The sequence below is a fragment of the Bradyrhizobium sp. 186 genome (genome assembly GCF_023101685.1).
GTDB lineage: Bacteria > Pseudomonadota > Alphaproteobacteria > Rhizobiales > Xanthobacteraceae > Bradyrhizobium.
The window spans coordinates 8,242,706-8,299,057 of record NZ_CP082164.1 but is presented as its reverse complement, the minus strand read 5'-3'; the positions used below and the strand labels follow the sequence as shown (position 1 = coordinate 8,299,057).

Annotated in this window: 49 protein-coding genes, 1 tRNA gene and 2 pseudogenes (2 of these 52 only partly in view); 24 read left to right on the top strand and 28 right to left on the bottom strand. The window is 63.6% G+C overall.

The window, feature by feature from the left end; genetic code table 11:
• On the bottom strand, positions 1-136 hold the 5' portion of the coding sequence (locus IVB18_RS39790; RefSeq protein ID WP_247985685.1) for a hypothetical protein. It extends 98 nt beyond the left edge of the window; 136 of the gene's 234 nt are visible here — the first part of the coding sequence; it begins with the start codon at positions 134-136; its stop codon lies beyond the left edge, outside the window.
• Positions 137-360: 224 nt separating this feature from the next.
• Between IVB18_RS39790 and IVB18_RS39785 the strand changes: the two genes are divergently transcribed.
• The 5 genes from IVB18_RS39785 (at position 361) to IVB18_RS39765 (ending at position 6,147) form a co-directional block, all read left to right on the top strand.
• The gene (locus tag IVB18_RS39785; RefSeq protein WP_247991844.1) at positions 361-2,424 is read left to right on the top strand and encodes a PQQ-dependent sugar dehydrogenase; all 2,064 of its coding nucleotides are present in this window, start codon (positions 361-363) and stop codon (positions 2,422-2,424) included.
• Positions 2,381-3,322 carry an SMP-30/gluconolactonase/LRE family protein gene (locus IVB18_RS39780; RefSeq protein WP_247985684.1) on the top strand — a complete coding sequence of 314 codons (942 nt, stop codon included), beginning with the start codon at positions 2,381-2,383 and terminating at the stop codon, positions 3,320-3,322. The genes IVB18_RS39785 and IVB18_RS39780 overlap by 44 nt, the downstream gene beginning before the upstream one ends.
• A 133-nt stretch (positions 3,323-3,455) precedes the next feature.
• Positions 3,456-4,481, top strand: a complete 1,026-nt coding sequence (locus tag IVB18_RS39775) for a histone deacetylase family protein (RefSeq protein ID WP_247985683.1) — start codon at positions 3,456-3,458, stop codon at positions 4,479-4,481.
• Positions 4,482-4,665: 184 nt separating this feature from the next.
• Positions 4,666-5,202, top strand: a complete 537-nt coding sequence (locus IVB18_RS39770) for a TetR/AcrR family transcriptional regulator (protein ID WP_247985682.1) — start codon at positions 4,666-4,668, stop codon at positions 5,200-5,202.
• A 69-nt stretch (positions 5,203-5,271) separates the two neighbouring features.
• A complete protein-coding gene (locus IVB18_RS39765; protein WP_247985681.1) occupies positions 5,272-6,147 on the top strand; it encodes an EamA family transporter in 876 nt (291 codons plus the stop codon).
• 102 nt (positions 6,148-6,249) lie between these two features.
• Here IVB18_RS39765 and IVB18_RS39760 read toward each other — a convergent pair whose 3' ends face one another.
• Positions 6,250-7,089 carry a Crp/Fnr family transcriptional regulator gene (locus tag IVB18_RS39760; RefSeq protein WP_247985680.1) on the bottom strand — a complete coding sequence of 280 codons (840 nt, stop codon included), beginning with the start codon at positions 7,087-7,089 and terminating at the stop codon, positions 6,250-6,252.
• Between the two features lie 345 nt (positions 7,090-7,434).
• Here IVB18_RS39760 and IVB18_RS39755 point away from each other — a divergent pair, with 345 nt between their 5' ends.
• From IVB18_RS39755 to IVB18_RS39745, 3 genes are read left to right on the top strand one after another with little or no spacing between them, the layout of a single operon-like run.
• Entirely contained in the window at positions 7,435-8,832 is a 1,398-nt protein-coding gene (locus IVB18_RS39755; protein WP_247991843.1) for an ABC transporter substrate-binding protein, read from the top strand.
• Positions 8,833-8,836: 4 nt separating this feature from the next.
• Positions 8,837-9,640 carry an ABC transporter permease gene (locus tag IVB18_RS39750; protein WP_247985679.1) on the top strand — a complete coding sequence of 268 codons (804 nt, stop codon included), beginning with the start codon at positions 8,837-8,839 and terminating at the stop codon, positions 9,638-9,640.
• The gene (locus IVB18_RS39745; RefSeq protein WP_247985678.1) at positions 9,637-10,470 is read left to right on the top strand and encodes an ABC transporter ATP-binding protein; all 834 of its coding nucleotides are present in this window, start codon (positions 9,637-9,639) and stop codon (positions 10,468-10,470) included. The genes IVB18_RS39750 and IVB18_RS39745 overlap by 4 nt, the downstream gene beginning before the upstream one ends.
• Before the next feature lie 2 nt (positions 10,471-10,472).
• Here the strand turns inward: IVB18_RS39745 and IVB18_RS39740 are convergent, their stop codons facing one another.
• The 4 genes from IVB18_RS39740 to IVB18_RS39725 form a co-directional block, all read right to left on the bottom strand.
• A complete protein-coding gene (locus tag IVB18_RS39740) occupies positions 10,473-11,453 on the bottom strand; it encodes an LLM class flavin-dependent oxidoreductase (RefSeq protein WP_247985677.1) in 981 nt (326 codons plus the stop codon).
• On the bottom strand, positions 11,450-12,181 hold the full coding sequence (locus tag IVB18_RS39735; protein WP_247985676.1) for a 4'-phosphopantetheinyl transferase superfamily protein: 732 nt from the start codon (positions 12,179-12,181) through the stop codon (positions 11,450-11,452). Before IVB18_RS39735 ends, IVB18_RS39740 begins: the two co-directional genes overlap by 4 nt.
• A 218-nt stretch (positions 12,182-12,399) precedes the next feature.
• Positions 12,400-12,567 carry a hypothetical protein gene (locus IVB18_RS39730; RefSeq protein ID WP_247985675.1) on the bottom strand — a complete coding sequence of 56 codons (168 nt, stop codon included), beginning with the start codon at positions 12,565-12,567 and terminating at the stop codon, positions 12,400-12,402.
• Positions 12,568-12,711: 144 nt separating this feature from the next.
• On the bottom strand, positions 12,712-19,149 hold the full coding sequence (locus IVB18_RS39725; protein ID WP_247985674.1) for a non-ribosomal peptide synthetase: 6,438 nt from the start codon (positions 19,147-19,149) through the stop codon (positions 12,712-12,714).
• Between the two features lie 136 nt (positions 19,150-19,285).
• Here IVB18_RS39725 and IVB18_RS39720 point away from each other — a divergent pair, with 136 nt between their 5' ends.
• From IVB18_RS39720 to IVB18_RS39710, 3 genes are all read left to right on the top strand, one after another.
• The gene (locus tag IVB18_RS39720; RefSeq protein WP_247985673.1) at positions 19,286-22,750 is read left to right on the top strand and encodes an AAA family ATPase; all 3,465 of its coding nucleotides are present in this window, start codon (positions 19,286-19,288) and stop codon (positions 22,748-22,750) included.
• The gene (locus IVB18_RS39715; protein ID WP_247985672.1) at positions 22,747-23,547 is read left to right on the top strand and encodes a methyltransferase domain-containing protein; all 801 of its coding nucleotides are present in this window, start codon (positions 22,747-22,749) and stop codon (positions 23,545-23,547) included. The genes IVB18_RS39720 and IVB18_RS39715 overlap by 4 nt, the downstream gene beginning before the upstream one ends.
• 94 nt (positions 23,548-23,641) lie before the next feature.
• On the top strand, positions 23,642-24,589 hold the full coding sequence (locus IVB18_RS39710) for a DUF6492 family protein (protein ID WP_247985671.1): 948 nt from the start codon (positions 23,642-23,644) through the stop codon (positions 24,587-24,589).
• 9 nt (positions 24,590-24,598) lie between these two features.
• Here the strand turns inward: IVB18_RS39710 and IVB18_RS39705 are convergent, their stop codons facing one another.
• Positions 24,599-25,669: an endo-1,4-beta-xylanase gene (locus IVB18_RS39705; protein WP_247985670.1), complete on the bottom strand. Its 1,071-nt coding sequence runs from the start codon at positions 25,667-25,669 to the stop codon at positions 24,599-24,601.
• A gap of 104 nt (positions 25,670-25,773) precedes the next feature.
• On the bottom strand, positions 25,774-26,862 hold the full coding sequence (locus IVB18_RS39700; protein WP_247985669.1) for a glycosyltransferase family 1 protein: 1,089 nt from the start codon (positions 26,860-26,862) through the stop codon (positions 25,774-25,776).
• 261 nt (positions 26,863-27,123) lie between these two features.
• On the opposite strand from IVB18_RS39700, the gene IVB18_RS39695 reads away from it, so the two are divergent.
• Positions 27,124-28,560 (top strand): oligosaccharide flippase family protein, encoded by a 1,437-nt coding sequence (locus tag IVB18_RS39695; protein WP_247985668.1) that lies wholly within the window; start codon positions 27,124-27,126, stop codon positions 28,558-28,560.
• A 280-nt stretch (positions 28,561-28,840) separates the two neighbouring features.
• Complete coding sequence (locus tag IVB18_RS39690; RefSeq protein WP_247985667.1) at positions 28,841-30,403, top strand: L,D-transpeptidase; 1,563 nt, start codon at positions 28,841-28,843, stop codon at positions 30,401-30,403.
• Positions 30,404-30,443: 40 nt separating this feature from the next.
• Here the strand turns inward: IVB18_RS39690 and IVB18_RS39685 are convergent, their stop codons facing one another.
• From IVB18_RS39685 to IVB18_RS39665, 5 genes are all read right to left on the bottom strand, one after another.
• On the bottom strand, positions 30,444-31,256 hold the full coding sequence (locus tag IVB18_RS39685) for a class I SAM-dependent methyltransferase (RefSeq protein WP_247985666.1): 813 nt from the start codon (positions 31,254-31,256) through the stop codon (positions 30,444-30,446).
• 219 nt (positions 31,257-31,475) lie between these two features.
• On the bottom strand, positions 31,476-32,012 hold the full coding sequence (locus IVB18_RS39680; RefSeq protein ID WP_247985665.1) for a DoxX family protein: 537 nt from the start codon (positions 32,010-32,012) through the stop codon (positions 31,476-31,478).
• Positions 32,012-32,791, bottom strand: coding sequence for a DNA-binding domain-containing protein (locus tag IVB18_RS39675; RefSeq protein ID WP_247985664.1), 780 nt, complete (start codon positions 32,789-32,791; stop codon positions 32,012-32,014). The genes IVB18_RS39680 and IVB18_RS39675 overlap by 1 nt, the downstream gene beginning before the upstream one ends.
• The gene (locus tag IVB18_RS39670; RefSeq protein ID WP_247985663.1) at positions 32,781-33,698 is read right to left on the bottom strand and encodes a DUF692 domain-containing protein; all 918 of its coding nucleotides are present in this window, start codon (positions 33,696-33,698) and stop codon (positions 32,781-32,783) included. The genes IVB18_RS39675 and IVB18_RS39670 overlap by 11 nt, the downstream gene beginning before the upstream one ends.
• 46 nt (positions 33,699-33,744) lie before the next feature.
• Positions 33,745-34,050: a DUF2282 domain-containing protein gene (locus IVB18_RS39665; protein ID WP_247985662.1), complete on the bottom strand. Its 306-nt coding sequence runs from the start codon at positions 34,048-34,050 to the stop codon at positions 33,745-33,747.
• A 320-nt stretch (positions 34,051-34,370) separates the two neighbouring features.
• On the opposite strand from IVB18_RS39665, the pseudogene IVB18_RS39660 reads away from it, so the two are divergent.
• From IVB18_RS39660 to IVB18_RS39625, 8 genes and pseudogenes are all read left to right on the top strand, one after another.
• Positions 34,371-36,465, top strand: a pseudogene (locus IVB18_RS39660) (adenylate/guanylate cyclase domain-containing protein).
• 236 nt (positions 36,466-36,701) lie between these two features.
• On the top strand, positions 36,702-37,544 hold the full coding sequence (locus IVB18_RS39655; protein ID WP_247985661.1) for a shikimate dehydrogenase: 843 nt from the start codon (positions 36,702-36,704) through the stop codon (positions 37,542-37,544).
• 22 nt (positions 37,545-37,566) lie between these two features.
• Positions 37,567-38,412 carry an amidohydrolase family protein gene (locus tag IVB18_RS39650; protein WP_247985660.1) on the top strand — a complete coding sequence of 282 codons (846 nt, stop codon included), beginning with the start codon at positions 37,567-37,569 and terminating at the stop codon, positions 38,410-38,412.
• 27 nt (positions 38,413-38,439) lie between these two features.
• Complete coding sequence (locus tag IVB18_RS39645; protein ID WP_247985659.1) at positions 38,440-39,594, top strand: ABC transporter substrate-binding protein; 1,155 nt, start codon at positions 38,440-38,442, stop codon at positions 39,592-39,594.
• A 207-nt stretch (positions 39,595-39,801) separates the two neighbouring features.
• On the top strand, positions 39,802-40,386 hold the full coding sequence (locus IVB18_RS39640) for a HutD family protein (RefSeq protein WP_247985658.1): 585 nt from the start codon (positions 39,802-39,804) through the stop codon (positions 40,384-40,386).
• A 123-nt stretch (positions 40,387-40,509) separates the two neighbouring features.
• Entirely contained in the window at positions 40,510-41,709 is a 1,200-nt protein-coding gene (locus IVB18_RS39635; RefSeq protein WP_247985657.1) for an adenylate/guanylate cyclase domain-containing protein, read from the top strand.
• 273 nt (positions 41,710-41,982) lie between these two features.
• Positions 41,983-42,717: an outer membrane beta-barrel protein gene (locus IVB18_RS39630; protein WP_247985656.1), complete on the top strand. Its 735-nt coding sequence runs from the start codon at positions 41,983-41,985 to the stop codon at positions 42,715-42,717.
• A 238-nt stretch (positions 42,718-42,955) separates the two neighbouring features.
• Complete coding sequence (locus IVB18_RS39625; RefSeq protein ID WP_247985655.1) at positions 42,956-43,750, top strand: adenylate/guanylate cyclase domain-containing protein; 795 nt, start codon at positions 42,956-42,958, stop codon at positions 43,748-43,750.
• A gap of 37 nt (positions 43,751-43,787) precedes the next feature.
• On the opposite strand, the gene IVB18_RS39620 is transcribed toward IVB18_RS39625, so the two are convergent.
• The 3 genes from IVB18_RS39620 to IVB18_RS39610 form a co-directional block, all read right to left on the bottom strand.
• Positions 43,788-44,087 (bottom strand): hypothetical protein, encoded by a 300-nt coding sequence (locus IVB18_RS39620; RefSeq protein ID WP_247985654.1) that lies wholly within the window; start codon positions 44,085-44,087, stop codon positions 43,788-43,790.
• A gap of 159 nt (positions 44,088-44,246) precedes the next feature.
• Positions 44,247-44,567 carry a hypothetical protein gene (locus IVB18_RS39615; RefSeq protein ID WP_247985653.1) on the bottom strand — a complete coding sequence of 107 codons (321 nt, stop codon included), beginning with the start codon at positions 44,565-44,567 and terminating at the stop codon, positions 44,247-44,249.
• A gap of 253 nt (positions 44,568-44,820) precedes the next feature.
• Complete coding sequence (locus IVB18_RS39610; protein ID WP_247985652.1) at positions 44,821-45,273, bottom strand: hypothetical protein; 453 nt, start codon at positions 45,271-45,273, stop codon at positions 44,821-44,823.
• 392 nt (positions 45,274-45,665) lie between these two features.
• Here IVB18_RS39610 and IVB18_RS39605 point away from each other — a divergent pair, with 392 nt between their 5' ends.
• Positions 45,666-46,859 carry a helix-turn-helix transcriptional regulator gene (locus IVB18_RS39605; RefSeq protein WP_247985651.1) on the top strand — a complete coding sequence of 398 codons (1,194 nt, stop codon included), beginning with the start codon at positions 45,666-45,668 and terminating at the stop codon, positions 46,857-46,859.
• Positions 46,860-47,053: 194 nt separating this feature from the next.
• Here IVB18_RS39605 and IVB18_RS39600 read toward each other — a convergent pair whose 3' ends face one another.
• The 7 genes and pseudogenes from IVB18_RS39600 to IVB18_RS39575 form a co-directional block, all read right to left on the bottom strand.
• Positions 47,054-47,974 (bottom strand): hypothetical protein, encoded by a 921-nt coding sequence (locus tag IVB18_RS39600; RefSeq protein ID WP_247985650.1) that lies wholly within the window; start codon positions 47,972-47,974, stop codon positions 47,054-47,056.
• Positions 47,975-48,056: 82 nt separating this feature from the next.
• The gene (locus IVB18_RS51755) at positions 48,057-48,185 is read right to left on the bottom strand and encodes a hypothetical protein (RefSeq protein WP_256374932.1); all 129 of its coding nucleotides are present in this window, start codon (positions 48,183-48,185) and stop codon (positions 48,057-48,059) included.
• 97 nt (positions 48,186-48,282) lie between these two features.
• Positions 48,283-48,369, bottom strand: a pseudogene (locus IVB18_RS39595) (universal stress protein); the annotation flags it as partial.
• Between the two features lie 718 nt (positions 48,370-49,087).
• Positions 49,088-49,327 carry a hypothetical protein gene (locus IVB18_RS39590; protein ID WP_247985649.1) on the bottom strand — a complete coding sequence of 80 codons (240 nt, stop codon included), beginning with the start codon at positions 49,325-49,327 and terminating at the stop codon, positions 49,088-49,090.
• Between the two features lie 7 nt (positions 49,328-49,334).
• Complete coding sequence (locus tag IVB18_RS39585) at positions 49,335-50,333, bottom strand: SIS domain-containing protein (protein WP_247985648.1); 999 nt, start codon at positions 50,331-50,333, stop codon at positions 49,335-49,337.
• A gap of 11 nt (positions 50,334-50,344) precedes the next feature.
• Positions 50,345-51,286, bottom strand: coding sequence for an N-acetylmuramic acid 6-phosphate etherase (locus IVB18_RS39580; protein ID WP_247985647.1), 942 nt, complete (start codon positions 51,284-51,286; stop codon positions 50,345-50,347).
• 42 nt (positions 51,287-51,328) lie between these two features.
• Positions 51,329-52,252: a BadF/BadG/BcrA/BcrD ATPase family protein gene (locus tag IVB18_RS39575; protein ID WP_247985646.1), complete on the bottom strand. Its 924-nt coding sequence runs from the start codon at positions 52,250-52,252 to the stop codon at positions 51,329-51,331.
• Positions 52,253-52,361: 109 nt separating this feature from the next.
• On the opposite strand from IVB18_RS39575, the gene nagA reads away from it, so the two are divergent.
• Together nagA and IVB18_RS39565 are read left to right on the top strand one after the other, a co-directional pair.
• The gene (gene nagA, locus IVB18_RS39570; protein WP_247985645.1) at positions 52,362-53,549 is read left to right on the top strand and encodes an N-acetylglucosamine-6-phosphate deacetylase; all 1,188 of its coding nucleotides are present in this window, start codon (positions 52,362-52,364) and stop codon (positions 53,547-53,549) included.
• Entirely contained in the window at positions 53,550-54,752 is a 1,203-nt protein-coding gene (locus IVB18_RS39565; protein WP_247985644.1) for an aspartate kinase, read from the top strand. It begins immediately after the preceding gene.
• 258 nt (positions 54,753-55,010) lie between these two features.
• Here IVB18_RS39565 and IVB18_RS39560 read toward each other — a convergent pair whose 3' ends face one another.
• The 5 genes from IVB18_RS39560 to IVB18_RS39540 form a co-directional block, all read right to left on the bottom strand.
• Positions 55,011-55,340, bottom strand: coding sequence for a helix-turn-helix domain-containing protein (locus tag IVB18_RS39560; protein ID WP_247985643.1), 330 nt, complete (start codon positions 55,338-55,340; stop codon positions 55,011-55,013).
• The gene (locus IVB18_RS39555; RefSeq protein WP_247985642.1) at positions 55,333-55,560 is read right to left on the bottom strand and encodes a type II toxin-antitoxin system RelE/ParE family toxin; all 228 of its coding nucleotides are present in this window, start codon (positions 55,558-55,560) and stop codon (positions 55,333-55,335) included. Before IVB18_RS39555 ends, IVB18_RS39560 begins: the two co-directional genes overlap by 8 nt.
• 80 nt (positions 55,561-55,640) lie before the next feature.
• Positions 55,641-55,708: transfer RNA gene (locus IVB18_RS39550), tRNA-Met, on the bottom strand.
• Positions 55,709-55,917: 209 nt separating this feature from the next.
• Complete coding sequence (locus tag IVB18_RS39545) at positions 55,918-56,139, bottom strand: CBS domain-containing protein (protein ID WP_346732579.1); 222 nt, start codon at positions 56,137-56,139, stop codon at positions 55,918-55,920.
• Positions 56,140-56,222: 83 nt separating this feature from the next.
• Positions 56,223-56,352: the 3' portion of an Hsp20/alpha crystallin family protein gene (locus tag IVB18_RS39540; RefSeq protein WP_247991842.1), read on the bottom strand. Its footprint extends 86 nt past the window's final position; only the last 130 of its 216 coding nucleotides appear in the window; its start codon lies beyond the right edge, outside the window — the gene reads right to left on this strand; the stop codon is at positions 56,223-56,225.

The following is a 56,352-nucleotide window of genomic DNA, read 5'->3' as shown; positions in this document are numbered from 1 at the left end:
TGCTGGGCGTCAGGATCATGGAGCGCATGATCTGGTCGGCGCGATCGCGCGCCTCGGTCAGATTGGCGACCGCGGTGCCGTAACGATCGACCAGCGTGCCTTCGGTATTGGAGCAGTGGAAATACATCTGGACCACACACGCCTCCTGTAGAAAGCGATTTGGACGGCAAATCGATACCACCCGAAACGGTCGAAAAACATTCGGGCCGAGCCCGGTAAGGGAATCTACGGAGATTGGTCGGAACGAAGACCCCCGGGGGTTTCATCACAGGGGGGTGATGATCAACTGGACGGCGTCCTTGCAGCATGGAATTCTCGACTTTCGACGGGAAAGTCCTGGAGACCGCCGTGAATCGCCTCATGTTCTGGTGCGAAAGCCCAAGCCTGCGCGCTTGTGTCGCCGCCTGGATTGGAGCCCTGCTCGGCCTCGCTTCGGTTGCGTCTTCGGAACCGGTCCGCAAGAGCGGCTATGCGATCGGTACCGAAAACTGCGGCAGTGGCGATCTCGCCTTTCCCAAAATCCAGATCGACATGAAGCCGGGCTTTTGCGCCGGCCTCGTCGCCAGCGAAGATGACCACCTCAAGTTTCCCCGTTCGATCATCCAGGTGCCCGGCCATGATCTCTTCGTGGTCGCCGATATGGGCGGCTGGGGTCATACCGATGGCCGGCTGCTGCTGCTCGATCCGCATGCCCCCGAAGGCAACCGCTTCAAGGAGCTGTTGACCGACGTCGAATATCCGTTCGGCCTCGTGATCGGCCCCGACAGGAAGCTCTATGCCTCGACGGCGGAGACGATCTTCCGGTTCGATCCTCTCGCCGACAATCCGTGCGCCACGGTCGAGACCATCGCTCGTCACATGCCGGGCCGCCGGATCACGCTGCCGGACGGCACCAGGGTCGACGAGAGCGCGCATCCGCTCAAGCAGTTCGTGTTCGACAAGAACGGGCGGCTGTTCGTCAATGTCGGTTCGCACAGCGACGATTGCATCACGCCGGCACCGATCACACGGCCCTGCGCGGCGGCTGAAGGCGCCTCCGCGATGGCTGCGATCTGGCTGTTCACGCCACCTGCAGGCGGGGTCTTCCCGGCCTTGAAGTCGAACGATCCGGATCCGCCGCACGTGGTCTACGCGCGCGGCCTGCGCAATTCGCTGGCGATGGCGCTGCACCCGAATTTTCCCGATGCCGGCTACGCCTTCTTGCAAGGCGAGAATGGTCGCGACCTGCCCGACATCTTCAAGCCGAACGAGGAGATCAACGCGATCGAGCAGGGCAGGCACTACGGCTGGCCCTATTGCTACGACCTGTCGACGCCAAGTCCCGAATTCAAGCTCGTGCTGCAATCCGGGGCCTACAAGTCGCTCTGCACGGCCAATGCGCTCTACAAGCAGCCGTTCTCGCTGATGCCGCCGCACGGCGCGCCGCTCGCGATGCTCTACTATCACGGCGCCAAATTCCCGGAGCTCGAAGGCAAGCTCCTGATCGGCCTGCACGGCTATCGCCCGACCGGCAACCGCGTTCTCGTCTACGACGTCGACGATCACGGCTTTCCCAAGCCGAGCCCGGCGCCGGTGCACTACCACGTCAGTTGCGCGGCCGAGCCGACCCGCAGCTTTCAGGCCGACGCCGGTGCGGTAGCCGCCGCACCGTTCGAGGAGCTGATCGCCGGCTGGCACCGCGTCAATGGCGCGCGGCCGCAGGGCGCGCCTGTCGGCATGACGGTCGCGGAGGACGGCGCGATCTGGCTGGTCGAGGACAAGAACCAGACGGTGATCCGCATCGATCGCGCCGCGGGCGATCCGCCGCAGCCGCTGCCCTGCGACATGCGCAGCCAGGCGCAGATCGACCAGCTCGCCGGCTTCGTCGCCAAGGACGCGCAGAACCGGATCCGGCTCACCACGCTGCGCAACGGCCTCGTCGAAAAGCACTGCATCGGCTGCCACTCCGATTTCGGCCTGAAGCCGGGGCAATCGGACGCTGAGAAGGATATCACCGTGCTACGCTTCATGCTGTCGCAGGACGGCTGGATCTATCCGGGCGATCCCGACTCCGGCAAGTTGCGCACCCGCCTTCGCGGTCTCGGCGCGGAGAAGCTGATGCCACCGGGTGGCGAAAAATTGCCGAAGACCGAGCCCGGCTATGCGCGCCTGCTTGATACCGCGGACTTGCTCGTTGCGAAAGTGGTTCCGGGCGCGCGGATGCGCATCAAGTCTGGCCCGCTCCAGCGCAAGTTCTTCGGCAAGACCAACAAGGAATGCGGCGAAATACCGGCCGCCAAGGTCGTCGTCGTGACACAAAGGAACGCTGTAGACAAACTAGGCTTCAGCCGATTCTTCCGGCCGGCCGATCCCTATCTGAACGGCGAGTGCAGCGACGACGATGGCTATGACATCCGGCAGGAATTTCTGGTGCCTGTGCAGTAGCATCCTTCTCGTCGTCGCGGGATCGTGGGCCCAAGCCGAAACCAAGCTGTTCGAAAGCGCGCAGGTGACGCCTGCCGGCGAATACAGTTTCGGCATCGAGGGGCCCGCCGCCGATCTCGACGGAAATCTCTTCGTCGTCAATTTCGGCAAGCCCGGCACCATCGGCAGGCTGCCGGCGGGCGGCACGGCTTCCGAGCAGTTCATCGTGCTTCCCGAAGGCAGCGTCGGCAACGCGATCCGCTTCGACCGAAGCGGCACCATGTTCATTGCCGACTACAAGAAGCACAACATCTTCGCGATCCCGAAGGGTCAGACCCAGCCGACCGTCTGGTTTCACTCCGACGAGATGAACCAGCCCAACGACATCGCGGTCGCTCGCGACGGTACGATCTATGCCAGCGATCCGAACTGGAAGGGCCGGGAAGGACACATCTGGCGCATTGCGAAGGGATCAGATGGCTCGGTACAGGGGCAGGTCATGTCGGCGCCGCGCGCGATGGGCACCACCAACGGCATCGATCTCAGCCTCGACGGCAAGACGCTCTATGTCGGCGAGTCCGGCAGCGGCCAGATCTGGTCCTACGGTGTCAGCGGCAACACACTCACCGACGCAAAGCTCGTGAAGTCGTTCCAGCCTGACACCATTGATGGCCTGCGCACAGATGTCGCCGGTCGCCTCTACATCGCGCGCATTCTCAAGGGTACGATCGCGCTGATGAAGCCCAATGGCGCGGTCGAGCGGGAGATCGTGCTGAAGGGCAAGGAGCCGACCAATCTCGCTTTCGGCGGCAGCGACGGCAAGACCGTCTTCGTCACCCAGCGCCAGGGCGGCTTCATCGAGTCGTTCCGGACCGATCAGCCGGGCCGCGAGCACTGCCTTCAGCGCGGACGTTGCTGAGCGCGTCAGAGGCGATCTGCTCCCGGCGCAGAGCAGCTGGACAGGAACGGCACTCTTCTTGCTTGCATCTGGCCGCCGCGGGGATCGAGACATCCGTGGCCCATCAAAGAGCATGCGACCACGGAGTGTTTGAGTGAAAGCCGTCCATACCGAACTGCATCGCAGCCACGATCCGCAATTCTTCCTGGTTCGCGGTGTCGTCAAACGCACCACCGAGCAGCCCGAGCGCGCCGACCGGTTGCTGAAGGGACTGAAGGACGGCAAGCATCAGTTGGTCGCGCCGACGACGTTCGGGCAGGGCCCGCGCGCACGCATTCACAGCCCGGAATATCTTTCGTTCCTGAGCGAAGCCTGGGACGCCTGGACCGCGCTTGGCGATTCCGGCCCGGAGATGATCGGCAACATCCATCCCGTGCGCCATGCCGCGACCTATCCCACCCACATCGTCGGCAAGCTCGGCTGGCACACCGCCGACACCGCGGCGCCGATCGGACCGGGCACATGGGCCGCGGCCTGTGCAGCGACGGACGTCGCGGTCACGGCGGCGCAAATGGTGCTGGACGGGGAGGACGCGACCTACGCGCTCTGCCGTCCGCCCGGCCATCACGCCTATCGCGACATGGCCGGCGGCTTCTGCTTCCTCAACAACAGCGCGATCGCTGCCGCCCATCTGCGGCTCAAGCACGAGCGCGTCGTGATCCTCGACGTCGACGTCCATCACGGCAACGGCACGCAGGGAATTTTCTACGCGCGACCTGATGTCTACACGGTGTCGATCCACGCCGATCCTGTCGCGTATTATCCTTACGTGTGGGGCTATGCGCATGAGCGCGGCGAAGGCGAGGGGCTCGGCACCAATCTCAATATCCCCTTGGGCATCGGCACCGGAGACGACGGCTACATCCAGGCGATGGATGTGGCGCGCAAGGCGATCGAGTCCTTTGCCCCCGGCGCGCTCGTCATCGCGCTCGGCCTCGACGCCTCCGAACACGATCCGCTCAAGGGCCTTGCCGTTACCACGCCGGGCTTCCGCCGTATCGGCCAGGCCATCGCGAAGATGGGCCTGCCGACCGTGTTCGTGCAGGAGGGCGGCTATCTCTCGGATATCCTCGGCGCCAACCTCACTTCGGTGCTGGCCGGATTTGAGGAAGCGCGCTGATATCCGTTTCTAGGGTGAAGCAGACTTACGCAGGCAATTCCGCATTTCGCCTTTTGACCCAAGCGGGCCACTTGGAATTAAAGACCATTTGGTCTATATATCAGCAATGCGCTACCAAACCCCAGTGCAGTTGCCCCGTGGCCGTCCCCGTAGTTTCGACACGGAAGCCGCTGTCGAACGCGCGATGGGTGTATTCTGGTCGCGCGGCTATCACGCCACCGCGCTACCGGACCTTCTTCGTGCGACGAAGCTCTCGCGTGGCAGCCTTTACGCCGCGTTCGGCGACAAGCACTCGCTCTTCTTGCGTGCGCTCGATCGCTACGCTGCCGATGCACTGACCCGGATGGATATCGAGTTCGATCCCCGCAGAGAGCCGGTCGACGGCCTGCGGGCCTACCTTGCCGGCTACGTTTACCGCACAAGCGGTGCCAATGGTCGGCGCGGATGCCTGCTGGTGGCCACAGCCATGGAACTGGCTGGCCGTGATGCTGAAGTTGATCGCCGCATCGGGAGCTTTTTCAAGGCCATGGAGGCCAAGGTGGCGGATGCACTTTCCCGTGCGAAGACGGCGGGCAAGCTGGCCGACGGCGTTGAGCCTTTAGGCGCCGCCCGAATTCTCGTCTGTTTCGTCGAGGGGCTGCGGGTGGTCGGTAAGACGGCACCGACACGGATCACGTCACAAGCCACCGTTGACGCTCTTCTCGACCGCTTCATCAGGTAAACAACCATGGACGCTTCCGATGTTGGCGCGCCTATATCTGGATCAAACGGTCTTGAAAGGAAGGATGCCATGTCTGCCATTCAGATCGCCTGCGCGGTGGCCGTCCCCTTGCTCTGGGGCTATCAATTCGTGGCCATCAAAGTGGGCGTTACGGAGTTTCCGCCTCTCTTCTTCCTCGCACTGCGCTTCCTGGCCATCGCGTTGCTGCTTGTTCCGTTCGTCAAAAGGCCCACGCGTCAAGAGCTCGGCCCTATCGCAGCTATTTCGATCTTCCTTGGTGGGCTGAACTTCGGGCTGTTCTATGTTGGCCTTGGGCTCGGCTCGGGAAGCATGTCGGCCGTCGCATATCAACTCGCCACGCCCTTCACCGTCCTGTTAGCCTGGCCGCTGCTCGCGGAGAGGCCGTCTCTCACCACGTCCGCCGGAGTGGTGATTGCATTCGTCGGCGTGGTCGTGTTGGCGGCGGGGCCTGGCCTGTCGGCAAACGCACTTCCGCTGCTGCTTGTGGTCGGGGCAGCCTTCGCGTTCGCGGTGTCCAACGTCTTGACGAAACGCTACGGCCCTTTTGATCCCCTGATGTTGATGGGGTGGTCGTCGCTGCTCACGGTGCCGCAGGTCATGTTGATGTCGTTGCTCCTTGAATATGGACAAGCGGCGAGCCTTGTCACGGCGGATGAACGTGGTTGGCTGGCCCTCGCCTACACAATTTTCATCGGAGGAATTGTCGGGTTCGGACTTTGGTTCTGGCTGATCGCCCGATGCTCGATGGGCCGCGTCGCACCCTTCGGTCTGCTGCTTCCGGTGTTCGCCTTGATTTCGAGCGTGTTGTTCCTTGGCGACCGCATGACCCCAAAGTTGATTGTCGGTGGGCTGCTCGCGATCTCCGGCGTCGCAATTACGCAAGTAAGACCGAGCGCTCGACCGATTTATGAGGGCACGCCCTAGCCTAGGGCAAGATCCAGAAAAGTGCGAAGCGGTTTTCCGACAAGATCATGCTCAAACAACAACCTGAAGCGCGATGATGATTCATCCTCATCTCATCGCGCTTTAGTCCTTGAACAGGATCTGCTCCAACAGGTCGATCCGCCTGATCCGGATGCTGCTGCCGTCGATGGCGATGATGCGGCGGTTCTGGAAGCGCTTCAGCATCATCGTGACCCATTGACGGGTCGAGCCGACCATGGCCGCGATCTGGTCATGCGTGATCTTGCGGTTGATGATGATGGTGTCGCCGTCGGCGACGCCATGAAGCTCCGACAGGGTGAGCAGGAACTGCGCCAGCCGTTCGATCACCGACCGCGTGCCGAGGATCTGCGCCATCGAGGAGTAGCATTTGCCCTTGGCGATGAGGCCGTCGATCAGCGCCAGCGCGAAGGCCGGCATGCCGGTCAGCAGCTTCTCGAGCGCCGGGCCGGACAGCGCCGAGATCTCGCAGGCCTCGATGGCCGTGCCGGACCACATGTGAATGCCGCCGCCGGAAATCTCCGGGCCTCCGATGAAATGCCCTGGCGTCCAATAGGCAAGCGTTATCTCGCGCCCTGACGGCGCCGTATAGTAGACCCGCACCTGACCGCGCCGGATGATGAAGATGCCGCCGTGGCCGTCGCCCTGGCTGAACACCATCTCGCCTTGCGGCACCGTGATGGTGCGGCCGGCCGCGTGTACGCGAGCCTGCTCCGACGCCGACAGGCGGTCGAGGAAATGCGCGCCGGCGTTCAGCCCGTCGATCGTCTCGCTCATGAACAGCGCCGAACGTCCGGTCTTCGTGCATGGGCTGCGCGCCGGCCGTGCCTGCTCGCGATCGGGCCAGTCGAATTGAACGGCAGCGTGACGCCGGTCAGAGAAAGCGGCAGGCTCGGTCGCGGCAGCTTCCTTGAGTATTGTCATCGCAATTCGTCGGCTCTTTCGATGTTTCGCCAATAGGTAAGAGCGGCGGAGGGCCGATGTCCATCTCCTTGCGATCGTTCCAAAGCACTTAGCAAAGCTTCATACGTGGCGCGGTCGACATCGAAACGATTCCTCTGCCGATCGCTCGGTCCTGAGAAAATCCTTTGCTACGTCGCGCGCCGATTGCCGACGGAATCGCGAAGTGAGCGGTCGCGCAAGGCAATGCAAGTAATTGCTTCAACCGGTGCGCCACGCCTTCGATAGTGCCGGCCAGCGCTCCAGCCGGCATGAATACGGCCCGCGACAGCCGAGGACAGTTTGATGATCGAATTCAGCTCTCTTAAAATGGGTGTGGCGGTCGCCGCTATCACCGTGACAATGCTCGGACCGTCGCAGGCGGAGACGATCAGGGTCGCGGTCGGGACGCAGGATACGACCATCAACTGCGCGACCGGCGGGCTGCTCATTCGCGAGCTCAAACTGCTGGAGAAATTCCTGCCCCATGACGGCAAATACAAGGATGTGACCTACGACATCCAGTGGAAGAATTTTACGAGCGGCGCGCCGCTGACCAACGAGATGGTCGCGGGCAAGCTCGATTTCGGCGCGATGGCGGACTTCCCGGGTTCGCTCAACGGCGTGGCGTTCCAGAAGGCGGGACGCCGCAGCCTCTTCATCAGTGTGCTGTCCGGCAGTACCAAGGGCAGCGGCAACGGCATCGTTGTGCCGTCGAATTCGCCGGTGCAGTCGCTCGACGAGCTCAAGGGCAAGACCATCTCCGTTCCCTTTGCCTCGACCTCGCACGGCATGCTGCTCCGTGCCATCGAATCCAAGGGCTGGAATCCCGAGACCGACGTCAACATCATCACGCAGGCGCCGGAGGTTGCGGGGCCGGCCTTGCAGGCCGACAAGATCGCGGCGCATGCCGACTTCGTTCCGTTCGCCGAATTGTTCCCGTGGCGCGGCTTTGCGCGCAAGATTTTTGACGGCGCGCAGGCGAACGCGCCGACATTTCACGGCGGACTGGTCGACGCCGACTATGCCGAAAAATATCCGGAGATCGTCGTCGCCTATTTGCGCGCTGCGCTCGAGGCGGATCGCCTGATCGCGGAGGAGCCTGAGAAATACAGCGAGCTGATCGCAAAGGTGACCGGCATCGAGGCCGAGGTCGACTATCTCTTCCACGGCCCGCTCGGACTTCAGACCCGCGACGTCACCTGGAAGCCCGAATACCGCCAGGCGGTCGCAACCTCGATCAAGACGCTGAAGCTGCTCAAGCGCGCGGACAGCGATCTCGATGTCAACCAGTTCGTCACGGACAAGTTCATCCGCGTTGCCACTGCGCAGGTGGGACGGGACTATGACGCCGAGTTGAAGAACTACGCGCAGCTTCCGTTGAAAGCCAAGGATGCGGCGACGGGCGCCGATATCCTCGACTTTACCCGTGTCGCGCAGATCTGGGTCAAGGACGAGCCCCGCGTGCGTCACTACGCTTCGCCTGAGAACGCGCTGAAGGCGCTCGCCGGACTGGAGAAGGAAGGCAAAGCCATCCGCGTCGTCTACGCGCAGGATCGCGAGAGCGGCATCAAGCTGTTCGCGAACCAGGCCTGGTTCGTGCGGTCGTCCAAGGGCGAGTTGAGCGCGTTCCTGCTCAAGCAGACGGCCGAGCAATGGTCGAAGCACAACGGCGGCGAGGTCCTCGACTTCAATGCCGCGCGCGAGTCCCTCGTCGCGAGCCGGTGAGGCGATGGCGAGCGCACTTCGGACCAGGCGACCTGCGGGCATGCGGTGGGTGATCCGCGGCCTTTCGATCCTCGCCTGCGTCGGGCTGTGGCAGGTTGCTTCGACGACGCATGTCAATCTGGGGATCGTCACCTTCCGCAACGTGCCCCCGCCGGTCGAGGTCGTCCAGTCCGCCATCGTCCTGTTCCGATCACCGAAGCTCGCGGCGCACATCAACAGCAGCCTCTGGCGGGTGTTCGCGGGCTACGGAGCCGCGGTCGTGATCGGCGTCATCCTCGGCTTCGCGATCGGCCGCTCGCGCGCTGCGAGCGACCTGCTGCTGCCGCCGCTCGAATTGCTGCGGCCGATTCCTGCCGTGGCGTGGATACCGCTCTCGATCCTGATGTTCCCATCGTCCGAGCTGTCGATGATCTACATCACCTTCATCGGAGCCTTGTTTCCGATCGTGCTGAACACGGTCCATGGTGTTGCGAATGTCGATCGCCGGCTGGTGGCCTCCGCGCGCAGCCTCGGCGCCGGCGGTCTCGCGATTCTCAGGGAAGTGGTGCTGCCGGATGCCACGCCGAGCATCGTCACGGGCCTGGCCATCGGCATGGGCACCTCGTGGTTCTGCCTCGTCACCGCGGAGATGATCTCCGGCCAGTTCGGCATCGGCTATTACACCTGGGAGGCGTACACGCTCCAGAACTATGCCGACATCATCGTCGGCATGCTGATCATCGGCCTGCTCGGCATGGGCTCCAGCTGGCTGCTCACGACCGCCGGGCGGCTTCTGATGCCCTGGCGCAGCCCACGGGTGGCAAGATGAACATCCGGGTCGCGGACATCGGCACGAAGAGCATCGGTCGTATCGAGATCGCCGGTGTCTCGATCTCGCTCGGTGGGGGCGCCGATGCGTTCGAGGCGGTGAGTGGCCTGGATTTCTCCATCGCGCCGGGCGAGCTGATCTGCATCCTCGGCCCCTCCGGATGCGGCAAGTCGACCTTGCTCGGCGCACTGGCCGGGCATTTGCCGATCACGGCCGGCGAACTAACCATTGATGGGCAATCGATCCGGGGTCCGAGCCCGGACCGGGGCATGGTGTTTCAGCAGCACACGCTGTTTCCCTGGAAGCGGGTGCGGGACAATGTGGCCTTCGGCCCCAAGATGCGCGGTCTTGTCAGGAGGGAGCGCGACCGCGCCGCCGACGCCATTCTGAACCTGGTCGGACTTTCCGGATTCGAGACGTTTTATCCCGCGCAGCTGTCGGGCGGAATGCAGCAGCGCGTCGAGATCGCGCGGGTTCTGATCAACCAGCCGCGGGTGCTGCTGATGGACGAGCCCTTCAGCGCGCTCGATGCGCAGACGCGCGGCATGATGCAGGAGGTGCTGCTCGACATCTGGAGCAAGATTCCGACCACGACGGTCTTCGTCACCCACGATATCGACGAGGCGCTGTTCCTCGCCGACCGCATCGTCGTCATGAGTGCCAGGCCGGGTCGGGTGATCGAGGATATCGTGCTGCCGTTCGTCCGCCCGCGAAGCCACGACCTCGTGACCGAACCCGAGTTCGTGCGCCTGAAACGGCATGTCATGCAGCTTTTGCGGCGGCCGGAAGGCAGCGAGCCGCTGGCGCGGCTCAGTCCGCTCGGAGCGTAGTCTCAAAACATCCCGCTGGCCGCGAGTGCCTTGCAGACGTGCTGCATCTCGGCCTCGTCGGCGACCATGTCGAGCATGATCGTGCTCAGTCCCTTCGCCGCAAAATCCTTCAGCTTCGCGCCGACCTCACTGTAACTGCCGACGAGATAGGGGCAGTCGGCCTGGAAGGTCAGGAACGGCAACAGCCAGTAGCCATTGTCCTGAAGCTCGCCGCTCTGGCCGTCGTAGAGATGCCGCTTCCATACGGAGTCGGTGTTCTCCATGGTGAGCGCGAGCAGCTCGCGATCGTCGGGATTGTCGCGGAAACGCGTCTTCGCTGCCTGTCGCGCCTCGTCGCGTCCTTCGCGCGCAAAAATTCCAAAATTCATTCCGGGCGCATCGAGGCCGCGATCGAGATCGGGCGGCAACATCTGCATCTTGATGCAGCCGGTCTCCTTCGCTACGCGCTGCGCCGCCTCCGACTGTCCCGCGATCAGGAATTCCGGCATCAGCTCGGCCGGCAGCCGGGGACGCAGTTGCAGATTGCTCGCACGATAGAACCGGCCTTCGAAATTGACCGGCCGCGGGCTTGCCAGCAGCTGGCGCATCAGCGCGACGAATTCGCCAAGCCGGACATAGCGGTCGGCATGCGACTGGTCATCGCCCAGCCCCTGCAGGTCACTGACCGCGGTCCCCGTAATCATGTTGAGATAGACCTTGCGGCCGTAGAGCTGCGCGAAGGACGAGACGAGCTTCGCTGCCGTGAACGGATGCATGTAGACCGGATTGACGGCGATCAGGGGCGAGCATCGCGTCGTCTCAGCCATGATGTGCTGGGCCATCGCCCATGGCTCGACGAACACGTCATTGCCTTCGAACAGCAGGATGCCTTCAAAGCCGTTGCGGTCGGCAAACTGTGCGACCCGCATCAATTCGCCGACGTACTTTTGCGGATCGCGGTTGCGCGAGATGGCGGGAAAGACGCGAAGCCTCGACGGCGTCATTCAGCCGCTTCCTGGAGCGGCCAGGCATGACTGCTGATGGGGAGGCCACCGGCCGCACGGGAGCCGTCGGCGATCGCGAGGCGATGCGAGGGCGACGGCGAGCTTAGCGCAAAGCGCCACCCTTGCGGATCGTCAGCGATATCGGGCTTGAAGCTGATTTCGATCGCCTCTTGCGACACCTGCATTGCGAACGCGTCGAGCGGCAGATTGAGCCCAAAGCCCCTGGCCTTCAAATAGGCCTCCTTGAGCGTCCAATAGTCGAAGAATCGCTCGATCGCAGCCGGCTCCGGCAGTCCGCGCAGCGTTTCGATCTCTTCCGGCGCAAAGAAGCGCAGCGCGGTGGACAGCGGGGCCGCCCGCCGCGACACGGTCTCGACATCGACGCCGACGGCCTCGTGCCTGGATACGACGCAGGCGACGCAGCCGTCGGCGTGGGACAGGCTGAAATGCAGTGCGGTCGAGGTCGCAGGGGCTGCGACAAAGGGCCGCCCGTAGCGGCCGATGGCGAAGGACCAGTCGGTGGGGGCGACGTTCGGCGCGGCCTGCGAGAGCGCGAGGCGCAACAAGGCGTGCGCGAAAATATACTGCCGCCGATGCCGCTCGAACATGAAAAGTTCGGCCCGCACCCGTTCCTCGATCGAGAGCAAGCGCCGGCACGCATCGACTGCGCCCGGCGCGTCAATGGTCTCGATCAGTCCGACAAACAGTTCAATTCTGTCGTCTGCCATCAATTGGGCCCATGGCGTCAGGCGGAGGCTAAACTCCGGCTCTGACGGAAGAATCAACTGAACAGGAATCAACTGAGCGGACCGCTTCTAGCCGTCCATTCGGGCAAATTCTTGTCGATTGCTGGATGGTTTACGGACACAAGCTTGTGCGAGCCCCCCAGCTCGACAGGCGTGCGGCCGTTGTCCGAAGATTCGTGCGGCGTCCCGGCCGACGAGTCTTACTTTTTCTTCTTGGCCTTCTTCGACTTGACCAGCACCGAAAGGCTGGCGTCGACGTCCTTCAGCGCGGACTGAAGCTTCTTCTTCTCGGCGCCCAACAGCTTCTGAAGCGCCTTGCGGTCCTTGTCGCTCAGCGAGGTACCCTTGGTAAATTTGATGAAACCCATAACAAACTCCCCGGTTGAAAATAATCGTCCAAATCAAAACACGGGAATAATCTTGCGCGGTAGCGCCAAATAATCAAGATGCAACTTGATCATACACAGCTCTCGCGAGTGAACCCGTATTCGCCCGGTGCGAACACAGGCCGCTCAGGCCGCCCTGCGATCGAGTAACCGGCCGAGCGGTGTATTGGGCCGGGCGATGGCCGCCGCCAGCAGCGCGACGAGATCCTCCATCCATTCGCCGACCATCCGGCCGTCGAGCAGCTCGCCCTTGTAGTTGCACGAACCGGTGATTCCGGTCGGGCGCTCCTTGAGCATCAGCGACAGCCAGGTCGGGTCGATCGGAAGCACCGGCTGGCCCTCGCGCGCGACGTTTCCGATGGATCGCACCGCGACGTCAGGCAGGTCGAGCGGCCGGCGCAGCGGATTTTGCAGCGTGAAATAGACTTGGAGCAGCGAGGCCGGATCGATTCCCTCCTGCTCCAGATGGTCGGCCAGGATGTTGAACGGCAGCTCCTGCCGCGCATGCGCCTCGAGCACGCTCTGGCGCACCCCCGCCAATGCCAGCGCGAACGACAGCTCCGGCGTGATTCGGGTGCGGACGATTACCGTATTCTCGAACGGGCCGACGATCCGGTCGGTGTCCGGCTGGCCCCGATTGGCCATGGCGGTGGCGACCGAGATATCCGTGCGGCCGGTCCGTGCCAGCAGCAGGGCCTTCAATCCGGTGAGGAGACACATGAACAGCGTGCTGTTGTGCTGGCCGGCGAAGGCCGTGAGCCGCGCGATCAGATCGGGCTCCAAGCTGATCGGATGATGTCCGCTGGACGCGCCCGGGCTCGCTTGGCCGTCGAAGACGGGGGCTGCGCCGCGCAAATTCTCCGTCCAATCGGCAGTCTGGCGACGGGCTGCATCGGTACTGCACCACCAGCGTTGCCAGCGCGCGACGTCCGAGAAGGCCAGCGGCAGTTTCGGCAGCGGCATCGACGGATGTCCGGCCAGCGCCGCATAGCGGTTGGACAACTCCTCGAACAGTACGCCGATCGACCAGCCGTCGGCGATGGCGTGATGCAGCGTCAGCAGCAGCACATGATCGGTGGGATCCAGCCGCAGCAGGCTCGCCCGCAGCAGCGGCGCGCGCGTGATGTTGATCGGGGTGACGGCTTGCTGTTCGGCGAGGAGCTTGATCTTCCTCAACTGGAGCGCCTTGAGGCGCTTGTCGCTCGGTCGCCCGCCATTGCCGAGGACCTCGACGGTCAAGATCGGACCGAGCGTGCGGGGTGTGGCGATGCGGCTGATCGGCTGTTCGCCGTTCCAGCCGAATGCCGTCCGCAGCGATTCGTGCCGGCGCGCGACGTCGTCGAATGCCTGCGCCAGCGCGGCCGCATCGATCGGGCCATGGAGGCGGAAAGCGAAGGGAAGGTTGAACAGCGGCAGGCCCGGCAGGTTCTGCTCGATGCGAATCATCTGGTCCTGCGCGATCGAGAGCGTGGGAGGGCCACCTTCGGCCGGCCGCGGCGCATTCGCCGGCGGCTTGAGCGGCTTCGCCGCCACGGCCTCGTCGACCCGCCGGGCAAGCTGTTCGATCGTCGGTGCCTCGAAGATGGTCTTGATCGGCAGCGATACGCCCAGCGCTCGGGCGACGCGCGCCATCGCCTGGCCCGCCAGCAGCGAATGGCCGCCGAGGTCGAAGAAATTATCGGTGACGCCGAGGCTCTCGACCTTCAGCAGGTCGATCCAGATGTCGGACAGCACCTTTTCGGTGAAGCGACGCGCCGGCACGGCGCCATCCGCGGCGGAGGCTTCCTGTGGGGAGAGGGCCAGCAGCGCGGACCGGTCGATCTTGCCGTGGGCATTGAGCGGCACCTGCTCCAGGAACAGGAATGCGGACGGGATGGCATGGCCCGGCAGCCTGCGTTTGAGGAAATCGCGGAGTTCGCTGGCGCTGGTCTGGCCGCCTGCCCTGGGGACGATATGGGCGATCAGCCTGACATCGCCGCTCGTCTCGCGGCGCGGCTCGACGATTCCGGCGCGCACGCTCGCGTGGTCGGCGAGCGCTGCTTCGATCTCCTTGAGCTCGATGCGGTAGCCGCGGACCTTGACCTGGTGATCGGCACGGCCGAGGCATTCGATCGTCCCGTCGGCGCGGCGGCGGGCGAGGTCGCCGGTCCGGTACAGAAGCGCACCGGCCTGGCGCGCGAACGGATCGGGGATGAAGCGCTGCCGGCTTTGCGCGGGATCGTTGATGTAGCCGCGGCCGACGCCGGCGCCGGCGATGCAGAGCTCGCCGACTACGCCGACGGGCTGCGGCTCCAGATCCGAATCGAGCACGTAGAGCCGGGTGTTGGGCAGCGCCGCACCGACCGGGACATTGGTGGTCGCCGCCGCCGGCGCCCTGGTCAGGCGATGCAAGGAGACGTCGTCGGAACATTCCGATGCGCCATAGGCGTTGATCAGCGGCACTTTTGGACAGCGGACGAACCAGGCGCGGCAGAGGTCGACCGGCAGCGGCTCGCCGGTCGAGATCAGCAGCCGCAGTTTCGCGAAGGCGCGCTGGATCGGCACCTCGTCGATTCGTTCGAGGATGGCGCGCAACAGCGAGGGCACGATCTCGAGCACGGTCACGCCCTCGCGCTCGATCTCCCGCGCGAGCAGGATCGGGTCCTGCACGATTTCGTTGCCACAGACATGGACGCGCGCGCCGACCATGGGTCCCGTCAGGAACTGCCAGACCGATATGACAAAACTCTGCGGCGCGGTCTGCGCGATCACGTCCCTGGCCGAGAGGTCGAGCCCAGAAATGAGCGACACCAGATGGTTCGACAGCCCGCGCTGCTCGATCATGACGCCTTTCGGCGCGCCGGATGAGCCGGAGGTATAGATGAGATAGGCAAGGCTTGATGCTGCGCGCCGCGACGCGCGCGCCGGCTTGGTCGATCCCGGCGCGATGGCGTCTTCGAACTCGGCCACCTGGATACGTGCGACCAGCGGCTCGAGCAGTGATTCGACCATGGCGGACTGCGCGCGCCCGGTCAGCAGCATGCGGGCACAGCTCGAGCCGAGGATGGTCGCGAGCCGCGCCGGCGGCTGCTCGGGATCGAGATTCAGGAAGGCGGCGCCTACGCGCTGCACCGCGATCATCGCCGCGAGCAGGTCGGGCCCGCGATCCGCAAGCAAGGCGACCACCGTCTCGGCGCCGACGCCTTCGCGTGCCAGCCAGCGCGCGATCGCCTGGCTGCGGCGGGCCAGCTCGCGATAACTCTGGGATGCGCGTCCGTCCGACACCGCCACCGCGTTCGGTGTCCGCCTCGCCTGACGGTCGAAGCGTTCGCACAAATTGCCGCGCGTGGTGAAATTGGCGGGAACGCCGTGGCCAAGAGTCAGCAGCTGCCGGCGCTCGGCCGCGGTCAAGAGCGGTAGGCGCGAGATGCGCTGCTCCGGGTTGGCGATGACGGCCTTGAGCAGGGTCTTGAACTGAGTCGCCATGTCCTCGATCGTCACTGCGTCGAACAAATCGGTGGCGTATTCGAAGAAGCCGGTGAAGCGGCCGTCGGCCTCGACCAGTTCGAGCGTGATGTCGAACCGTGCGACCTTGGGGTCAACCTCCAGCCGTCGCGTCGACAGGCCAGGGAAACGTGCGGCCTCGATCGATGCGTTCTGGAGGATGAACATGATCCGGAACAGCGGATTGCCGTCGCTCCGGCGCGCGATCTGCAACGCGCGCAACACCTCCTCGATCGGCAGGTCCTGGTTGCGGTAGGCATCGAGCGTGACCTGGCGCACCCGACGCAACAACTCGCCGAAGCTCGGGTCGCCGCCAAAATCGTTGCGCAGGATCAGTGTGTTGGCGAACAGCCCGATCAGGCGCTCGCTCTCGATCTGGTTACGGTTCGCGATCAGCGATCCCGTCGCCACGTCCTCATGCCCGGTGTGGCGGAACAGGAGGCACTGGAACACCGCGAGCAGCGTCATGAAGGGCGTGACACCCTGGTCCTGGCTCAGCGATCTCAGGTCGGTCGATAAGGCCTTCGAGAATTCGAGATAGTGACGGGCGCCGTGGCCGCTCCAGACCTCCGGCCTTGCCCGGTCGGTCCGCAGCGGTAGCGTGGTCACGCCATTGAGCTGTGCCCGCCAGTAATCGAGCTGCTCCTTGGCCGCCGGCGTCTGCGCCCAGCTCTGCTGCCAGAGTGCAAAATCACGATACTGGAAAGTGGGCGCGGGCAGTGCCGCGGCGCTTCCCTTGCGCGCGGCGGAATAATGCGCCGCGAGCTCTTCCCAGAACAGCCGTTGTGACCAGCCATCGGTGACGAGATGATGTACATTCACCACCAGCGCATGGCTGTTCCTGTCGAACGAGAGCAGTGTGACCTTCAGCGGCGGCTCGCGCGCCAGATCGAACGGGTATTGCGCGAGCTCGAGCGCCTTGCGCCGGATAGCCGCGGCCTGCTTGTCCGCAGGGCAAGGCTTGAGCTTGAGCCGTTCGAAGCGCGGCGCGGCTCGAAGCAGCCGCTGCATTGGCTCGCCATGGCGTTCGACGAAGGCCGAGCGCAGCACGTCGTGGCGTTCGCAGATAGCCACGAGGCTCGCTTCAAGCGCGGCGGCGTCGATCTGGCCCTTGAGCATTGCGACTTCGACAACATTATAGTTGTAGCGCGTCGGATCGAGCCGCGAGAGCACATACATCCGCTGCTGCTGGAACGACAGCGGCGCGTCTGCTTCCGCGGCTGCGGCCTGGCGCCAGGCCGGCAGCATCGTTTCGCGATGGGCTGCGGCGGTCTCCAGCCGTGCCGCGAGCGCGGCGACCGTGGCGCAATCGAAGATATCCTCGAACGAGAAATCGACGTTGAAGCGTTCGCGCAGGCGCGAGCGCATCTGCGTCGCCGCGAGCGAGTCCGCGCCGAGCGCAAAGACGTCCTGATCGACGCCGACCTGCGGCAGCTCCAGCAAATTGGCCCAGATCTCGGCGAGCTGGGTCTCCAGCGCGTTGCGCGGCAGTCGTATCTCGTCACCGTCCTTGGTCGTCGCGATCAGCTCTGCCAGCGCGTTGCGCTTGACCTTGCCGCTCGCGCCCTTCGGCAGTGCCGCCACGCTGCGAATCAGGCTCGGCAGCTTGTAGGCCGCGAGCCGCTTTCGCGCGAATTGGCGCAACTGGTCCGAGGTCGCCTCCGAATTCGGCCGCAGCACCACAACGGCGGCGACGTTCTCGCCGAGCTTTGGGTGCGGGATGGGGAAGACGCCGGCCTCGAGCACCGCCGGATGGCTCAACAGGACCTCTTCCACTTCCAGCGGCGAGACCTTCTGTCCGCCGCGGTTGATGACGTCCTTGATGCGGCCGACGATGAAGAGATAACCGTCGGCATCGAGATAGCCGAGATCGCCGGTCCGGAACCAGCCGCTGCGGAAGGCGGCCTCTGTTGCCGCATCGTCATTGTAGTAACGGCGGCTCATGTTCGGTCCGCGCAGCACGATCTCGCCGTGCTCGCCCCTCGCAAGCGCGCGGCCCACTTCGTCCATGATCGAGATCTCGGGGCCTGCGGCGCGGCCGACCGATCCGACCTTGCGCAGATCGAACGGATTGGCCGCGATCTGCGACGCCGCTTCCGTCATGCCGTAGGTCTCGAGCACGGGAACGCCGAACCTCGCCTCCAGCCCGTGGAGGATCGCAGGTGCGAGCGAGGCCGAGGCCGAGCGGATCACGCGCAGCGACGATGAGCGGACGCGGTCTGGGTCCGCTTCCGCCGCCGTCAGCAGCGCGCGATGAATGGTCGGCACCGCCGTGTACCAGCTCGGCTGCAGCTCCCGCATCCAGCCGAAAAAGGACGGCGCGTCGAAGCCGTTGGTGCAGACCACGCTCGAGCCTGCGGCGAGCGCGGTCAGAAGCCCGGAGATCAGGCCATGGGCGTGGAACAGCGGCAGCACGTTGAGGAGGCGATCGTGGGACGTGAGCGACAGCACGCGGCCGGCATTGTAGGCGGACAGGCAAACGTTGCGATGCGTGAGCGGCACCATTTTCGGCCGGGCCGCCGTGCCTGAGGTCAGGAGGATGAAGGCGTCGTCGTCGCCGCGCGAGGCACCGCTGGCATTCGCGGGACGGATTGTCGGACCGACGAATTCGCAGCCGCCGAGATCGTGTTCAGGCCCCGGCACGAAATCGATCACTGCGATATCCAGCGTCTTGGCGACGTCGCGGCTCGGCGAGTTCATATCGGCCCGGGTGACGAGCGCCGTCAGCTTCAGTTCGCTGAAATAGCGTTGCAGCTCGTCCGCAGTCAGATCCGGATTGACGGGAATGCAGGCGCAGGCCGACGCGACCGCGATCAGTGCCAGTGCGCTGTCGGCCCCGCGCGGCAGCGCAACCGCGATGCGATCTGCGGGACCGATGCCGAGCCCGCGCAGCGTGCGGACCAGATGTTGGGTCCGATCGCCCAACTCACGGTAGTTGAGGGGCGGCCGGCCGGGTGCGAGGAGGGCGGCCGCCGCCGGCGTCTTCCGCGCATAGAAGTCGAGAAGGCCGCCGACATGGGCAAAGACCCTCGTTTCCGGTGATCCTTCTCCCGCTCCGGATGCAATGTCCGACAAGTCCATTCCCTTTTGATCTGATTGAGCTATTCTTCCAAGAACTTAGGGAACGCGTCCAGTCTGAGGTGAAGTTTGGGCCCCAAAATCTGTGGTTGAGGGGCCTTAAGCCCTTCGACGGAGTGAGGGTCGGGCGGAAATCACCATGCTGGAGACAGAGCCTGGGACGGAAGGCGGGTTGAAGCGCTGGCTCGAAGGCATCGGTCTTGGTCATTACGCCGATCTCTTTGCCGAGCATCGCGTCGATCTGGACGTCATGGCTGACCTGACCGAATCCGATCTGGTCGAGCTCGGACTGCCGCTCGGCGATCGCAAGCGGCTCCAGCGGGCGATGGCGGCGCTGTTCCAGGCTGAAACGGCGGAAGCGCCGCTTGCGGCGGCGCGTCCGCAAGCCCGAACGGAGGTCGGCGCCGAGCGGCGTCAGCTCACCACCATGTTCTGTGACATGGTCGATTCCACCTCGCTCTCGGTCCAGTTCGATCCGGAAGACGTGCGCGACATGATCGCGAGCTTCCGCGAGACCTGCGTCCGCGTGGTGAAGCACTACGAAGGCTTTGCCGCCCGTTTCGTCGGCGACGGTATTTTGGTCTATTTCGGCTATCCGACCGCGCATGAGGACGATGCCGAGCGCGCGGTGCGCGCCGGGCTCGAGATCGTCCGGGTGCTGTCGACCGCGCGCGCGATCGAGCCGCGCGGCGCGCTCAGCCACGCACCCGCCGTCCGCATCGGAATCGCGACCGGGCTCGTCGTGGTCGGCGACCTCGTGGGACAGGGTACCGAGGAGCGCGACTCCGCGGTCGGAGAGACCGTCAACCTTGCCGCGCGCCTGCAAGGCCTGGCACCGCCCAATGGCGTCGTGATCTCCTCCTCGACGCAGTCGCTGCTGAAGGGGAAGTTCGACTACCGCAATCTCGGCGTCCACGCGCTGAAGGGCATCTCGGAGAAAGCGCAGGCCTGGCACGTGATGCGAGCCTCGCGGGTAGAGACTCGCTTCGCCGCCGCGATGGGCACGCGGCTGACGCCGCTCGTCAATCGCGAGGAGGAGATTGCGCTACTGATGGGGCGCTGGCAGCAGGCCAGGGACGGCGACGGCCAGGTCGTCGTCAAGTTCGGCGAGCCCGGCATCGGCAAGTCGCGCATCATCCAGGAAATCTTCGAGCGGATCGCGGGCGACCGGCATGGACAGGTCTCGTTCCAGTGCTCGCCCTACTACACCTCCACGGCATTCTATCCGTTCGCCGAGCAGCTCAAATTCTCCCTCGGTCTCGACCGGGAGGATGCGTCCGCGGTGTCGCTGGCGAGCCTGGAGACCGCGATCGCCGCCGCCCATGGCGATATCGAGCAGGTCACGCCGCTGTTTGCCGCGCTGTTGTCGATCCCGACCGGGGATCGCTATCCGCCGCTCGACCTGTCGCCGCAGCAGCAGAAGGATGCGACGGTATCGGCGCTGGTCAATCATTTCCTCGGCCTCGCGCGCGAGATGCCGCTGGTGATCGCATTCGAGGATCTGCACTGGATCGATCCGACCTCCCGCGAGGTCATCGATCTCCTCGTCGACAGGGTGCAGAACCGGGCGATCCTCGCCATCATCACCGCGCGGACCGAATTCCAGCCGAGCTGGAACGCGCATTCGCACATCACCACCCTGGTGCTGAACCGGCTGAGCCGGCAATTGCGCGCAACGCTGGTCGAGCGTGTTGCCGGGAGAGAGCTTCCCAAGGAGGTCGTCGAGGAGATCATCGTCAAGACCGACGGCGTGCCGCTGTTTCTGGAGGAGCTGACCAAGACCGTTCTCGAGTCGAACCTCCTGACCGAGCGGCATGGGCGCTACGTGCTGTCGGGCCCGTGGCGGCAGCTCGCGATCCCGGCAACGCTGACGGACTCGTTGATGGCGCGGCTGGACCGGATGGGACCGTTCAAGCGGATCGCGCAGATCGGCGGCACTATCGGCCGCGAGTTCTCCTACGAGACGCTTCACGCGGTCGCCAATACGCCGGCGGAGCAGATCGAGGCGGCGCTCAATCATCTGGAGGAGGCGGGACTGATCATGCGCCGCGGTCATCCGCCGGACGCGCTCTATTCCTTCAAGCACGTGATGATCCAGAACGCGGCGCATGCCAGCCTGCTGCACAGCGAGCGGCGCAAGCTGCATTCCCGGATCGCCCAGGTGCTCGCCGAGATGTATCCGGAGAAGACCGAGCGCGAGCCGGAGCTGCTCGCCCATCATCTGACCGAATCGGGTCAGAGCGAGGGCGCCGCCAGCTTCTGGCTCAAGGCGGGCAAGCAGGCGGCCAAGAGCGGCGCCAATCTGGAAGCGATCGGCCATCTTCGTCGCGGCTTGAGCGTCGTGCAGGCCAATGCACGCATGCAAGGCGCCGACGAGATGGAGCTCGAGCTGCGCATCGCGCTCGGCAACGCGCTGATCGCCGCCAAGGGCTATGCCGTTCAGGAGGTCGAGGAGAACTACATCCGCGCGCTCGAACTCGGCCAGCAGCTCGACGACGAGGAGAAGGCCTTTGCCGCCACGCGCGGGCTCTGGGTGTGCCACTTCATCCGCGCGGATCTGAGCCGCGCGCACGATCTCAGCGTCGAGCTTTTGAAGTTCGCCAAGCGCGAGCGGCTGAACGAGCGCGCGCAGCCGGCGCAGCAGACCGGCTATCTGATCGAGGCGCATCGTGCGATCGCGATGACCATGCTCTATCGCGGGCGCTTTGCCGCCTCGCAGCATCACCTGCACCGCTGCATCAACCTCTACAGTCCCGACCTGCATTCCGACCTGATGGAGCGTCACGGCACCGATCCCGGCGTCGTCTCGCTGTCCTATCTCGGTTACCTCTTGTGGTTCCTCGGCCGGCCCGACGCGGCGCGCCAGCACAGCGAGCAGGCGATCGCGAACGCGGAGAAGATCCGCCATCCCTTCACGCTCGCCTTCGCGCTCGTGTTCGGCGCGTATCTCTGCCAGCACCTTCGCGACGTCGAGGGCACGCGCGACCACGCCAACCGAGCCATGATCATCGCCACCGAGCACAATTTTCTGCACTGGAAGCAGCAGGCGGCGATCCTGCGCGGCTGGGCGCTGGCCCAGCTCGGCGAGGCCGACGAAGGCCTGAGCCAGATGCGCTTGGGCCTCGACGAATACGAGGCGATGGATTCCTGGCTGGCCGGCTGCTGGTTCCGCTGCCTGCTCGCGGAGGCCTACGCCAAGGTCGGCATGCGCGATGCCGCCTTGCGCGCGCTGGACGGTGCGCTCGCAACCGCGAGGCGGACCGGCGATCACTCCTACCTCGCCGAGGTCTATCGGCTGCAAGGCGAGATCACGCTGTCGGGCGGCGATCCGGCCTCGATGGAGGAAGCGGAGGATCTGTTCGGCCTCTCACTGGAGACCGCACGCAAGCAGGGCGCGCTGTCCTGGGAGCTCAGAACCGCCGTGAGCCTTGCGCGGTTGTCCCGGGATACCGGCAAGCGCGAGCACGCAAGGCTCCTGCTCGTGCCGATCGTCGGCAAGTTCAGCGAGGGTTTCTACACCCCGGACCTGAAGCAGGCGATGCAACTGATCAACGAGATCGGCGCGGACGCGCCTGTTCGAGAACGGGCCGATTCGGCGAAATGAGCGATCTTGTTGCCGCGCGTGCGCGTTATGTGGAGCTGATCGCGAAGCGCGAGCGGATCTCTTCGCCGCGCCTGCTCGAAGCGCTTGCCGCCGTCCCACGTGAGAATTTTCTGGCAAGGGGACCCTGGCGTATCAAGAGTGAGGCGGCGCGCAGCTATCGCCTGACGCCCGACGCCGATCCCGTTCATCTCTATAACAATATGCTGGTCGCGATCGACGCGCGCCGCAAGCTCGACACCGGATTGCCGAGCTTGTGGGCGCATTTCATCGACGTGCTCGGCGTCGAGGAAAAGGACCGCGTCGTCCAGGTCGGCTGCGGGCATGGCTACTTTTCGGCGGTGCTATCGAAGATCGTGGGCCCAAAGGGCAGGGTGCTGGCGATCGAATGCGACCAGCGGCTCGCCGAGTGCGCCGCGAACTACCTTCGCTCCTATCGCAATGTCGACGTCATCCATGGCGACGGGTGCCGGGACATTGGCGAACCGGCCGACGTGATCATCGTACACGCGGGCTTCTCGCACCCGGATCCACTCTGGCTGGCGGCGCTCCGTCCGCGCGGGCGCCTGCTGGTGCCGCTGACGCAGCGGGACCGCGAAGGTGCCGTCATCAAGATCACGCGCAAAGGCAAGCGCAAGGGCTTCGAGGCCGAGGCAGTCCAGCAGATCCGGATTTTTCCCGGCCGGGGCCGCGGCACGACCGCACTCGACGACCGCGTCGCCGACTGGTGGCAGCGGGCATCAGCCCTGGCACCGCTGCGCTTTCGCGGGATCGAGCAGGGGCTTCCGGCGGACGGCTAGTCCTTGTTTCGCTTTACCTTGATTCGGAAAGTGAGTTCCCAGTCCTCCGCGTCGCAGGTATGGGTAGGACTCGATCGCCATTCGAGCACGCCTTATGCATTCCGTTGCACTGCTGACTGCCAGCTATGCCAAGGATATCGAACGCTTTTCGCTGCTCAGCGAGAGCATCGACACCTGGTTGACGGGATACACGCGGCATTATGTTCTCGTTAACGATGAGGACGTGCCGCTGTTCGAGCGGTTCCGCTCCGACAAGCGCGTCATCGTTCCGGCTTCGCGCTATCTGCCGAAATGGCTCTGGGCGCTGCCGCCGGCTCTCCAGTTCAGCAACCGTCGCGTCTGGCTCTCTCTTCTGTCGTCGCCGGTCCACGGCTGGCACATCCAGCAGATCCTGAAGATCGTCGGCGTCCTCAACGCGCCCGAGCTGCGCGTCTGCATCCTGGATTCGGACAATCTGTTCTTCCGCGAGTTCGACGTCGGCCAATATGCCGGCGCCGAGAAGACGCCGCTGTTCGTCACCCGCCAGGCCATCAGCGCCGATGCGCCGCTGCACGGCCTTTGGCTGCGCACGATCGACCAATTGCTCGGCGTGAAGGAACGGTCCTTCCCCGCCGACGACTATGTCGGCAACGCGCTGGTCTGGGACAAGGATACCGCGCGCGCGATGACCGACGCGATCACGTCGGCGACGGGCGTGAACTGGGTTCTGGCGCTGTGCCGGAAGAAGAAGTTTTCCGAGTATCTGCTCTACGGCCACTTCGTCGCCAATTCGCTGGAGCATCTGGCCACCCACCGGGTCACGGAAGACAGCATCGCCGTCTCGCACTGGGAGGACACCCGCCTCGACCGTCCGGCGATTGAGGCGTTGATGCGTGCCGCCTCGCCCGAGCAGGTTGCGCTCTGCATCCAGTCCTATTCGTCGACTTCGATCGACGACATCCGCGATGTGTTCCGGCTGAATTCGCGCGACCGGCGCGGTCCGAGCCTGTCTCCCGATCACATCGGAGGCGCGGCCGAATTCGAAGCGCCCAAGACCCTCTAGACTGCTGCCTCAAACGTCCTTCGTGAACTTGGTGAGGACGTCCATGAAGGGCTTCGGCTTGAACTCGCCGTCGAGCGGCAAGGGACGGTTCGGCTGCTTGTCCTTGCGGGCGAAGGTGCCGTTGATCCAGCTATAGCGATCCGAAAGGCCCCAGGTCAGGATCGAACGCACCGGGCCGCTGGTCGAGATCGCCGTCAACAGGTCGTCGACGCGCTTGGCGACGACGGCGTCGCGCTCAGCCGGATTGCCCGTCAGTTTCTGATCGTCGACGTCGAGCTCGGTGACGAGAACCTCGAGACCCCATGACCGCAGCTCGGTGACGAATTCGGCCAGCCCGTGCGTGTCGATCTCGAGCTCGGCATGTAGATGCGACTGGAGGCCCACGGCGTGAAGCGGAATGCCCTGGTCGAGCAGGTCCATGATGAGGTTACGGTAAGCCGCGCGCTTGGCGATGAACGAGTCCTTGGCCGACTCGATGTCGTATTCGTTGATCGCGAGCTTCACGTAAGGATCGGCTGCGGCCGCGGTGCGGAAGGCCAGCGGAATCCAGCGGTCGCCCAGGTGCTGCGTCCAGAACGTATCGCGCCGGTCTTTTGGACTGCGCGGATTGTCCGGGATCGGCTCGTTGACGACGTCCCACGACGTCAGCTTGTCCTTGTAGTAGGAGACGACGGTTGCGATGTGGTCGACGAAGGCGCGCTCGACGCCCTTCGTATCCTTGATCTGCTTGGTCCAGTCTGGAATGTCGTGATACCAGGCGAGCGCGTGGCCGCGCATCGTCAAATCGTTCTGCCGTGCAAAATCGAATATGGCGTCCGCGCGTTCGAAGGCGAAGGTGTGCGCGTCCGGCCGCAGCATCGGCCATTTCAGCTCGAGCACCGGCACGACCTGCGTGCAATAGGTGCTGATGGCTTCGCCGAGCCGCGGATCGGCTTGCAGGTCCCAGAGCGTGGCGGCAGCACCAAAGCCCGGGCGACGTTGGGCAAGTTTCGACGCCGGCACTGCGGACGCCGATGCGCCCGCCGCAAGCGTTGCGGCGCTACCGAGGAGAAATTCGCGTCTGTCGAGCTTGCGGGTCATTCGGCGGCATTTCTTTCGGAACCAACGCGCCATCGTACCAATCGGCGCCTTGTGACGCCGGGGTTTCCTCTTGTTGGGTTAACTTTTGCCGGACGGCACGCGTCTCAGCGCGTGTGACGCTGCATCACCGCTTCAGCGATCTCGTAGTAGTGAAGCGCGCCCGTCTCGAGCGTCAGATTGTCCATCACATAGTCGCGAGGTGCGAAGTCGCCTGCGCCGACATGCGACCAGAAGTCGTTCCAGTCGGACACGAAGCCATTCGCATCGGTGAAAGTCATGCCGCAGCGTGCGTCGAAATAGGGTACCGAGGACACGCCGCCCTCGTATCTCACCTTGTGCGGAAAATACTCCGGGTCCTGCCATGGTCCGCTACGGTCCCAGGCGAACACGGGAACGCCGCTCGACAGCGCCTGCTGGCAGGCGATGCCCTGGCTTTCATGCTCGCAAAGGAAGATCATGCTGCGGCAGTGCGCCAGCGCCGTCTTGTAGTCGTCTTCCTTGTAGTGGCCGTAGCGGATCACTTTGACCGTGCGGCCGCTCGTTTCGAGATGCCGGCGGATCGGTTCGATCAGCTCCGTCTCGTAGCGGTCGTGTTCCCAGCGCACCTTGTCGTAGAGCAGTACGTCGACGTTCTTCTGTTCGGCAGGCGCCGGCGTCCACAGGTCGGTCTCGATCCCAACCGGCCAGACCTCGACATGCGGCCAAAATGGCCGGCACATGTCGGCGTACCAGGTGCAGGGCACCAGGATGGTCCTCGTTTGCAGGTCGTTTAGGCGTTCCGGTGCTTCCGCCGGATGGTTGTACATGGCGACGCCCAGCAGGAGCGGGTTCTTCCACGCGAACCAGTCGAGCACGAATGGCCGCCCGATGATGCAGGCGAGCTCCTCCGGGTGCTTCCGGATATAGCCGTAGTCGTTGACCCGGTAGCGGATACCCACCCTGTCCAGCCCGGCGCAGAGATTGAGGAACACGCGCCGTTGGCCGCTGATCCATGACTTGCCGAGCAGCATGCGCCGCAGCAACGGCCGGATGCGGCGGTCGCCCGGAAACCAGCGGTCGTCCCGCTCCTCGAAGAACAGGTTGAGCACCATCCGTTCGCGGCCAGTCGCGGGGGCCGCCGGAACCAGGGGAGCATCGGCCCCGCCGTGCGGCAGGGAGGCTGAATCCGCCCGTGTACGTTCGGCAACGTCCATGTCAGTCACGTCCACGCATTTCTGAAAGTCGGGCGACGTTTTGAAATCATGGTTTCTTTTCGGTGATCGCGCCGGCCGGTTCAAGGACAGGGCAAACTTAACGCTAACGCGCGAAATCGGCGGGCTCGCCCCAATCGGGGGCCGATTTGCAGACTTATGTGACTATCTTGAGGGATGCTGCGGCGCAGTCCGATCGCCACGCCAAGGTCCAACTGATTAACGGCCGCTCAATCGCAGGGCCGCCGCCGGTCCCATGCTCGCATGCTGAATCGCCATTTCTCTATTTATCTCGTGGCCTACATCCTGCCTGCGGTGGTGGGCTTCTTCGCGGTGACGGCCTACACAAGGCTGCTGACCCCGGCGGAGTACGGCGTCTATGTGGTCGGCATCAGCATTGCCGGCATTTTGGGTGCGATCTTCTTTGCCTGGATCAAGCTGTCGGTATCGCGCTATCAGGCGATGTCGGCGGAAGTGGATTTTCGCGGCACGGCAATGGTCGCGTTCGCGCTCACGGCCGCCGTGCTCTGCGCCGCGACCCCGCTGGTGTTCCTGTTCCGTAGCGACGTCAGCGTGGAGCTGCTGCTTGCCAGCATGTTCGTCGCGATCATGGCGAATGCGGTTGATGTCGGCCAGGAATTCGAACGCGCCAAGCTGCGGCCCTACCGCTTCGCCGCCATTTCGATCGTGCGTAGCGTGTCGAGCGTCGGCTTCGGCCTGCTCGGCATCTGGCTCGGCTGGGGCGGCATGGGCCTGCTCGCGGCATTCGGCCTGGGCTCGCTCACCGGCATCATCCTGAACCTCGTCGGCGACCGCACGAAGATTGCGCGCTTCCAGTACGGCCAGTTCACGCAGCTGGCACGCTATGGCCTGCCGCTGACGCTGGCCGGCCTTTCGGTCGCGCTGTACTCGACCTGCGACCGGCTCATCGTCGCCTGGCTGCTCGGCAAGGATGCTGCCGGCATCTTCGGCGTGGCCGCCGATCTGCCGCGCCAGTTCATGGTCATGATCGCCTCGAGCGTCGCCGCGGCGACCGTGCCGCTGGTGTTCCGGACGCTGTCGGAGAAGAACGATGAGACGACGCGGGAGCGGCTGAGCGAGAGCCTCGAGCTGCTGCTCGTCGTCGTCGCGCCCGTTGCCGTCTGGCTTGCGCTTGCGGCGGATCAGGTTGCGGGTACCCTCGTCGGCATCGATTTTCGCGCTGGCGTCTCGGCGCTGCTGCCGACCCTGGTGCTTGCCCGCTTCTTCGGCATCGCCAATCAATTCTATGTGCAGATCAGTTTTCAGCTCGCCGAGCGGCCCTTCATGCTGGCGGCGCAGTCGTTCGTCACGCTGGTGCTGAGCGTGGCCCTGATGTTCGCGCTGGTCGCAGGCTACGGCCTCTACGGTGCGGCGCTGGCGACGCTTGCGACCGAGGCGATCGGCCTCCTTGTCGCCGTCGTCCTGATGCACCGCGCCCATCCGGTCCCGTTCGACTTCAACCGGCTCGCCGGCGTCGCCGCCTCCGCTGCCGCGATGGCGGCTGCGATCCTCATTGCGCGATCGCAGGCCAACGGCACCGGCCTGGTCCCGCTCATCATCGTGAGCCTCGCCGGCGGGCTCGCTTATGCCGCCGCGGCGTGGCTGCTGAACGTCGCGAATGTGCGGACGCTGTCGCTGCGTTTCCTGCGGACATTCAACCGGAAGGCGCTTGGCGTTTAGCGCGTTTCTTTGAACGTGGCCTCGCCGCCTGACGTCAGGCCGGGCCACCTGCGCAAGCGGCGAACCCGGACATTCCGCCGCAGCGACCACCAGCTTCAGGCCAGCCTCGCCGCAGGCCACCCTTCCGCCTGCGCGCGCCGTCGTATATGACGGGTTTGTCGCCGGAACGGGCTGAATATCGCCACACAGGGAACGTATGGCGGCTGCGATTTCTTAATCCAGAGATCGCAATCTGACACATGATCGATACGAGCGCGCTGGCATTTCGACCGAGGATGGCATGAAAAACCGACTGACGACGGCGCAAACCACCGTGGCGATGCGGCGTTGGGGGCCTCCCGGAATTGTGACGCTGGCGGCGATGGTCGCCTTTGCGGCGCTGAGCTCGGCCGCCGCGGCGAAGCAGGCACGGCAGCCCGCCGAGACGGTGGCGCCGCGTGAGGCCGGCGAGCCGATCATGGCGATCGTGTCGATCAAGAGCCAGCAGGTCACCTTCTACGACGCCGACGGCTGGATTCTGCGCGCGCCGGTGTCGACCGGCACGACCGGGCGCGAGACCCCCGCCGGCGTCTTCGCCGTCATCGAGAAGGACAAGGACCACCACTCGACCATGTATGATGATGCCTGGATGCCGAACATGCAGCGCATCACCTGGAACGGCATCGCGCTGCACGGCGGGCCGCTGCCCGGCTATGCCGCCTCGCATGGCTGCGTGCGGATGCCCTTCGGCTTTGCCGAGGGCCTGTTCGAGAGGACGCAGATCGGGATGCGGGTGATCATCTCGCCGAACGATGCGGCCCCGGTCGATTTCTCTCATCCCGCGCTGTTCATGCCGAAGCGAGAGGCCATTGAGGCGGCGCCGAACCATGTCGACAAGCTCTCCGGCGAGGCCGAGGAGGCCACCCGCGCGGCCGACGAGACCAAGAAGGCCGCTGCGGCGGCAGCGAAGGAGGCCGCGGGGCTCCCTGTGTCGCTGCGCAAGCTGGAACAGCAAAAGGCCCGCGCCGACGCCGAGCTCGTCTTCGCCGACAAGTCGCTGGCCGCCGCAAAGACCGACCAGGCTATGGCAAAGGCTGAGGAGTTCAAGCAGAAGGCGGCTGCCAAGGCGGCGGATGCAGCGACGCAGCTCGACGCCGCCAAGGCGGCCGCGCAGCCGAAGCGCGACGCCGTCGCTGCCACAAAGGACGCCGCCAAGGCCGCGGCGACCAAGAAGGCCGATGCCGTCAAGGCGGCGACCGACGCAAAACTCGCGCTCGAGCCGGTCTCCGTCTACATCAGCCGCGCGACGCAGAAGCTTTACGTGCGGCGGAACACGCATAAGCCGGCGCCGGATGGCGGCGGCGAGGTGTTCGATACCAGCATCGAGGTTCCCATCACGATCCGCAATCCCGACCAGCCGCTCGGCACGCATATCTTCACGGCGATGGCGAAGAACGGCACCGGCCTGCGCTGGAGCGTGGTCACGATCGAAAACGCCGACGACGCCAAAAACGCGCTCGACCGGATCACCATCCCGCAGGAGGTGCTCGATAGGATCGCGCCGACCGCATTGCCGCGGTCGTCGATCATCATCTCGGACGAGCCGCTGAGCAGCGAGACCAACTACCGTACCGAGTTCGTTGCGGTACTGAGCAACCATCCCCAGGGCGGCTTCATCACGCGCAAGCCGACCGCGCCTCCGATGGCGATTGCGAGCGATGACAGCTGGGATAATGGCGGCAACGGCTTCGGCTTCTTCTTCCAGCAGCGCAATCCCGAACCGCAGCCCGTCAACCCGCGCCGGCGCGGCGGCCAGTACCAGTACTATCAACCGGCGCAGCCGATGCAGCGGAGCTTTTGGTAGGACGCGGACCGGTGGTCCTCCGGCCGGGCCAAAGCCGCAACTACCGTCGAGCCGTGATCACCAGGGCCTGAATCTTTGCTTCGACCGGCCCGGATCCATGACGCGTCCGGATCGCCTCGGCTACCGCATCGGTCGCTGCCTGAAGGTCGCCCGCGCTTCTGGCCTCGATCTCGCTGCGGAGCGGCGTGCCCTGGCAGTAGGCGAACGCCACAAGGTCGGGCGTCGGCGCGCGGCTGAGCGCCGACCGCGTTTCGATCGACATGTTGCCAAAACCCGCGCGTTCGAGATCGGCCCTGATGATCGCGTGGTCGAAGTAGCCGTGTGGTGTCCGGGCCATGAAACGGGGCGGGTCATCGGGAAACAGCTCGCCGAGGGCCATCGTGACATCGTGCGCGAATACGTTCTCCTCGATGCGGTCCCAGACGTTGAACAGGAACGTGCCGTTCGGCTTGAGGACGCGCCTTGTCTCCGCATACGCCTTGACGCGGTCCGGAAAGAACATGGCGCCGAACTGGCAGCATACCGCGTCGAACTCGGCATCATCGAACGGCAAAGCCGATGCATCGGCCTGACGCCAGGAGACGCGCGGATCCTCCCCCTGGCGCTGCGCCGCGATTGCGAGCATCGGCTCGTTGAGATCGGTTGCGACGTAGCGGAAGTCGTGAGGCAGTGCGGCGGCTACGGCGCGCGTCACCGCGCCAGTGCCCGCGGCCGTCTCCAGCAGCGCCGAGGGAGAGAGCGCCGCCACGCGCCTCGCGATATCGTCGGCGAAATCGGAGAAGATCAGCGGCACGAAATAGGTGTCGTAGATCCCCGGGATCGAGCCGGCGAAGACCTTATCAACATTGGACATGGTCGCCTCGCTGAACGTTGAGATGTGAAGCATACCACAGTGCTGGCGGTGCTTGTGCTTCAGCGCGCCAGCAGTGACGTGAATCCCGCAGGCTCCTGCATCGCCTTGCGCGCCTCCAGCGACATCGGCTCGTAGCGGCTGCCGTTGAAGATGCTGAGCCGACTTTCGACACCGCTCGATCCGGCGTAGCAGCCTTCCGGCGTGAAGCTGACATAGCCGTCATCGCCGAACCCGATGGCCGTCAGCAGCTGGCTCGGGCGAGAGCCTTCGGCCGATCAGATGGTCGAGCGAGACGCGCCCCGGCCCGTAGGCCATGATGCCGAGCGCCATCGCCGCCCAGGTGATGTGGATCGGCCAGCCGTCAGGCACAGTCAACTCGACGATGACAGTCATGAACAGCAGTCCGAGCGCGGCAAACCGCGTGCCGAAGCCGAGGACGAGGAGGATCGGGAACATGATTTCTCCGCATCCCGAGAGGAAGGCCATCACCGCCGGCGCCGGATAGTGATAGGGCCCGCCCGGCAGATGCAGCATGAACTCGTCGCTGAACAGCGTCACCGCGGTGTCGTTGAGTCTGAGGAAGCCGGCCCATTTGAGCATGCCGGAGCGCCAGAACGGCACCGCCAGCGCGACGCGCAGCACCAGCTGAACGACCGACGGCAAGGCGATGGTCTGCACGAGATGATTGGCCTTGTCGATGAGAACACCGAGTGACGGGAGGCTGCCACCCGCCTGCATGCGTTGATCCGTGATCATCAGACGTCTCCGAAAGCGATTGACGTGAATGCGCCCGCCTCGATCAGGCCGGTGATGTTCGAAGCGATGTCGAAGTCGGCCGCGGCGTCCAGCGCGAGCGCAGCGGCCTCGCCGAGCGACCGACCCGACGTCAGGCTGGTCGCGAAGACCGCCCCGCCGGGCGGCAGGTGCCGGACCACGACATCGAATTCGGCACGCGTGATCAGCGCGTCCTCCGGTGTCGCAGCGTCGATGCGCTCGATGGGCGACGTATCGCGGTTGGCGGCGAATATCGTCACCGCCGAGAATTGCGACCGCACGATCCGCGCCGCCGGGTGCGGTGTGAAAACGAGATCGCCCAGCCGCTCCGGCGCAACTGCGGCAAGCTGCGCCGGCGACAGCGGTGCTGCGTCGGCGGCGTGATAGGCATCGAGCCAGGCCCGCTCGATGCGTGCGACATCGGCGAGCCATGGCATCGTCTGCGCATGTTCATATTGCGCGATGAAGGCCGGGAAGTCGCGGCCATAGTCGAACAGCGACGGCGAGGTCGGCGGTGTGCCGCGGACATGGAAGCGCGCCATGGCGCGGAAGAAGCCGGTGCCGGTGATGCGCTGCACCGCTGGGTAGATCGCAGCGAGCGCGTCGATCAGGCTGACCGTGACGTTGTTGCGGTAGACATCGTAGCGCTTGCCGGGCCCCTTGCCGTTCGGACCGGTCACGATCGGCGGCGCGAGGCGCACTGGATCCAGCAGCGCCGGTGCAAAGGCTGCGGCAAAGCAAGGGTCCTGCTCAGGCGACATCACGATCTCCTGTCAGCGCGGCCGGGCGGCAACGATCGAGGATCGCCTGCGCGGCGGCCGCCTCCGCTTGCAGGACTTGCCAATTCGGGATCTTGCTGTCCCACTCGATCAGCGTCGGCACCGGACCGCGGCGCTGGACAACGATCTCGTAGAGTTTCCACACGGCGTCCGCGACCGGGCCGTCATGGCTGTCGATCAGCAACAGATCGCCTTCGTCGTCGCTCTGCTCCGCATGACCGGCGAGGTGAATCTCGCCAACGCGCGACAGCGGGAAATCGGCGAGATAGTCGAGCGCCGAAAATCCGTGATTGGTCGCGGATACGAATACATTGTTGATGTCGAGCAGCAGCCCGCATCCGGTGCGATCGGCGACGCTGCGGATGAAATCGGTCTCGGCTATCGTCGACTCGACGAAGGCGAGATAGGTCGAAGGGTTTTCCAGCAGGATCGGGCGCCGGATCGCCTCCTGCATCTGGTCGATGTGATCGCAGACGTGGCGCAGCATCGCCTCGGTGTAGGGCAGCGGCAACAGGTCGTTGAAGAAGCTGGTCTCATGCGTCGACCAGGCGAGATGCTCGGATACCAGCGCCGGTTGGTAGCGCGCCACCAGGCAGCGAAAGCGAGCCAGATGCGCCTTGTCGAGCGGCTGTGGACCGCCGATCGACATGCACACGCCATGCAGCGACAGCGGGTGATCGCGGCGGATCGCTTCCAGCGCGCGATGCGGCGGCCCGCCTGCGCCCATGTAGTTCTCGGCATGGACCTCGAAGAAGCCGCGTTGCGGTCCGTCGGCGAGGATCGCCTTGAGGTGCTCGTGCTTGAAGCTGGTGCCGGCGACGCGGCCGAGTGGGATCGGAAAGCGGAGGGGCATGGGTGTGGACGGGACAGGCCCGATCGCTGCATTCATGTCGCTCCTCCGCTTTCTCTGTTTCGAGAGGTGCTTGTTCGCAAGCTCAGACCGGCTTGAGCGAGCCCTTCTTGCCGCCCGGCAGGTCGATGCTGGTGCAGGTGCCGCCTTGCACGAACTTCCATGCATTGCCCTGGAAGTCGGTGGTCGAGGTGCCCTGGCAGGTTGTGCCCGGTCCGGCGGCGCAATCGTTCTGGCCCTTCAGCGCGACGCCGAAGCATTTTTCCTTCTTGGCGGCGACGGCGGCGTCGGCCTCGGCCTTGGTCAGCGGAGCGGCGGTGGCCAGTGTCGCGAGCGCGGTCGACATGGCGCCGGCGAGAACGAGCGTGGTCACGGCAAGTTTGGCAGACATGGAATTCTCCTTTCGAGATGGCATCGCTTGGCAAGCGAAGAGCGCATTCTCTCCTTCGTCTCGCACCCAGCCCGCGTTACCGATCGAGCAGATCACGAGTCCGTGAGACGGTTGGATGGGCGCACAGGCTGTGCGCTTGGGCCGGGATTAGCGAGCAACGGGCCGGTCAAATCCAATGCCTGGGCTCTATCGAGACGTTAGCCGGAGAGCATTGGCGGCGGCGCGCGGTGCCTGCCACAGGTAACGAACGCACGCGCGCCACGTAGAGCGATAGCAGGAGATGTGGCCAGTCGCCGCTTTGCCGGAGAACGGAAACAGCGATGAATGTTGATCCCGGACGGCACCTTCGCGCAATCGCGAAGCTGACGGTCAGCATCCGCCTCGCCGTCTCGGCGCTGGTCCTGACCGCGATCCTTTTGACCGCCGCCCTCTCCAGCCTGTTGTGGTGGCGCACGGCGGAGGCGGCGAGCCGGCAGCTCGCCTCGACCATCAACTTGCAGATCGTGGCTGCCGTCCGCAAGGAGGTCGCCGCTATCGTGGACGAGGCGCGTGCCGCCCACACCGCCATTCGCACGCTGTTTTTGCAGAACGTGCTCGACACCCCGCGAGGCCGACAAGCGCGAATTCGTGTTCCTGTCGCAACTGCAATCGCAGGCGACGATCTCCTGGGTCGCCTTCGGCTGGCCCGACGGGTCCTTCTTCGCGGCGCACAAGCTCGGCGACCGCCGCCTGGAGATGATGGAGATATCGCTGACCGATCATGCCGGCCAGCGCCGCATCGACGAATATGACGTGGTTCCCGGCGATATCGAATTCGCCAATCGTCGTTTCGAGCCGACCGGATTCCACGTCGCCGATCAGGCCTGGTTCAAGACGGGGCTCACCGCGGACGACCCGCAATGGTTCAGGGTCATGGACCTTCCGACCGGCGAACGGCCATCAATCGCCTTTGCAGGGCCGATCGACGTCTACCAGGAGCGCCAGGGCGTGCTTGCCGTCATCATCGAATATACCCGGCTCGCGCGTTTTCTCTCGCAACTCGAGGTCGGACGTACGGGAACGGCTTTCATCTTCGACAGCAATCGCGATCTCGTCGCGGCACCGGACAAGGACGCTGATGAGCTGCATGCTGCGGGCGGCGACCGGACGCTGCTGCCGCTGGCCCTGGCGGCGCTCGCGGACGCGGGCGGCGATGGCCGCACCGAAGCCTGGCGGAGCCGGCTGGTGTCGGGCGGCGCAGCCTTCGAGGTCGCGATCGCGCCTCTGCCGTTTCCCGGATGGCGGTTGGCAACCGTCATCCCCGAAGCGGAGTTTTTGGGGCCCGTCGAGACAACGCTGCGGCGTCTGATCGTCGGTCTCGCCGTCGGCGCGGTGCTTGCTGCGCTGGCGTCGGCCATGCTGGCGCGTTCGGTGATCGCCGCGCCGCTTTCCCGCGTCGTCGGCGAGCTCCGCCATGTCGAGAGCTTCGCCTTGGAGCGGGTGCGGCGTCACCCGTCGCGTCTCCGGGAGATCGCAAGCCTGTCCGGCGCGATCGCCGAAATGGCGGCCGGCCTTTCCGCATTTCGCAAGTTCATCCCGGCCGATCTGGTCCGCTCGCTGTTGCGGCAGGGCGTCGACGCAAAGCCCGGCGGCAGCATCCAGGAACTCAGCGTGATGTTCATCGACATCGCCGGCTTCACCGGACTATCCGAACGGCTGGGCGACCGCGTCGTGCCGCTGCTGTCGCGCTATCTGGACATCGCCTCGGAAGTCATCGTCGCCGATGGCGGGACCATCGACAAGTTCATCGGCGACGCCGTCATGGCGTTCTGGGGCGCGCCGCAGCCGCAGGCCGATCACGCGCTGCGCTGCTGCCGCGCGGCGCTAGGCTGTTGCAGGGCGATGCGGGAGTCCGGTCTTGCCGACGATCTCGGCCAGCGGCTCCAGATCCGGATCGGCATCAATTCGGGACGCATGCTGGTCGGCAATATCGGCTCGGAGTTGCGCCTGAACTACACCGTGATCGGCGATGCCGTGAACGTCGCAAGCCGCCTCGAGGGCGCCAACAAGTCCTATGGCACCCAAATCCTGATCGGGGAGGCGACCGAACGCCTGGCACGCGGCGCCATCGTCACGCGCGAGATCGACAGCATCGCCGTGTATGGACGCGAGGAGGGCTTCTCGGTCTACGAATTGATCGGACTCGTCGGGGAGGACGGCGGCCACGAGACAGCCGACTGGATCGGGCGCTACGAACGGGGTCTGGCCAGCTATCGCGGGCGCCGGTTTGCCGCTGCGCTCGCCGATTTCGAAGCCGTGCTGAACATGCGCGGCCACGATCGCCCGGCTGAACTGATGCGCGACCGCTGCCGGCATTTGGTTGAGACCGCGCATGATGTCGCGTGGCGCCCGGTCGCGGCACTGACGACGAAATAGCCGCGACGTGAGCACGCGCGATCGCAACGACGCGCGCCACCGTGATCGCGGCTCTCCGGCCCGTTCAGGCCCTTGCCGGCGCGAGATTCGCATTGCGCACGATGGCCATTCCGCCTAATAGTCTTGGACAAACGACCAAATGAAATGGTCGAGCGCCGAAAGGCGGGTTGAGGAGGAAGCAGCCGGCGTCGGCACAGGTCGCGCGCGCCGGATGCGGTCGAAGATGGAAGCGCAGCATGTCGCAGGCGGACGGATTTGGGTTCGCGGGTATCATTGGACTCCCGGTCGCGCATTCGCGCTCGCCGGTCATTCATAATTTCTGGCTGAAGGCGCACGGCATCCGCGGCACTTATGTGCCGCTCGCCGTCAAGCCTGAACGGCTGGAGGATGCGCTCCGCGGACTTGTCGCGCTCGGCTTTCGCGGCTGCAACGTCACCATGCCGCACAAGCAGACGGCGATGTCGCTGCTGACCCGCGTCAACGAGACCGCGAAGCGCATCGGCGCCGTCAACACCATCGTCGTCGAAGCGGACGGCACGCTCTCGGGCTTCAACAATGACGGCAACGGCTTTGTGCAGAGCCTGCGCGACGCCAGGGCCGACTGGCGCGGCGATGCGGGACCGATCCTGCTGCTCGGCGCCGGCGGCGCGTCGCGGGCGGTCGTCGTGGCGCTGCTTGAAAACGGCGCGCGCGAGATCCGCATCGCCAACCGCACCACTGAGAAGGCGCAGGCGCTCGCAAAGGAATTCGGCTCCGCCGTCAGCACCGTTGCGTGGGACGATCGCGCTGCGGCGCTTGCGGACGTGGCTCTGCTCGTCAACTGCACCGATCGCGGCATGGTCGGCAAGAGTGCGCTCGAGATCGACCTGTCGCGGCTGAAGCCTGCGACGCTCACCGCCGATCTCATCTACACGCCGCTCGAGACGCCGTTCCTGGCCGAGGCCCGCGCGCGCGGCTGCGTCACCGTGAACGGGCTCGGCCTGCTGCTCAACCAGGCGCGGCTCGCCTTCAAGGCCTGGTTCGGAATCATGCCGGACGTGACGCCCGAGCTGATCAAGGCCATCGAGGCGACGTTCTGACGGGCGAGGGGAGTTTTTCGCCATGACCTTGCCGGCGTGCCCCAAGATCGACTGCCACATCCACGCCATCGATCCCGTCCGCTTTCCTTATGGTCCCGACACGCCATACCGGCCGGGCGGCCAGGAAATCGCGACGGCGGCGCAGCTGATCCGTGTGTTCGACGTCTTCGATGTCAGACACGCGCTCGTGGTCGCGACCAACACCGGCTACGGCAGCGACAGCCGCATCCTGCTCGACACGCTGAAGCAGGGCGGCGACCGCTTCAGGGGCGTCGCCGTCGTCGAGAATGACATCGATATCGCCCAGCTCGAACGATTGAAGGCGGCCGGGGTGATCGGCGTAGCCTTCAATGTGCCGTTTCACGGCACCGACTATTATCGAAATACGACGCCTCTGCTTGAGAAACTGGCCAGCCTCGACCTGTTCCTCCAGATCCAGGTCGAGCAGGATCAACTGCTCGACCTGCTGCCGCTGATCGAGACATCGCCCGTGCGCCTGGTGATCGATCATTGCGGACGGCCGTCGGTCGCGCAGGGATTGCAAGGCAAGGCGTTCCAGACCCTGCTGGCGATCGGCCGCGAGCGCGATGCTCACGTCAAGCTCTCGGGCTACTACAAATTCTCTGAGCAGCCGCATCCGTATGAAGACACCTGGCCGTTCATTGCCGCGCTCGTCGACGCCTTCACGCTCGATCGCTGCGTCTGGGGATCGGACTATCCGTTCCTTCGTGCAGCCGAACGGCTCGACTACGGGCCGCTGCTCGCGGTGCTGACCCGGCTGTTTCCGGACCCCGGCGATCAGCATCGCCTGTTGTGGCAAACGCCGGCAAAGCTGCTCGGCTTCGGCCGCGCGGCGGAACAATCATAACAAGAAAGCAAAAGGGAGGAGGACATCATGAGGCATCTTGCAGGGACGGTCGGCATTGCCATCGCGGCATCGCTGTCGGCGGGCCACGCCCAGGCTCAGAGCACCGTCTACATTCCCGACGTCGTCGAGCTGTCCGGGCCCGGCGCGGTGTCCGGCACCAACTGGCGGGATGGCGTCGCGCTCGCCATTGACGAGATCAACAATTCCGGCGGCATCTTGGGCCGCAAGATCGCGACCGAGCATCTCGACACCCAGAGCAATCCAGGCGTCTCGCGCGCGCAGGTGCAGAAGATCCTGGACAAGGACCCCTACGTCGTGCTCGGGCCGATCTATTCCGGCTCGGTCAAGGTCAACATGGCGCTGACCCAAGCGGCCGAGATCCCGCAGATCGTCGGCGCCGAGGCCGCCGACATCACCACGCAGGGCAACCCCTGGGTGTTCCGCACCGCGTTTGGCCAGCAGTTCTCCATGCCGAAGATCGCCAACTATCTGCACGATCGGCTCAAGGTGAAGTCGGTCGCGGTGGTCTGGGTCAACAACGACTTCGGCAAGGGCGGTCGCGACAACTTTGTGAAGGAAATGAAGGCGCGTAGCATCGAGGTCGCCGCCGATATCTCCACCGAGCAAGGCCAGGTCGATTTCGGCTCCGATGTGATCAAGCTCAAGGGCGCCAAAGCCGATGCGGTCTTCGTCTACACCAACGAGGAGGAGAGTGCCCGCTTCCTGATCGAGGCGAAGCGGCAGGGTCTGTCGACGCCGCTGTTCGGCGAGACTACGCTTTTGAGCCAGAAGGTGGTCGAGCTTGCCGGCCCCGCCGCGAACGGCGCGCGCGGCCATGTCGGCCTCTCTGCCGATGCGCCGGTGCCGGCGATCCAGGAGTTCGCGAAGAAGTTCAACGCGCGCTACAAATACTTGCCCGATCACAACGGCATCAAGGGCTACACCGCCGTCTATCTCGTCAAATACGTCACCGAGACGATCGGCAAGTTCGACAGCAAGGCCTTTGGCGCAACGATGAAGGGCCTGACGCTCACACCCGACAAGGCGCCCGGCATGCTGATGGAAGCAAGCTGGGACCAGAACGGCGACATCGACCGCGCCAGCTTCCTCGCGGAGATCGTCGACGGCAAGCAGAAGATCGTCGAGACGCTGCCGAAGCTGAAGGGCGGCAAGGGCGAGTGAGCACCGTAGCCCGGATGGAGCGTAAGCGTAATCCGGGATTCGTTCATACTGAAAGACTGTCCCGGATTGCGCTCCGCTCCATCCGGGCTACGATCCCGCCTGTATGGTTCGCGCGGCGTTCGTCAAATCGGTTGGCAAGGCCGATGCGACACGCGCATGATGCGCGAGTGACATCCACCCTCTTGCGCTCCCGGACGACTTGAAGCCATGAAAACCACGCTGCTGAAACCTGAAAACTACACCCGCTCGCCGTGGAAGAACGGCGGCGGCGTCTTCACCGATATCGCGGATGCCCATTGCGCCGATGCGCCGGTGAAGGATTGGGACAGCCTGCTCTGGCGCTTCGCCTCGACGCCGATCGTGGCGCCCGGTCCGTTCTCCTATATGCCGGGCATCGACCGCTTGCAGATGGTCGTCGGCGGGCGCGGGCTGATGCTTAAAGCGCGCGGCCAGGAATTCGACGAGCGCGAGCCGTTCAAAACCGTGCGCTTCACCGGCGAGCTCGAGATCGTGACCGAGCTCGAAGCCGGCCCGGTCGAGGTCGTCAACCTGATGGCGCGGCGCGGTGCGGTGGCGATCGAACTCGCGGCCCTCAGGGAGCCCGGCGATCGGCATTTGTTCGCCGGCACGCATCTCGTTTACGCGGCTTGCGGCGATTGCGGCATCCGTCTCGATGGAGCGGATTTTGCGATTCCCGACGGCAGCACGTTGCGGGTCGAACCGTCCGAGGCGTCAAAGCTCGCGCTCATTTCAGGCTTGGCGGTGCTGGGGTCGATTCAGGTCGTCGGCTAGGCCGCAATCCTGCCTGCCGTGCCGACAGGGCGATGCGCACAATCAGTGCAGCGGACCAGGTTGACGCCGTCGCGCCGGAACACGATATCTCCTCCGATGCAGACCGCCGCTGAGAGGCAGGATATGAACGCGCCGCCGAACACCGATTCCGTCACCCCGCAGTCCGGCGGCGACGTCGTCGACTGGCTGACCAACGGCACGCGCGACGAGCGCTTCATCGACAATATCTTCGCCGAGATGTGCGTCCGGCTCCAGCAGGCCGGCATTCCTCTCAAGCGGTCGACGCTTCACGTCCTGATCCAGCATCCGCAGTGGCTCGGCGCCCGCTTCATGTGGTCCGACGGCATGCGCGAGGCGGAGATCGCGCGGGTCGACTACGACGTCAGGGAGCGATCGGAATACATCGGCAGTCCCGCCAACGAGATCCACGACGGTGCAACCGAGCTGCGCGAAGACCTCGAACAGGATTCGTCACTCGGCCGCAAGCACGCCATCTATGACGAGATGCGGGCGAAGGGCCTCACCGACTATGTGGCCTGGCCGCTCTACCATACGCTCGGCAAGCGGCACATCGTCACCTTCGCGACCGACCGTCCCGGCGGCTTTGACGATGCGCATATCGCGGGCTTGAAGCGAGTGTTGCCGGTGCTTGCGCTGGTCAGCGAGATCCGCATCAAGAATCGGCTGGCCCGAACCCTGTTGGAGACCTATGTCGGCTCCCATGCCGGCGAGCTGATCCTGGCCGGCGCCACCAGGCGCGGCACCGGCACCACCGTGCGTGCCGCGATCATGATCTGCGATCTGCGCGATTTCACCAAGATCTCCGACAACTGGCCGCGCGACGACGTCATCGATCTCCTCAACGATTATTTCGACGCGATGTCCGAGCCGATCGCGCGCCACGGCGGCGAAATCCTGAAATTCATCGGCGACGGCCTGCTCGCCATCTTCCCGCTCAGCCAGCCCAACGCGTGCGCAAACCTGCTGCATGCCGTGGCCGAGGCCCGTCAGGCCATGGTCGTCCTCAACGAAAGAAACAGTGCGACCAGCCGCGCGCCGCTGAACTACGGCATCGGAGTCCACGTCGGCGACGTCATGTACGGCAATATCGGCTCGAGCACCCGGCTCGACTTCACCGTGATCGGCCCCGCCGTCAACATGGCGTCGCGCCTCGAAGCCCTCACCAAGCAGCTGGGACGAACGGTTCTGTTGTCTCGTGCATTTGCGGAGCTGGTGGAGCGGGAGTTCGAGCTCGAACGCGTCGGCGAATATGAGGTGCGGGGCTTTAGCGATCCGATCGAGCTGTTTGCGTTTCACGGGTGAGGCGTGCTCCCCGTCGAGTCTTGAGCCCCTCGATCGGTTCGGATGCAGGCGCGTGCCGGTCGCGCAAAACGCGGGACAAGAGCCCGGCGCGGCAGAAATATTCCATAGCGATCACCGACGCTCTCTCGCATTCCCGTGCGTCGCTTCATGCCGTTCCAGGTCGCCTGGCGCATACCTCCGGCGGGAAGGAGTGGCTTCTGGACTACAGCCAAATTGCGCGGAGCCCACTAAGCCTAAGCTCGATTTGAACGAAGACTTAGGGAAACAGAAATCATGAAGAAGCTTTTTGCGACACTGGCCGCGACGACAGCGCTGGTCTCCGCTGCGTCGGCAGCCGACCTGGCGGCGCACTATACCAAGGCGCCCGTGGCCGCACCGATCACCGACTGGACCGGCGTTTATCTCGGTGTTTCGGCTGGCGGCGTTTGGGGCACCAACGAGTGGTCCTCCGACGAGACGTCTCCTTATCGGCCGGGCTCCTACAACACCTCTGGCTGGACCGCCGGCGGCATCGTCGGCGCCAATATTCAGGTCCGCAATGCGGTCATCGGCGTGGAGTTCGATGGCAACTGGGCGGACGTGACCGGTTCAAGGGCGATCGGAACGCCCTTCAATGGCCTTGGCAACAATCTCGCGTCTATCGACAATAAGATCGATTGGACGGCTCATGCTCGCGCTCGTTTGGGCTATTCGTTCGGCAACTGGCTGCCGTTCGTCGCAGGCGGCGCAGCAATCGCCGGCGTGCACGACAAGCTGAACTTCATTTTTCCCACCGCGTTCAACGGCGTCGTCTATCCCGGCTATAGCAACAGCGCCACGCGCGTGGGCTTCACGGTTGGCGGCGGCATCGATTTCAAGGTCACGCCGAATTGGATCGTCCGTGGCGAATATCTCTATGACAACTTCGGAACGACGACCGGCCGGTTGAGCCCGGCCACCTTCAACACCGAAGTGTTCACGCTCGATACGCACACGGTCCGCGCGGCGATCATGTACAAGTTCGACTGACGCTTACGACCCGTAGTCAACTGAGCCCGGTCTCCCTTGAGGCCGGGCTTTTTTCATTACCGGCAGGAGGCAATTGCGAACACGCGACGCGCGTAATGACGTGGGGCATCCATGCCGTTCACTGGCGCGAGAGCCGCCGGCAAATCTGCGATTGGGGAGTCCTGTTGCCAACGCAGGATTGTACGACTACGCTTTACCCCAGGTCCGCCCAGACGGTCTTTCGATTGGCCGCAAATTCATGCCCAAATTCCTTCGCATCGGAATCCATCAGTCGAACGTTTCCGGATACACGTCAAAGGCGTGGTGTGTTCGACGGGTCGGCTCGGCGATTTTGCTGAAGTGGGGCGCCGTAGAGGTCCATGGCGCCGGAGATGGACGAAAAGTCTACTGGACGCGTCTGCCGCAGGAGAAGACAGTTCGTTGCGGCACGGCGCAGCGCGCCCAGGACTATGCAAAAGCCGCGATCGCGCGGCGCCGCAACCATCGCTATGAACCGCTGGCTGGACCGATTGCGATCCGGCGCCGATCCGCGCCCCGAGGCGCCGAGCTCGAACAGGCGCTCGCCACGATCCTGTTTGTCGATATCGTCCGCTCCACCGAGAAAGCAGCAAAGCTCGGCGACGCCCGCTGGACGCAGGTGATGGGGCACTATTACGCCGCCGTCCGCAAGGAGCTGAAGACCTTGCGCGGAAAGGAAGTCGTGACGACGGGGGACGGATTGCTGGCGACGTTCAAGGCGCCGGCCGCCGGGGTCATTTGCGCGACCGCGATCCGCGAGGCCGTGCGTACGCTGGGGCTCGAGATCAGGGTGGGCCTGCATGCGGGCGAATACAAGGTGAGCGGGGGCGAGGTGGTCGGCCTCGCGTTTCACATCGGCGCGCGCGTCGCCGCGAAAGCGCGTGCCGGCGAAGTCCTGGTCTCGAGCGCGGTCAAGGACCAGATGTCGCAGTCCAAAATCCGCTTCAGGGATCACGGCGTTCACCAGCTCAAAGGCGTGCCGGAGCGATGGCGGCTGTACCGGGTGGAGCATTGAGGGGGCCCGACAGGACTCGAACCTGCAACCAGTCGCCCTACCTCGACTTATCAATGGTCTCCCTGGGCGGCAACGGCTGCGGATTGAGCATCACCTTGGATCCCCGAGACCCGATCCATTGTCTCCGGGACTGTTTGCCGGAGACAATGATGATGGCTTTTTCAGCGCCAGGTTGGCTGGTCCTCACCTTCGAGGCTTCCGCGACGACTATCGCCGAAGTGGGCCCAGCAATGGACATTTCGGAAGCTTGTTGATGGTGCTCTGCGTCAGCAGCGAAGGCAAAATCGGTCGCGAGAACAGCTGACGACAAGATGACTACGAAAGAGAAGGGTGACATCGGAATCTCCGATTGTTGACTGACGGGCACAGAATACAACGTTCGAAACATCCGCGAATGCGATCTTGGTCACATTCGGCGAGAGACGTCCCTGACGCGCTTCGGGCTTTCGCGTCGTCTGAATCTCATAAACGCGAGTTGCATCCTGGCTCCATAAACTTACCTAGCAAGGGTCGATCCGCCGCGCCTCTTGCGTGTGTGAAACGCTTGGCCCAGGAGCATGAGTGGAGTGCTCAAGAACATGAACACGATACCCATCATGATCAATTGGTTGCGGAAAGTTGGGCTTGCAGACTCCGCGACCAGGAAGACAGCGGTGCAGATGAAACCTGCACCGGCAACTGAATAGAGCACGCTGAGGACTTTTGCGGTGAGGCCCAGGCGCCTCCATTCGATTTCACGAGACTGGTCCCGATCAAGAATCTGTTTGAGCTCCAGGCTCAGCGTGTGGAGTTTGCCTTCGATTTCTGCCTGCGTCATCGATTACCTGCCCTGTAAAGACGGGGCGCGCGTCCTTCGCCAGCCGTTCTGAAACTTGCAGGCGCACGGACAACCTGTCGGCCACCTCCTCCGAAGTCCGGACACGACGAGGCAAGGACGGCGATGGCGCTCGGTGAAGCGGCTATTCAGTAGGTTCGGCGACCTGACCGACCTTCCGCCGCGCACTTCATGTATCGACTGCTATACCAATTCGCGTGGGTTTCCCGGTGGTTCTTGTCGAATGTCGTTCCCGTTATTCGGCCCGCAGGCGATATCGTTTTCCCGTGTATTCACCAACTGAAGAAGCGCTCCAGAACACGGTGAATTTGATTGTCGAACCGGTCAATGTTCCCTCAAAGGTCGCCCTGCCGTGCAGAAGGTCGTTTGGGTAAGCGTTGCCGGCAATTTGACTTCCGTTTTGGGTAACGACGACGAAAGTTGGTTGCGCGCCGCCGTTGCTCTGAAGAGCGTTCCATTTGCCCATTACGTTCCACTCCAGGCACTCAGCTCGCAGATCTGCGGGCAGGAGCATCGTGAGCGCGGCGCCGAGCGTGACTTCGCCGATCAATCTCATTGCAAGCGCCCCGAGGTTTGTCGTTCGGCCGTCGGCGCGCGGTGCTGTGGCAATTGTCAGGTTCATATTGGTTCTCTTTGATGATGAGCTGGTCTTGAAATGGTGCGGGTGGCAGAGCAGGCCCTTCAGCATGACGGAAGCGCGTGCGGATGAGCACAAAGCGTGCAGTCCGCGGCAAAAAAGCATCTTCTGTATCGAGTGCTCCTGAACGAGTAGCCAGCATTGTCGGCCGATGGCACGTCCATAAACTTTCCGGACACCGGCGGGTTTACCGGACGCGAAGTTTTTCGCGCCGGCGGAGCCGCCCTCGGACTTCACCACGCGAAACGGTCGATACATAGAGCAACGGCCCAAGGCCGCACGGTAACAGGGATATTGCAGCAAACATCAGCCGTTCGGCCGATACTTTGTTTCTTCGCGCACGCGCTGTCGCGCCAGTCCAACAACTCCGGATTGTTGAGAGCACGAGCAGCTATCGTATTCGTTGTGCGATCCGAAAGCCGACGAACGCCCAGTGATGGATCGTGAAAGAACGAGCGCAGATCCGGCTCCGGCTTGCTTTGCCTTCGTATCAGGTTAATCTGACCGACTTGGCGGAGCGCGTTCGGATGATGGTTGACGAGACTGTCGTTGCTACTCTTCTAGGCGCGATCTATGAGGCAGCTGCCGATCCAAGCAATTGGCCCAAAGCGCTCACATTGCTTGCAAACTCTCTTGGTGCGCCATCAGCCGGGATTGCGAGGCAAGGCAGGACTCCGTCCGAATGCTGGAGTTTCAGCACCCAAGATCCGAGCTTTGCTGAAAAATGCATGCTGCACGACCATCAGGTGAATCCGATCCGGCAGCGGGCTGGGTCGACGCCTGCCGGAACGGTGCAGACCGATGCCGTGGTCATGGCCCGAAGCGGATTTCCTTGCACTGAATTCTCTAACGATTTTCTTTGCCCAGCAGGTGTTCACGCCATGCTCAATTGCGTCGCGCTGGTTGAGGAAGGACGCCAGCCTGTGGTCACGGCCCAAGGCAGCCGCGAATTCGGTCCCGAGCACGTTAGACTTCAACAGTTTTTAGCTCCTCATTTGCAGCGTGCGGTGCAGCTTAACATCAAGCTTGCCAAGCTGGAGACCAATCATGCAGCCTCAGTGGAGGCGCTGAATCGACTCGATCAAGGTGCCTTGCTGGCTGACGCGGGCGGGCGCGTCCTGTTTGCCAACCGTGTGGCCGAGGACTTGTTCGGAGCTGGCCGCGATCTTCGGCTTGACAATGGAGTCATTCACTCAAGGTCCGCTGCGGATACGTCGCGGCTGCGCGGTCTTATAGAAGCGTGTGCGAGGAAGGGTATCAATGCCGGTAAGGGCGGTAACCTCTCTCTTTCGCGAGGACGGGGTAAAGCACCGCTTTCATTTCTCGTGGTGCCCCTGCACTACGAGATGCCGTTCCTGATGGCCGATGGTCCCGCGGCACTGATACTCGTGACCGACCCGGACCGGGAAGCCAAACCTTTAGCGGCACAGATCAGAGCCAAATTTGGCCTGACGACCCGCGAAGCAATGTTCGCAGCCGAGATAATTTCGGGTGACAGCATCCAGGCCGCAGCTGATAGGCTCAAGATAACGCGTTCTACTGCTCGAACTCATCTTTCCCGTATCTTCGACAAGACGGGGACGCGCAAGCAAGCCGAACTCGTGCGTCTTCTGATGCAAACCGCGAGGAGCGCTTAATCCGTACCGAGATGGCGGCCCAAGCCGCCTCGCGCAAGCCGCGCGGTGTTCATTCACCGGCCTGACGTGCGAGGAGCTTGTCTGCTTCGCAATCGACGTCATCGTGTCCGTCTGCCTTCCGGTGATGCGCGAGAAAACTTTGCGTGTTGAGGACGAGCCGCTGAGGCCAATCGGCTGCCATTTCGCCCGCGCGATCAGGTTCCGGCGCTCTGGAGCTTCTTCCGAAGTCCCATGAGATACACACAATATCCCGTCAATAATCCGCCAAAAGCGAACAGCGGCAGGAAAGCCACTAACAGGTTGCGTGACAAATGGCCTTCGAGATGTGCGTCTATCAGCCAGAGAATGGCTGAGCACATTAGAGCGACACCGCCTATGAGGCCCAGCACGAGAACCTTGCCGGATACAGATCCGGCGATCTTCGGAAGCTGCTCGGCCATCGTGATCCGCTCGCTCGTGCGAGGCGCGTGCGCCAAGGGAGTCCGGAGCGCGCGGTGCAAATAAATCTGCGGGATCGCAATCAAAGGCGCGATCAACAGGATCAGGAGCACGAACAACAGTGCCGAGGACGTCCCGACACCGAGCTGGAAAGCGGGTCCAGCCAGCCAAATAACAGTTGCCGGAAACAGGGCCATGAACGCCATGAACGACCCGAAGAGCACAAAAATGATGAGGACGAATGTCATCCACAGAAGGCGCCACCGCCCAAGCAGCGCGACAATCTCTGCCTTCTGCGCTCCGTTCACCACATAGTAGCGGGGCCGAGCAAATATCCATGGATTGGGCGATTGGAAGACATAGCCTTCAGCAATGGGCTTAAACGACGCCTCGTTAGCCGCTTCGTACCATCGGGCCATATCAACCTTCCTATCGGGCATCTGCCCTGAATTGTGTCGCTTGTACCGGTGTCCAGGTTCGAGCGAAGCAGCATGGTACCCTCCAACATAGGTATAACCAGTTTGACCCGATGCGGACCAATCTGTGATCCGGATCACGATCAACGAAGGCTTGCTCCTTTCGTTTTTCAGACGGCCTGCTTTTGCAGGCTTTGACTCGCGATATTTCTCGCGCGGGTTGGCGTGCCGGAGCGATGGCGCCTGTACCGGGTCGAACATTAGGTTGGCGTTCTCACTTAAATGAAAGTTTGCGCAGCCTAGCGGCCTTTACCTTGGTATTGGAGAGGTCATCAACTCAACATCACCGCACCCCCGTGCCTTTGCAGCGCTGGCACTTCACCACCTTGTCGCCCTTCTTGAGCAAACCTTTGCCTTCACAATTTTTGCATTTCTGTTTCTTCTTTATGTTCGGGCCTTTTTCACTAACCATGAAATTCTCCTGCCGCTAGAGAGCGGTCAACTGGCGCATTGTATGGGGTGGGCTCGGCGAGGGCGATAATCCAAACGGACGCCAACTACGTTGCCATCAAGGCCTTCGCCAAGGTGATGCCATGCTCAACGCCTTTTCTCGCGACTTCCGATCCGTCCGTGCTCAAGAGAATGTTGGTGTACATTCGGTGGCTCCCTTGCTCGTCGAACAAAGTGATCCTTGCTTATATGGTCCGATACTCGCCGTGGGTCCATGCGCTTTTTTCGGCCTCGGTCTCACTGTCATAGCCTCGAAAAGCTGGCCTCGCACTACGAGTTTCACAAGGTAGATCGCCTTTCAAAGCCAAATTTCGTTTGCGGGCCACTGAGCGGGCCTTGAGCGTGTTTGAGATCGCGGCTTGGGAAAGCGAGGACTATTACGGCTGACGCATGACCACCTCGGCCTGCTCCAGCCAATATGTCATGCCCATGTCCTGGTACATCATCGTAGCGGAGGGCTATGTCGCTGCGTGCGTCATCCCGGTCCTCGCGCTTCCTCCAATTACCAAGCTTTGTCTCAGGCTACCTTCCTTCAGCCGCTTCCTCCCGCAGAGCTGATGACCCGAGATGGACGTGCCGGGCGGCGGCTTGCATTTCAATACATTAGGCGAGGCGCGGCCGGTTTGGTTGCGACGTGTCGGACGATTCCATCATCCGGCATTGCCGTGGGTTGGATTTGAATCATTCAGTGGTGCTGGGTTGCATCGGACCAACGGGTCTGGGCGCTGCGATCGAGTTGCATCCCCTAACTGCCTCAGGAGGTTTTTCATGCAAATTTACAGAAATAAACTTGGTCACGCCGAGGCGAGGACGGAGTTGAGGGTGCAAGCAGCAGCATCCGACAGGCAAGTGGCCATGGCGGGCTCAACGTTCGAGTCGGGCGACCATGATCTGCGCGTCCGGGCGATCTTGGGACTGCCGGCGATATGGTGGCAGCGAGCCTGATTCAGGGCAAGGTTGCGCGAGGATCTCGAGGAACGCTGTGATTTTCTCCGCGATATCGGCATCGATCTGCACGAGGCGCAAGCCGAGGTGTGGCGCTTTTTCCGGGAGCCGATCACCTTGAATCGCTGATGATCGAAGGTCAGCAACCGGCTCGATCAATCAGCTGTCAAAACGTCTCGGTGATCTTGCTCAGGCGAGGAGGGCGATCCGGGTCAAATCCGCAGGCGCGCGCCGTCTGCTCGATCATCCGATAGGCCGGAACGAGCATGGTGATCGGGTCGGTGGCGGGGTCATCCTCGGCCAACCAGGGCAACGAGCCACGCGGTCCGCCGCATAGATGCAGCGCGATCTTTTGCTCGCGCAATTCTTCTGCCAGCGCGTCCACCGTGGCCGCTGTTTCATCCATGAGGCGCATCATGATAACCGGCGTGCGCGACGATAACGCGGCGCGTGGCCCATGCTGCAGCTCGGCGGCGCTCAGACCAATGGAAGGCAGGCGCAGGATTTCCGAAAGTTTGAGCGCGATCTCCCGCGCCGAGCCTAGGCCCAGGCCCCGCGCAGCCACAAACACAGCTGACGCCTTGGCGAGATCATCGGCAATCTCTGACCAGTCGAGCGCCGGCGCGCGGTGCAGGCGCTCGGGCAGCCTGTCGAGGGCTGACCGCAGCGCACGATCTTCCGCCAGTTCGGCAACAAGTCCGGCGCTAGCGGCCATCGAGCCGATCACGGTCTTGGTCGCCGCTACGGAGTGCTCTGTGCCGGCTTCGATCGGAACGACGAACTCCGCTTCGTCAGCCACCGGCGACGACGTCGCATTGATGATGGCGATGGTGCGGGCGCCTGCGGCGCGCGCCGACCTGGTCGCTGCGATAAGATCCGGGCTGCGCCCGGATTGCGAGATCACGATAAACAGCGCGTGGCGCAGCATCAAGGGCGTGCGAAATGCCGTGATCACCGAAGGGGCGCTGGCCGAAACGGGGAGGCGAAGCCGCGTCTCGACAAGATATCTTAAGAAAACCCCGGCATGCCCGGAGCTTCCCCGGCCGCACACGACGCACAGGGGGGCGGAGCCAATCCCAATTCGCTGTGCGATGTCGCGCGTGGCGGGGCGGCTACGAACGATTTTGGCGACAACGTCCGCGCTTTCCCCGATTTCGCTCGCCATCGCCGATGTCGTCACGGCTCAACCGCTCCGCCTTGCTTGCGCGCCGCTCCCTTGGGATGCCGGTCACGATTCCTGGCAAGCTCGGCAAACACGCGCCGAAGGTTGCCGTCACAGTTTTTTAGAATGGTCTCGGCATCAACCCTGTTGACACCCAACGCCAGAAGGCCTGCCGTCTTGACGTCTCCGTCGGCCTGCTCAAGCCAGCGTGCCGCGTGCGACGGATCACAATGCGCGATTTGCGCCACCATGGCCTCGGCGCGCCGCTTCAGCTTGGCATTGGTCGGCTGCATGTTCACCATCATGCCGCGGTACACCCGGCCAAGACGCAGCATGATTCCTGAGGAGATCAGGTTGAGCACAACCTTCTGCGCGGTGCCCGCCTTCATCCGCGTGGAGCCGGCGATCAGCTCGCAGCCGGTCTCGATCAAGATCGGAAACTTTGCCGACGCCAGCAGTACGGTGTCGGGATTGTTGGCAACACCGATCGTCACTGCACCGAAAGAGCCTGCCTGCTGCAGCGCCGCGACCGTGAACGGCGTTGTCCCGCTGGCGGCAACGGCGATCACTACGTCGTGCGGTGTGAGCCGCGCGGCATTGATCTGCGCGACCGCATCATCGACATCATCCTCCGCGCCCTCGATGCTGGTGACGAACGCGCTGTCGCCGCCGGCGACGATGAAGCGGACGCGCTCGCTGGACCAGGCGAAGGTCGGCATCAGCTCGGCGCCGTCCTGGACCGCCACGCGGCCCGAGGTGCCGGCGCCGACATACACAATGCGTCCGTGATCACCCAGCGCCGCTTTGGCAGCTTCGGTCGCCGCAGTGATCGCGGGAAGGGCATGGCCGATCGCCGCGACTGCCGCAAGCTGGCCCTCCCACATCGCTTCCATCGCTGACGTCAGCGGCCATGCATCAAGATCGGCAAAGCGGGGATCGACCTCTTCTGTGGTCATATGGTTGATCCATGCGCCATCAAATGGTTGGTCCATGCGCCATCAAGCGCGGAACTTTGAAGCCTGTTCATGGTCAGTTTCTTTCTTGGGCAGGTCAAGCCGCCCTCGCGCTACCAGTAACGCGCCGCCCGCCGCGTCGGCGTCAGGACACCTCAGGCGGGCGCGCAGGTCAGGCGTCAGCCAGGGTGCAATGGCATCCGCGAGCCCGCCCACCAGCGAGAGCCGGTCAATTCCTCTCGCCAGGAACAGATCGAGCAGATCGCCGATCGCATCGGCCGCGCGTTCGACAATGCGACGGCCGACCGGATCGCCCTGATTGGCGTGCCGCATCACGATCGGCGCGAACGCTGCGTAGTCTGTGGCCCTGGCTTCTTCAGACCAGGCCACCGCCTGATAAGGATCATGATCGAATGCGCCCAGCACCTCTGAAAGCAACGGGGTCACCTCGCTGCGGCGATCCGCGGCCCGTAGCGCCAGTCGAACAACCTGCAGGCCGATGTCCGCACCGCTGCCTTCGTCCGACACGGGGAAGCCGTAACCGGCCAGACGGATTTCGCGGCCGTCGATCAGGCCAACACCCACCGAGCCTGTGCCGGCTACCACGATGGCCCCGTCCGCGCCGCTATGGGCGCCGAGACACGCCGCCAAGCCGTCGCTGATGAAGATGACGGACGCAAAGGGATGCGCGATCTTGTTGAGGGCCGCTTCCGCGCCCCGGCGACCAAGACCGGCAAGGCCAATTCCGGCGTGCATCCGCGCGAAATCCTCGCGCGTCAGTCCGGCCTGCGCCGCTGCCGCTTCAGTGGCCTCCATCATGGATCGCCAGGCCTTCTCGAAGCCAATCCGCGTCGTGGCAGGCCCGGAGCTCGCTGCACCGAGTATCCCGCCGTTTTCGTCCTCGATCCGGGCGCGGCAGCGGGTTCCGCCGCCATCGATGCCGAGATATGTGGTACCTTTTGTTCCCATGGAAAGTTAACGCGAAGGTTTTGCTCCGGGTCCTTCCAAAGCTCCTTGGTATGCATTTGAAAGTCTCGGGGACCCGCCTCACGAGTCCGTGACTGCCATTTTCGGGTCAATGCTGATGGGCCACGCTGGTTCTTCCTCTCTCACGATTGCCGCGCAGCACATCTTTGATGGTGCCGACATGCGCGGGCCAGGGTCGGTCAGGATCTCGCAGGGGCGGATTGAAAGCATCACCTTCGGCGAGGTGGAGGCGCGCGACTTGATCCACCCTCCCGCAGACGCGATCCTTGCACCCGGATTCATCGACATCCAGGTGAACGGAGGCGGGGGCGTTCTTCTCAACGACCAGCCAACGGAGGCCGGCGTTCGACGCATCGTTGAGGCGCACCGCAAGGAGGGGACCACAGGCTGCTTGCCGACCCTCATCACCGATCGCAGCGAGGTCATCGAGCGATTGGCTGCAGTCGCCCAGGATTGTCTGAAGATTCCCGGCGTTCTCGGCTTTCATCTGGAAGGACCGGCCCTCAACAGGTCTCGCAAGGGCATTCATCCGGAAGCCGAGATACGCGTGCCTGATCGGCGCGATCTCGCCGCGATCAAGAGTTTTGGGGGCCGCGGCCGCTCCATTGTGACCTTGGCCCCGGAATGCGTGCCCGCGTCCATGATCGATGAATTGATCGGCGCCGGATTGCGTATCGCGGCCGGCCATAGCGACGCCACCGCAGCCGAAATCGGGCAGGCGGTCGATCGCGGTATCTCGGGGGTGACCCATCTGTTCAATGCCATGTCGCAGTTGAACGCCCGCGAGCCGGGCTTGGTAGGCGCCGCGCTTGAGGATGACCGGCTGTTTGCAGGGATCATCTGCGACGGCATTCATGTTGACCGCACCGGTTTGCATGTTGCCTTCCGCTGCAAGGGACGCGATCGATTGATGCTGGTCACGGATGCCATGCCATTGGCGGGCACGAACGACCGGCAATTCATGCTGCAGGGAAGGCCGATCATGTTGCACGAAAATCGCCTGACTGGCCCAGATGGCACACTCGCGGGCGCTCATCTCACCATGATCGAGGCGGTGCGCAACGCTGTTGCGCTGCTCGGAATTTCCCTTGTCGATGCCCTCATCATGGCCTCTCGGACGCCCGCGGCATTTCTGGGCCTTGAGTCCGAGCTTGGACGGATCGCGCCCGGATACCGCGCGGATCTTGTCGCCTTCAATCCGAACTTTGAAATCGTCGGCACATGGATAGGCGGTGTCGGTTCGATGGGCGAGGCGAGCGAGGCTTCTCACCGAGGTTAGATGCGCAACCATCCCATCATCGTGCAAAAATATGGCGGTGTCTGTCTTGAAACACCGGCGAAAATTCGCGCGGTTGCGCGCAGTCTCGCCGACCTGCATGGCCGTGGTCATCGTGTCGTGGCGATCGTCTCCGCCATGGGCAAGACCACGGATCAATTGATCGAGATGGCTTATCAGGTAAGCCCGACTCCCAATCGCCGTGAACTCGACATGCTGCTAACGACCGGTGAGCGCATCAGCATGTCCCTGATGAGCATGGCGCTTGCCGATCTCGGCGTGCCCGCGATCAGCTTCACCGGCAGTCAGGCCGGCGTGATGACCGACGACTCCCATTCCTCCGCACGCATTGTGGATGTACGGCCCATTCGCGTGCGTGAGGAGCTTGATCGTGGGCGCGTTGTGGTGCTGGCAGGATTTCAGGGCGTGAATCCGGCGACCAGGGAAATCACCACGCTCGGCCGGGGCGGCAGCGACACCACGGCAGTTGCGATGGCCGCGGCGCTGAAGGCCGAACGCTGTGAGATCATCAAAGATGTCGACGGAATTTGTTCGGCCGATCCGCGCATCGTGCCGGATGCAAAACCCCTGCGGCAAGTGGACTTCGCATCCCTGTCCGAAATGTGCTTCTGGGGTGCAAAGATCCTGCATTTTCGCAGCCTGGAGCTGGCGCAAAGTCAGGATGTGCCTCTGGTTCTCAAGCGGTGGGATGGCGTTGAACACAGCACGCAAGTGATGAGAGAGGTTGCAGGCATGGAAAACGGAAAGGTTCTGGCCGTCAACTCGATGGCTCGCATTGAGCATGTGGAAATCGATTCCAACGATCTCAATCACGGTTTCGAGAAATTCGCGCAGCATCTCAAGCAAAACAGCCTGTCCTGGCCGCAGCTCCTCGCCTCACACTTCACCGCGGGAAAAACCAGCATGATCGTGGCCTGTGATTCAGAGTGGCTCGACGCCCTGTTGCGCACGCTGGAGCGAAGCAAGGATCTGCGCAAGCAGCGCGAGGCTTCAAGCTCGGTGAGTCTCACCTGCTTCGGCGGCGTTTCGTCGGAATTGCCGTTCAGGGCGTTGCAGGTTCTCGGACATCACGGGATTGTCCCCGACAAGTACGTGTTGTCGTCGCATTCGGTCAGTCTGTTTGTCCCTGTGGAGAACCGGGAGGCCGCGGTTAGGGCGTTGCATTCGCTCGTCCAGCAAACATAGGTTCGAGAAGCGGCAGGGATCGCTTCGGCTTACCGGTAATTTCTGTGACAGGCTCATTTCGAGTATGCCCTGTGTCGTGAGCCCCGCGGCATCATCGAAGGTGCACCACAATGCCGAGATGGCTTCGAAGCTGCGGGCCAGATAAGCGCCGCCCGCTTTCGGATCCAGCGCGTTATCGCTTCGCATGACGACCACCGCGTTTCGCAAGACAAACCACGCGTCTTGCAAAGCTCGACATCGAAGGCGCGCAATTCGGCGTCACACCAGATCCAGCCGGAGCGACCGGCCAACGATCTTTGCGGCGCGCTGCAATGTATTGAGGGTGACGTTGCCGTCCTTGGGATCAAGCAGGCGGCCGATCTGGCTCCGGCTGGTTTTCATCCGGGTCGCCAGACCGCTGCGTGAAATGTTGTTCGCCTTCATGGCCTCGGCGATCTGCCAGGCTAGGACTTCCTTAATGGCGGTGGCCTGAAACTCCTGGAGAGTCCCGTCTTCCTTCAGAAAAGCGTCAAGCGTGCTGAGCTTGGCCGCGGAGCGCGGCGATTTCCTTTTCCTGGCCTTGGTCATCGAAAACTCCTTGTCACGCATCGAATTCTTTCTTGCGCTTGCGGGCAAGGGCCAATTCGTCATCGGGCGTCTTCTGCGTCTTCTTGATGAAGCCGTGAAGAACCACGACCCGGTTGCGCACCACGCAGAACAACACCCGCGCGATACGGTTGCTCGGCAGGGACCGGAGCCAATCCCGGACAAGCTCGGCCCCGCCGCGCGTTCGGTAGAACACGACCGGAATCTTGCGCGGGGGATTCATCGATCATGCTGCACTATATATGGTGCATGTACCATATAATGTCCGGATTGTGCAATTCGTTTCGCCACACAGGGCAAGCGTGGTGGGCCCGGCAGGACTCGAACCTGCAACCAGACCGTTATGAGCGGTGGAAACTCGCAGTATTCCCACTAGAAGTGCCCATTTTCATTGAATTTTGACGACGTTCGTTTTCTTCCTTTCGGTTCGTTTCTGAGGCGAAGCTGAGGCGGTACGCATCCTGGCGACGGCGCAGGCGGTCCGGGTGATGGTGCCGTACACGCTTCATTGCTCATTCACGGTAACCGGGTTGGGCGTCATGACATCTTTCACCTTGTGCCCCCCTCATGGACGAATTCGTTAGCCAATTTGCCGGCGCCAGCGAAGAACTGGAGAAGAGCTGATCGTTTGCGCTCCCGTACCGATTTCGCTCCGTCGAAGAAAGTCGCTCTCGGAGACAATTCCTACAAGCGAGCCATCATCATTCACGACGGGGACACCACTGACATGGCAGCGCAGCATGATGTTTGCAGCGTCCTGGATCGAGTTGTGAGGAGCTACCGTTGTGACGTACTTCGTCATGATCTGATGGCCCGCATTTGTCGATCTCCTGTCACTGGTTGGTAAATCGCTGGGCGCTGAGGCAGCGCCCAGCGATGGTTCCGTTAAGCAGCGGTCTTGATCTCGATTTGCTTGACCTCCTTCGGCGCCGGCTTTTGCACCGTAACTTTCAGCACGCCATAGGCGATCTCGGCGGTGATGTCCTCGGCCCTGATACCGGAAGGGAGCTCGACC

What these genes read in the sequence shown, in the direction of transcription:
- IVB18_RS39785 (WP_247991844.1), top strand. Translation starts at nt 361, where the DNA reads ATGTTCTGGTGCGAAAGCCCAAGCCTGCGCGCTTGTGTCGCCGCCTGG.
- IVB18_RS39780 (WP_247985684.1), top strand. Translation starts at nt 2,381, where the DNA reads ATGGCTATGACATCCGGCAGGAATTTCTGGTGCCTGTGCAGTAGCATC.
- IVB18_RS39770 (WP_247985682.1), top strand. Translation starts at nt 4,666, where the DNA reads ATGGGTGTATTCTGGTCGCGCGGCTATCACGCCACCGCGCTACCGGAC.
- IVB18_RS39765 (WP_247985681.1), top strand. Translation starts at nt 5,272, where the DNA reads ATGTCTGCCATTCAGATCGCCTGCGCGGTGGCCGTCCCCTTGCTCTGG.
- IVB18_RS39760 (WP_247985680.1), bottom strand. Translation starts at nt 7,089, where the DNA reads ATGACAATACTCAAGGAAGCTGCCGCGACCGAGCCTGCCGCTTTCTCT.
- IVB18_RS39755 (WP_247991843.1), top strand. Translation starts at nt 7,435, where the DNA reads ATGGGTGTGGCGGTCGCCGCTATCACCGTGACAATGCTCGGACCGTCG.
- IVB18_RS39750 (WP_247985679.1), top strand. Translation starts at nt 8,837, where the DNA reads ATGGCGAGCGCACTTCGGACCAGGCGACCTGCGGGCATGCGGTGGGTG.
- IVB18_RS39745 (WP_247985678.1), top strand. Translation starts at nt 9,637, where the DNA reads ATGAACATCCGGGTCGCGGACATCGGCACGAAGAGCATCGGTCGTATC.
- IVB18_RS39740 (WP_247985677.1), bottom strand. Translation starts at nt 11,453, where the DNA reads ATGACGCCGTCGAGGCTTCGCGTCTTTCCCGCCATCTCGCGCAACCGC.
- IVB18_RS39735 (WP_247985676.1), bottom strand. Translation starts at nt 12,181, where the DNA reads ATGGCAGACGACAGAATTGAACTGTTTGTCGGACTGATCGAGACCATT.
- IVB18_RS39730 (WP_247985675.1), bottom strand. Translation starts at nt 12,567, where the DNA reads ATGGGTTTCATCAAATTTACCAAGGGTACCTCGCTGAGCGACAAGGAC.
- IVB18_RS39725 (WP_247985674.1), bottom strand. Translation starts at nt 19,149, where the DNA reads ATGGACTTGTCGGACATTGCATCCGGAGCGGGAGAAGGATCACCGGAA.
- IVB18_RS39720 (WP_247985673.1), top strand. Translation starts at nt 19,286, where the DNA reads ATGCTGGAGACAGAGCCTGGGACGGAAGGCGGGTTGAAGCGCTGGCTC.
- IVB18_RS39715 (WP_247985672.1), top strand. Translation starts at nt 22,747, where the DNA reads ATGAGCGATCTTGTTGCCGCGCGTGCGCGTTATGTGGAGCTGATCGCG.
- IVB18_RS39710 (WP_247985671.1), top strand. Translation starts at nt 23,642, where the DNA reads ATGCATTCCGTTGCACTGCTGACTGCCAGCTATGCCAAGGATATCGAA.
- IVB18_RS39705 (WP_247985670.1), bottom strand. Translation starts at nt 25,669, where the DNA reads ATGACCCGCAAGCTCGACAGACGCGAATTTCTCCTCGGTAGCGCCGCA.
- IVB18_RS39700 (WP_247985669.1), bottom strand. Translation starts at nt 26,862, where the DNA reads ATGGACGTTGCCGAACGTACACGGGCGGATTCAGCCTCCCTGCCGCAC.
- IVB18_RS39695 (WP_247985668.1), top strand. Translation starts at nt 27,124, where the DNA reads ATGCTGAATCGCCATTTCTCTATTTATCTCGTGGCCTACATCCTGCCT.
- IVB18_RS39690 (WP_247985667.1), top strand. Translation starts at nt 28,841, where the DNA reads ATGAAAAACCGACTGACGACGGCGCAAACCACCGTGGCGATGCGGCGT.
- IVB18_RS39685 (WP_247985666.1), bottom strand. Translation starts at nt 31,256, where the DNA reads ATGTCCAATGTTGATAAGGTCTTCGCCGGCTCGATCCCGGGGATCTAC.
- IVB18_RS39680 (WP_247985665.1), bottom strand. Translation starts at nt 32,012, where the DNA reads ATGATCACGGATCAACGCATGCAGGCGGGTGGCAGCCTCCCGTCACTC.
- IVB18_RS39675 (WP_247985664.1), bottom strand. Translation starts at nt 32,791, where the DNA reads ATGTCGCCTGAGCAGGACCCTTGCTTTGCCGCAGCCTTTGCACCGGCG.
- IVB18_RS39670 (WP_247985663.1), bottom strand. Translation starts at nt 33,698, where the DNA reads ATGAATGCAGCGATCGGGCCTGTCCCGTCCACACCCATGCCCCTCCGC.
- IVB18_RS39665 (WP_247985662.1), bottom strand. Translation starts at nt 34,050, where the DNA reads ATGTCTGCCAAACTTGCCGTGACCACGCTCGTTCTCGCCGGCGCCATG.
- IVB18_RS39655 (WP_247985661.1), top strand. Translation starts at nt 36,702, where the DNA reads ATGTCGCAGGCGGACGGATTTGGGTTCGCGGGTATCATTGGACTCCCG.
- IVB18_RS39650 (WP_247985660.1), top strand. Translation starts at nt 37,567, where the DNA reads ATGACCTTGCCGGCGTGCCCCAAGATCGACTGCCACATCCACGCCATC.
- IVB18_RS39645 (WP_247985659.1), top strand. Translation starts at nt 38,440, where the DNA reads ATGAGGCATCTTGCAGGGACGGTCGGCATTGCCATCGCGGCATCGCTG.
- IVB18_RS39640 (WP_247985658.1), top strand. Translation starts at nt 39,802, where the DNA reads ATGAAAACCACGCTGCTGAAACCTGAAAACTACACCCGCTCGCCGTGG.
- IVB18_RS39635 (WP_247985657.1), top strand. Translation starts at nt 40,510, where the DNA reads ATGAACGCGCCGCCGAACACCGATTCCGTCACCCCGCAGTCCGGCGGC.
- IVB18_RS39630 (WP_247985656.1), top strand. Translation starts at nt 41,983, where the DNA reads ATGAAGAAGCTTTTTGCGACACTGGCCGCGACGACAGCGCTGGTCTCC.
- IVB18_RS39625 (WP_247985655.1), top strand. Translation starts at nt 42,956, where the DNA reads ATGCCCAAATTCCTTCGCATCGGAATCCATCAGTCGAACGTTTCCGGA.
- IVB18_RS39620 (WP_247985654.1), bottom strand. Translation starts at nt 44,087, where the DNA reads ATGTCACCCTTCTCTTTCGTAGTCATCTTGTCGTCAGCTGTTCTCGCG.
- IVB18_RS39615 (WP_247985653.1), bottom strand. Translation starts at nt 44,567, where the DNA reads ATGACGCAGGCAGAAATCGAAGGCAAACTCCACACGCTGAGCCTGGAG.
- IVB18_RS39610 (WP_247985652.1), bottom strand. Translation starts at nt 45,273, where the DNA reads ATGCTGAAGGGCCTGCTCTGCCACCCGCACCATTTCAAGACCAGCTCA.
- IVB18_RS39600 (WP_247985650.1), bottom strand. Translation starts at nt 47,974, where the DNA reads ATGTTCGACCCGGTACAGGCGCCATCGCTCCGGCACGCCAACCCGCGC.
- IVB18_RS51755 (WP_256374932.1), bottom strand. Translation starts at nt 48,185, where the DNA reads ATGGTTAGTGAAAAAGGCCCGAACATAAAGAAGAAACAGAAATGCAAA.
- IVB18_RS39585 (WP_247985648.1), bottom strand. Translation starts at nt 50,333, where the DNA reads ATGGCGAGCGAAATCGGGGAAAGCGCGGACGTTGTCGCCAAAATCGTT.
- IVB18_RS39580 (WP_247985647.1), bottom strand. Translation starts at nt 51,286, where the DNA reads ATGACCACAGAAGAGGTCGATCCCCGCTTTGCCGATCTTGATGCATGG.
- IVB18_RS39575 (WP_247985646.1), bottom strand. Translation starts at nt 52,252, where the DNA reads ATGGGAACAAAAGGTACCACATATCTCGGCATCGATGGCGGCGGAACC.
- nagA (WP_247985645.1), top strand. Translation starts at nt 52,362, where the DNA reads ATGCTGATGGGCCACGCTGGTTCTTCCTCTCTCACGATTGCCGCGCAG.
- IVB18_RS39565 (WP_247985644.1), top strand. Translation starts at nt 53,550, where the DNA reads ATGCGCAACCATCCCATCATCGTGCAAAAATATGGCGGTGTCTGTCTT.
- IVB18_RS39560 (WP_247985643.1), bottom strand. Translation starts at nt 55,340, where the DNA reads ATGCGTGACAAGGAGTTTTCGATGACCAAGGCCAGGAAAAGGAAATCG.
- IVB18_RS39555 (WP_247985642.1), bottom strand. Translation starts at nt 55,560, where the DNA reads ATGAATCCCCCGCGCAAGATTCCGGTCGTGTTCTACCGAACGCGCGGC.
- IVB18_RS39545 (WP_346732579.1), bottom strand. Translation starts at nt 56,139, where the DNA reads ATGACGAAGTACGTCACAACGGTAGCTCCTCACAACTCGATCCAGGAC.